This window comes from Extensimonas vulgaris (assembly GCF_003337425.1).
Classification (GTDB): domain Bacteria; phylum Pseudomonadota; class Gammaproteobacteria; order Burkholderiales; family Burkholderiaceae_C; genus Extensimonas; species Extensimonas vulgaris.
In genome coordinates, this window is sequence record NZ_QPJU01000001.1 from 114,534 (window position 1) to 170,902 (window position 56,369).

The window sequence follows — 56,369 nt, forward strand, 5'->3', positions numbered from 1 at the left end:
TGCGCAGCACCGCCTAATGGACAATCTGGGTTGAAATCTCGGCCCTGCACAGACTCCTCTAGAATCACCCTCTCCGGAAGACTTCGGCAGGCGAGTGATTTCATTGAAAAACTTATGTTCCGCCGGTGCTTCAGAAAAAAATTGGAGTAAAAACAACGTGTTAGCGTGTTCGCATTGGCGCTGCAGCTTGCGCCGTTTAGCGGATTCCTAGCACATCACAGAACACGGTGGGTTGGCCGAGCGGTTGAAGGCACTAGTCTTGAAAACTAGCAAGGGGGTGACCCCTTCCAGGGTTCGAATCCCTGACCCACCGCCACTCATTGCGCAGCCCTGTAGCGCGAAGCAAGTGAAGAAGCAATGGCATGATCCCAGATTGTCCATTAGGCGGCCCTACGCGGGCGCTGGCGGACGGCTGCCGGTCATTTTCGCCGCCAGCCGCCTCGCCATCATCCCGCGTCCTAATGGACCATCTGGGATGATGTCAAAGCAGCTTCACTGCTCTGCGCCATCCAGACTCTCACGCACACCACGGCGAGGTCTTGGCGACGACATCCATCCACAGTGCCCAGCCGGCCATGGCACAGAGCAAGAGCCCGGCAAGCCGTGTCCCCCAATCGGCCCGCGTGGCATTGAGGCGCGAGCGCAATTGCCCCCAGATCCAAGGGCCGACCAGCAACCAGATGCCGCTGCCAATGCCGAACAGTGCCATGGCCCATGCGCCTTGCCATACCCCACCGCTCAAGGCCGCGACCAGCAGGGCGGAATACAACAAGCTGCAAGGCATTAGCGCCCACAAAACCCCGACCACGCCTAGCCCCATGGGTGCTGCCGTCCATGCTTGCATGCGACGCCACACCGCACGGCCAGCGCGCTCCACCCAGGCCGGCTGGCGCGCTTGCAGCACCATCGCCAAGCCCCATGCCAGCACGGCCACGTGCATCAAAGTCCATACAGGCCGCAAGGCAGCCGTTTGCTGCGTCATCCAGGCCAAGCCATCCATGGCCAATGCAGCCAAGGCCCCTGCCAGTGCGTAACCTGCGAGCCGCCCGGCGTGAAAGGCCGTGAGCCGCTGAACCCCGCCGACATTGGCCCACAGCCGCCCCGCTGCTGCTGCGCTTGGCTCCACAGCGTCCCTTCTCACAACGGCTACCGTCGAAGCCCCTTGCACCAACGCTGCACAGGGCGCCGCACACATGACAAGACAATGCGGCCCGCCGACCAAGCCCATGAACAGCGCTGTTAATGAAAAAGTGAGCAGCATGCGCTGATAGCACGGCCATCAAGGCCGACTTTTCAAATGATGCGCGAAAAACGCGCCCTGTTGCGATCGGCCTGCAGATAGCGATCAAACACCATCGCGATGCCGCGCACGAAAAACCATCCCATGGAAGTCACCCGAATGCCTTCGGATCCGAGTGCAACCAAACCATGCGCAGCCAACCCCTCCAACTGCTCCAGTTCTTGAGCGAAGTATTGGCGAAAATCAATCAGCCAAGCCTGCTCTATGGGTTCGAACAAAAGCTCGCCCTGGCACATCAGCGCCATGATGACAGCCCTGCGCACAAGGTCGTCGCGCGACAAAGCCAAGCCACGCACCACCGGCAGGCGACCGCGATCCAAAAAATCGTAATACTCTTCCAAGGTCTTGGCGTTCTGGCTGTAGGTGGCGCCAATCCGGCCAATGCCAGAAACGCCAAGGCCGATCAGGTCGCAATCGGGCTGCGTACTGTAGCCCTGAAAATTCCGATGCAAGCGCCCTTGCCGCTTGGCAACGGCCAGCGCGTCCGTGGGTAAAGCAAAATGGTCCATGCCCACGTACACATAACCGGCCGCCATCAAGGCTTCCAACGAGCGTGACAACATCGACAGCTTGGCCTCGGCCCCTGGCAACTCCTCTGCATGGATGCGCCGCTGGGGCTTGAACCGGTCCGGCAGATGCGCATAGGCGTACAGCGCAATGCGGTCGGGCCGCAGCTGCTCAACGAGCGCCAAGGTTTGATCAAAAGACTCCGGCGTCTGTCGTGGCAAGCCATAGATCAAGTCCACGTTGACGGATTCGAATCCCAAGGTTCGCGCGGTCTCCACGAGCGCGAACACCTGCTCGGCCGGCTGGATGCGATGCACCGCCTTTTGCACCTTGGGATCAAAGTCCTGTACGCCGAAGCTCAACCGGTTGAAGCCGAGTTCTGCGAGCAGCGCCAGCCGCCCCGCATCCACCGTGCGCGGATCGACTTCGATGGAATATTCGCCACCCGCGGCCAACGCAAAATTGCGCTGAAGCATGACCATCAGCCTGCGCAAGCCTTCATCAGAAAGAAAAGTTGGCGTCCCTCCACCCAAATGCAGCTGGCTGACCTGTTGACCAGCGCCAAGTTGCGCCACATGCAAGTCGATTTCTTTACCCAAATAGTCCAGGTACAGCTCGGCACGTTCGTGATGCTTGGTGATGATCTTGTTGCACGCGCAGTAGTAGCACAGCGACTCACAAAATGGGATGTGCACGTAGATCGACAAAGGCAAAGCCGTAGCACCGCACAGACGGCGCTGGGTCAGCGCCAGCACGTAATCCCTGTCGCGAAAAGCTTCGACGAAGCGATCAGCGGTAGGATACGAGGTGTAGCGGGGCCCTGGCACGTCGAACCGGCGCAGGAGCTCAGGCGAGACAACAGTCATATCGATGAATCCTTGCGAATTTTGCAACTGTGCCTTAGGCTTGCAAGCAACTTATTGACTTGAGTCAAGCCACCAGTCATGTCGGCAAGCACTCCTTCGTGCGCGCAACCACCGTACCCTTACCTCAAAAGCCATGAACCCTCAAACCTTCAAAGTTGCCTGTTCCAATTGCAATTTGCGCGAACTGTGCATGCCCGTAGGGCTGAGTGACGAACAACTGCAACGCATAGACGAGGCTGTTGCCGTGCGGCGCAAGGTCAAGCGCGGCGGCACCTTGTTTCGCAATGGCGAGGCATTCACCTCTCTGTACGCGATTCGCACCGGCTTTTTCAAGACTTGCATCACTACGGAAGACGGCCGCGATCAGGTCACCGGCTTCCAGATGGCCGGGGAAATCATCGGACTGGATGGCATTGTCAACGACCACCACAGCTGTGATGCAGTAGCGTTGGAAGACGCCGAGGTTTGCGTCATGCCGTTCGACCGCCTGGAAGAACTCTCTCGAGAAGTCACGGCATTGCAGCACCATGTGCACAAGATCATGAGCCGAGAAATCGTGCGTGAACATGGCGTCATGCTGTTGCTGGGGAGCATGCGTGCCGAAGAACGCCTCGCTGCATTTCTACTCAACCTGGTGCAGCGCTTGCACGCCCGCGGATTCTCCCAGTCAGAATTGGTGCTACGCATGACGCGGGAAGAAATAGGAAGCTACCTAGGTCTCAAACTCGAAACCGTAAGCCGCACCTTTTCGAAGTTCGTCGATGACAAAATCATTGAAGTCAAGCAACGCCATGTCCGTATCTTGAACACCGATGCATTGCGCAACATCGTCAACAACCAACACGCGTGTCACTGACCGTGCACGATCTCACTCAAGAACAAATGGATGATTTTTGACAGTCTGCCGGCCGCTCATCTGCCGGCACGGGGCAGCGATTCAATTCGAAAGGTGACATTGCCAACAGTGTCGTCAAGGCACTAGAGGCCATGTTGACAAACCAAAAGACAAAAAAAGCTATGGTGTAGATCGCCTCCCGCGAAAGCAAAATGGGGTGACCAAACCAATGCAACTCCTGGGGATCGACGAGTGCAAACACCAGCATCTCCAGCACCCCTGCCATGAGGAATGCCGGCCAGGCAATCCACATCAAACGTTGCGACCACATATATTGTCTCCTTCCATTTAGCACATTCTTTCAACGAGGCTGATCTTTGGTCGGCGTCAAAACATGGTTTCGCGCCTTCAGTGCAGGCGCCAAACTCCGACCAGAGTCGGCCAGAGACCGATTGATTTCAAGGCCATGCTGATAATAATCTTCATCTATCACAGGATCTGGATTATGAACAGCAAGCCATAGTGTGACAAAACCCGCGATAATGACGATTACCGGCCCAGCAATAAGCAACCACACATAACCAAATCGCCACCATGGCCTGGCATCAATTATTAACTTAGAACCCACCGGCATCAGATACCTCCAAAAATAAAATTAACCATTTAGCGGGGAACCAAAAATACTGATTTCTCAACGACTTTGGCTTTTTCATCGAGCGACTCGATGATGAACCGTATGGGGTGCGAACCCGGTTCCACTGCCGCATAGGGAATTTGAGCGCGTACCACGACCCACCGAGCTTCAGCAGGCCCCAGATCGACCTCATTCTCTGATGCTATCTCAATACCATCGATCCCTTCTACAGAAATACGATAATGATGCGCGCGCTCTGTGGCATTCATGATTTGCAAGCGATAGACATTCTCCAACTTACCACCAGCAACGATGCGTGACAGTGTGGCCCGATCCCGCACAACGTCTACCTTCATCGGGCTGCGCATCATCAAACTCGTCAACATCGCCACACAAAGCAATACCAGCAAAATGGTATATATGATGATGCGCGGCCTGAATACTCTGCGCAACATTTGCGCACGCGTCCAATGGTTACGCAAACCATTTTGCGTAACATATCGTATCAAGCCTTTTGGATAATGCATCTTCTCCATCACAGAGTCACATGCATCCACACATAAGCCGCAGCCTATACACTCATATTGCAATCCATTCCGGATATCAATGCCGGTAGGGCACACTTGAACACAAAGCGTACAGTCGATGCAATCTCCCAGTCCTTTTGCCTTGTGATCAATGTTTTTATTGCGCGGCCCACGGGGCTCGCCACGCTCTGCGTCATAACTGACGATCAACGTATCTTTATCGAACATTGCGCTTTGGAAACGCGCATAAGGGCACATGTATTTACATACCTGTTCCCGCATGAAGCCAGCATTCCCATAAGTCGCAAAACTATAAAATAACACCCAAAATATTTGCCAGCCCCCCTGAAACGCCAACAGTTCACCGCCCAACTGCCTTATGGGAACGAAATAGCCGACGAAGGTAAAGCCCGTCCAAAGCGCAACCCCAATCCAAAGAAATTGCTTTAGAAATTTCTTGCGGATTTTTTCAAAATTCCAAGGTGCTGCATCGAGCCGCAATCGAGCGGTACGATCTCCTTCCACCTTATGCTCTATCCACATGAAGATTTCTGTATATACCGTTTGCGGACAGGCAAAACCACACCAAAGCCGTCCAGCCACAGCCGTAAACAAAAACAGAGAAAGCGCAGAAATAATCAGCAGGCCCGTCAAGTAAATAAAGTCCTGCGGATACAAAACCAGCCCAAAAATATAAAAACGCCTTGCCCCCAAATCAAAAAGCACGAGCTGTCGCTCGCCCCACTGAAGCCAAGGCAAGCCATAGAACACGAGCTGCGTGATGATCACCATCGCCATCCGCCACCTGGAAAAAACACCAGAGATGGAGCGTGGATAAATCTTTTTATGTGCCTCATAAAAAGACACCAGCTCCTCAGATTCCGCAGAATCAGCAGGAGCTGGATTGATAGGGATGACCTTACGAGCCGACTGGTCAGAATGGTTCATGATTCAACGTACATTCTCATCCGCTGCAATATGGAATGATAAGCGCCGAACCCCTCTCTCCGCTGCAACATTGCAGGCGCAGGGATCAGTTCGGCAAATCTTATTTCATTTTCCAACACTCTTTGGGTTATGTGACAGTCCCCAAACATAGGCCGTCAAAACACGGATCTGGTCTTCCGTCAGCTTGTCTTTTTGTGCTGGCATCTGGTTCGTTTTGCCATTGTTGATCATCGCAATGATGGCATCTTCGCCATATCCATGCAACCAAATATCATCCGTCAAGTTCGGCGCGCCGATATCCTGATTGCCTTTACCGTCTGCGCCATGGCAGGCAGCGCAAACCGCAAATTTGGGCTTGCCCAAAGCCGCACGCACCGAGTCATGAGGACTGTTCGAAAGGCTGAGCACATAGTGAGCTACGTTGCGAACATCATCGGCAGTTCCTACAGCCGCAGCCATGGGAGGCATGATGCCAATGCGACCATTGGTAATGGTTTCCTGAATTTTTTCAGGGGTTCCACCATGCAACCAATCATTGTCCGTCAAATTCGGAAACCCCTTGCTGCCGCGCGCATCAGAACCGTGGCATTGCGCACAATTGTTCATAAACAAGCGATCTCCAATAGCCATCGCTTGTGGGTCTTTTGCCAAATCCTCGATCTTCATTGCACGAAAACGGGCATACAAAGGCTCCAATTCAGCCTTCGCTTTTGCCATCTCGGCCTCATATTGCTTTTGCTCTGTCCAGCCGAGTTTGCCGCCGAATTTTCCGAGACCTGGGTAGGCAACCAGATAAACAATACCGAACACCAAAGTAATCACGAACAACCACACCCACCACCGCGGCAATGGATTGTTCATTTCTGCCAGATTTTCATCCCAGACATGGCCAGTGGTGTTATCGCTGCTGGAAGCGACTTTTTTCCGCGCAGTCGTCCAAAGCAGCAAAAAACAGGCAACGATGCCGATGATGGTAATCCCCGCCACATAATGTGACCAAAAATCGCTTGTGAAATCGCTCATGGGATTCTCTCGATGTGATTTGTATTATTCCTGCTCGAAAGGCAGATGCGCAGCCTCTTCGAATGCAGCCCGATTACGCCCCAAATAGGCCCACACGCATATTCCAATAAATGTGACCATGGAAAAAACGGTGGTAACGACACGAAGAGTCGTAATATCCATATCCCCTCCTTACTTTATGGCCCGGCCCAAGCTTTGCAGATAGGCAACCAGCGCCTCAAGCTCCGTCTTGCCCTTGACTTCATCTGCAGCCGCATTGATTTGATCATCCGTATAAGGAACACCCACGGTACGAAGTGCGCGCATGTGCGGAGCCATGACCGAAGGATCCACCAGATTTTTAGCGAGCCATGGATAAGCGGGCATATTAGACTCGGGCACCACATCACGCGGATTATTCAAATGGATGCGATGCCATTCGTCACTGTACTTACCTCCCACGCGAGCCAGATCAGGCCCGGTGCGCTTGCTCCCCCACTGGAACGGATGGTCATATACAAACTCTCCCGCTACCGAATAGTGCCCATAGCGCAGGGTTTCAGCGCGAAAAGGACGAATCATTTGCGAGTGACAGTTGTAGCAGCCCTCACGCTGGTAAATATCGCGACCTGCCAATTGCAGGGCGGTATATGGCTCCACCCCTTTGACGGGCTCGGTGGTCGACTTTTGAAAAAACAGGGGGACGATTTCCACGAGACCACCAATCGCCACGACCAGCAAAATCAAAACAATCATTAAAAAATTGCTGGTTTCAACCTTTTCGTGCGTGAAACCAGAGGATGTATTTGCATTAGACATGATGTCATTTCCTCCGTTGTATCAGGCATGAGCAGGGTTGACGGCCGGGATCGCCACTTTGACCGAGCGGCCAGAACTTGCAGTTTTCCACACGTTCCACAGCATCAACAGCATACCGCCCAGATAGAGCAAACCACCCATGAGACGGATCACATAGAAAGGGAATGTGGCCTTGACGCTTTCAACGAAAGTGTAGGTGAGCGTTCCATCAGGATTGATGGCGCGCCACATCAGCCCCTGCATTACCCCGGCAATCCACATCGATGCGATATACAGCACGATGCCAATCGTAGACATCCAGAAATGGACTTCGATCGCCTTGACGGAATACATTTTTTCTTTGCCGAACAGGCGCGGTACAAGGTAGTACAGCGTACCGATGGAAATCAAGCCCACCCAGCCCAGAGCGCCAGAATGCACATGGCCAATCGTCCAATCGGTGTAGTGGCTCAGGGCATTGACCGTCTTGATCGACATCATGGGCCCTTCGAAGGTGGACATTCCGTAGAACGACAGCGAAACAATCAAGAAACGCAAAATAGGGTCGTCCCGCAGTTTGTGCCATGCACCGGACAAGGTCATGATGCCATTGATCATGCCGCCCCAGCTCGGTGCCAGCAGAATCAGCGAAAACACCATGCCGAGCGACTGTGTCCAGTCTGGCAAAGCAGTGTAGTGCAGATGGTGTGGGCCCGCCCACATATAGGTAAAGATCAGCGCCCAGAAGTGGACGATGGACAGCCGATAGCTATAAACAGGACGCCCTGCCTGTTTGGGAATGAAGTAATACATCATGCCCAAAAAGCCTGCTGTGAGGAAAAAGCCAACGGCATTGTGGCCATACCACCATTGCACCATGGCATCTTGCACACCCGCATAAGCCGAATAGCTCTTCATCCAGCCAGCCGGAACTTCGGCGCTGTTCACAACGTGCAGCAAAGCGACAGCAATGATGAAGGCTCCATAAAACCAATTTGCTACGTAGATATGCTTGACCTTGCGCACGCCTATCGTGCCGAAGAACACAACGGCATAAGCCACCCACACGAGGGTGATGAGGATATCGATAGGCCACTCGAGCTCGGCATATTCTTTGCTGGTCGTGTAGCCCAGCGGCAGGCTGATGGCCGCAGCGAGGATCACCAGTTGCCAGCCCCAGAATGTGAACGAAGCCAAAGGTCCGGCGAACAAACGCGTCTGGCACGTCCGCTGTACCACGTAGTAGCTGGACGCGAAGAGAGCGCAGCCGCCAAATGCAAAAATCACTGCATTGGTGTGAAGCGGACGCAATCGTCCGTAGGTGAGCCACGGTATACCCAGGTTGAGTTCCGGCCATGTCAACTGGGCCGCGATGATCACGCCCACCAGCATGCCGACCACCCCCCACACGCCCGCCATGATTGCGAACTGGCGCACTACGGTGTCGTTGTAATGCGCAACATCTTTCTTAACTGAAGAATCCATCTGGCACCTCGTTTTTTATTGCAAAAGAAGTTTCGATCAGACAAGGCCAACCCTCGTTGATGCAAGTCAACCATCTTTGAGAATGCGCTCACCCTCCTGTTCGACGCTGTCGAACTGCCCGCTGTGGATGGCCCACCATAGCCCCGCCAAGATGAGCAGGACCAGCACGACTGAAAGCGGAATCAGTAAATAAAGGATGTCCATCAGAGCGCCTCCGGCAAGGGACTGGAAGGCGGAGCGAGACTCACTTTGTGGTCTTTTGGCAACGCCATATCAACATCGCCGCGCCACCGCGCCAGTCTTGCCGCATTGAGCACGACGAGCAAGGAACTCGACGCCATGCCCAAGCCCGCAAGCCACGGCGGCATCCAACCCACAATCGCCAGCGGCACAGCCAGGGCGTTGTAGGCAGCAGCCCACCACAGATTCTGTCGCACCACCTGCATGGTCTGGCGCGCCAATGTCACCGCCTGCGGAATCAAAGACAGCTTGCCACTCAGCACAACGAAGTCAGCGCGCGACTGCGCCAGGGGTGCGGCCGAGCCGAACGCGAAGGACACATTCGCCCCCGCGAGCACCGGCCCGTCGTTGATGCCATCGCCCACCATGCCCACGCAGCGCCCCTGTTTCTGCAAAGTTTGCAAAGCCAGAAGCTTATCCTGTGGTGTGCATTCGCCCCGCGCCAGATCAATGCCAGTCTGTGCAGCCACTTTTTGCACCGCGGCTTGTTTGTCGCCCGACAATATCTGTACTGCCACACCGAGCTGACGCAACGCTGCGACTGCAGCAGGCACTTCAGGACGTAGAGCTTCTGCCAAATCGAAATGGGCAAGCTCACGCGCACATCGATCCACGGCATCTTCCGCCAGAAAAACCTGCAAGTCAGGCGCATCGGCGGACGATTGTTGCAGCGCCGCATCGACGTACCGAGCCGAACCAAGCCGCACTGAGCGGGCCGGGACGAGGCCAAGCGCATCTTCGACCGTTGCGCGCAGCCCCAGACCTGCTTCTTCGTGCAGATCGCGCACGCGCCAACGCTCGACCAACTCTGGGCGCGCGACGGATACAAGCGCTCGCGACACCGGATGCAAAGAATGGCGCGCCAAAGCGGCCGCCAAGGCAAGCGCCTGCGCTGCGTCCATGCCCGCGTCTGGCGCAACATGCACGTCGCGCAACTGCATGCCTTCGCGCGTGAGGGTTCCGGTTTTGTCGAAAACCAGGGTGTCGATCTCTGCCAGCGCTTCGAGCGCCTGCAGGTTGCGCACCAAAATCCCTTGGCGCGCGAGCGTGCCCGCGGCCGTGAGCATGGCAACAGGTGTGGCAAGCGAGAGCGCGCAAGGGCAAGTCACCACCAAGACGGCCACGGCCACCATCAGCGCGCGCTCGGGGTCTTTGCTCCACCACCACAATGCCGCCGCAGCCGCAGCCAGCAGCACACCTGTCAAAAAAGGCCGCGCGATGCGGTCCGCCAAGCGTGCGAGGCGGGGTTTTTGCAACGAAGCGCTCTCCATCAGCGCGACGATTTCGGCAAAGCGCGTCTGCTCGCCCGTGCGTTCGACGCACACTTCGACGGGGGCGAGCAGGTTGTAGCTGCCCGCGATCACCGGGCTTCCCTGTGCCCGCACAACAGGATTGGACTCGCCCGTGAGCAAGGACTCGTCGGCCTGCGTGCTGCCGCGCACAATGGTTCCATCGACAGGAAAGGCCTCGCCGGGCAGCACGCGGATGGTGTCACCCACAGCAAGGCGGCGCGTCGCAATGCGCGCAAACCTGCCATCGGGCCCAAGGCGCTCTACGCTGTCGGGCAGACGGTTCATCACCCTCTCGAGCGCGCCTGCCGTGCGATCGCGCAAGCGCAATTCGAGCCAGCGTCCAGTGAGCAAAAAGAACACAAACATGGTCAAGGAGTCAAAATAGACTTCATGACCAAATAGCCCGCCAGGGTCGAAAGTACCAGCGGTACTAACTATGAATGTAATAGCTATTCCGAGCGCCACGGGCAAGTCCATACTCACGCGCCGCGCGCGGATGTCGCGCCAGGCGCTGGCAAAAAACGGACCGCAAGCGAATAGCATCACGGGCAAGGAAAGCACCCACGAGGCCCAGCGCAGCAATTGCTCCATTTCAGCCGAAAGGTCGCCGGGCTGCGCCACATAAGCGGGCCATGCATACATCATGACCTGCATCATGCAAAAACCCGCAACGGCCCAACGCCACAAAGCCCGCCGGCTCTCCTGCAAACGCCGCTCACGCGTGAAGGCGTCGAGCGCGGGCAAGGCGGTATAGCCGGCTTTTTGCACAGCCGCGATCCATTGCGAAGGCAACACGCGGCGCGCATCCCAGACGATGCGCGCGCGCTGCGTCGCGGCGCTCACTTCGGCCTGCTCGACGCCGGGTACGGCACGCAAAGCATCTTCTATCGTCAGGGCGCAAGCCGCACAATGCATCCCTCCAAGGACGACATGGGACTCCCACTGCGGGGCATCTTCAGGCTGCGCCGATGAGGCAAAGTCCGTGTGTTCAGCCTTTTCCACACAGAGAGGACGCCCAAAAGCCGACCACTCCTGAGGATCATCCAACACCCACGCTTGCGTGTCCTGCGCTTGCACTGTGTCGGACTGCGCGCCGGCAGCGAGAGGAAAGCTTGAAAACATGGGTGTAGCCTAATTGCGCTCTCAACGCGCGCATTGATTTGGATCAAGCACCAAACCAAGGCGCTGCATAAGCTTTCATTATCGATGCAACTTTAAGGGCCAGACTTATGTACAAACGTATTTTGGTTGCCACGGATGGTTCCCCTCTGTCGGAGAAAGCAGTGGAGACGGCGCTTTCGCTGGCGGCACTCTCGAAAGCCACGTTGATCGCACTCAAAGTGGTGCCACGCTACCCGGTCAGCTATTTCGAAGGCGGCCTGCCCGTCGACGCCGGCGACGTCAAGCGCATCGAAAAGCAATGGAGCGACGCGGCCAAGGCCTTGCTAGACCAAATCAAGGCCCAGGGTGATGCGATGGGCGTAGCGGTCAAGCCTGTGGTGGTCAAGTCAGACCTGGTGGCAGAGGCCATCATTTCGGCGGCCAAAAAGCACAAGTGTGATCTGATCGTCATGGCCTCGCATGGACGCAAGGGAATCAAGCGCCTGCTGCTGGGCAGCGAAACACAACACGTGCTCACGCACTCGCACATTCCGGTGCTCGTGCTGCGCTGACCGCATGATCAGGAACGAAATAGGCCGTAAAGGCTCATGTATCAAGCGCTATAAGCTACAAATATAAAAGCACTTTGCAGCCAAAGCACGCGCTCACGCACCGAACATGTTCTGGTGCTCGGCGCGCAGTAGGTTTTTCTGCACCTTGCCCATGGTGTTGCGCGGCAGCTCCGGCACGATGACGCAGCGTTTGGGGATTTTGTAGTTGGCAAGCTGGCTTTTGAGCTGCGCAAGGATCGCCTCGGGATCGAGTTGGGTGCCAGGCTTCGCAACGACCACGGCCACGCCTACCTCACCAAAGTCCGGGTGCGGCACGCCCACCACGGCGCTCTCGGCAACGCCGGGCAGGTCGTTGATCGCCGCCTCGACTTCGGCCGGATAGACGTTGTAGCCGCCGCTGATGATCAGGTCTTTGCTGCGTCCCACGATGCTCACGTAGCCGCGTCCGTCGATCTTGCCCACGTCGCCGGTCTTGAACCAGCCGTCGGCGGTGAATTCCTCGGCGGTTTTCTCGGGCATGCGCCAGTAACCCTTGAACACGTTCGGCCCGCGCACCTGGATGTTGCCGATTTCGCCCTCGGCCAAGGGCGCGTTGGCGTCATCGACCACGCGCAGTTCCACGCCCGGCAAGGGAAAGCCCACGGTGCCACCGCGACGCTCGCTCTGCCCGCCGTAGCGCGCGTCGGCGCCATAGGGGTTGGACGTGAGCATGATGGTTTCGCTCATGCCATAACGCTCCAAAATCGTGTGGCCGGTGCGCTCCTGCCAGGCTCGGAAGGTCTCGACCAGCAAAGGCGCCGAGCCCGAGATGAACAGGCGCATGGAGCGCGCGGCCTCGTGGTTCAGCGTCGGCTCGGCCAGCATGCGCACATAGAGCGTGGGCACGCCCATGAACACCGTGGCGCGCGGCATTGCGGCGATCACGGCCTTGGGGTCGAACTTAGGCAGCCAGATCATTTTGCTGCCACCCAGCAGCGCCGCATGGATCGCGACGAACAAGCCGTGCACGTGAAAAATCGGCAGCGCGTGGATGAGCACGTCGTCGCTGCGCCAGCCCCAATAGTCCTTGAGCACCCGCGCATTCGAGAGCAGATTGCCGTGCGTGAGCATTGCGCCCTTGCTGCGTCCGGTGGTGCCGCTGGTGTAGAGGATTGCGGCCAGATCGTCGGCCGTTTTGTGGACCGGCACGTGCGCGTCATCCTGTTGCGCGGCGCGCTCGAGCAAGCTGCCGGTGCGATCGTCGCCGAGCGTGAACACATGCTGCGTACCCGCGGCGTAGGCGAGTTGCGACACCCATGCGAAATTCTCCGGCGTGCACACGACCACGGCAGGCTCGGCATTGCCGATGAAGTAGCTGATTTCGGCGCGCTGGTAGGCGGTGTTGAGCGGCAGGAACACATAACCCGCGCGCAGCGTGGCCAGGTACAGCTGCATGGCCTCGACCGATTTTTCGACCTGCACGGCGATGCGGCTGCCCTCCGGCAAGCCCAAGGATGCGAGCAGGTTGGCAATGCGCGCACTCGCCTGCTCCAAGTCGCGCCAGCTGTAGCGCAGCACGCTGCCGTCGGGCGCAGTGGCTTCGACGGCGGTTTGCGCCATATCTTGCGGAAACGCCGCGCGCAAGGCGCTGAATAGATTGTGGGAGGCAAGCTCGGAGTTCATGGCTCTACGCAAAAACAGGGCATGAAGATGAAGTCAAAAACCCATCGAACGCGCCAGATGCTGCGTTCGTAGGAGCATCTAGGGAAGGCGCATCAATGGAGAAAGCCAAATTTTGCCAAAATCGGGGACGGCAAGCACCACTCTATTCAACCCAGATTGTCCATTAGGACGCGGGATGACGGCGAGGCGGCTGGCGAGGCAGTTTGGTCGCGGCTGAGGAGTTCGTGGTGGTGCCACGAACGACGAAGCAGCGGTCAAAATGACCGGCAGACGTCCGCCAGCGCCCGCGTAGGTGCGCAGCACCGCCTAATGGACAATCTGGGTTCAAGCCGGATTGTCCACGCGGCAGAGCAGCGCAGCCGCGCCGGCGTGGGCTTCAGTGCAACCACTCGCGCCACAGGCGCTCGACTTCGCGCGAAGCGGCCACGCGGCCTTGCGCAAGCAGCGCGCGGTGGCGGTCTATGCGCTGCAGGTCGTACCAGTAATTGACCATCAAGCCATACGACTGCTTCCAACCTTTCGCCGAAGGGTCGCCACCCCAGTTGATACGTTCCACGCGCGCACCGTTGCCAAGGTGAAAGCGCGCCACCGGATCGGCAGGCTTGCCCGCGGGCAAAGCACTCGTCAAATAATAGGCCGCACAAGCCAGCAGCCATTGCCGCCATGGCGAGACGGCATCGAGCTCGCGCACCCGCTCCCAAGCAGCGAGCACGGCAGCGGCCTGCAAAGCCGTATCGCCGAGCGCGGTTTGCAGTTCTGCGCGCCGCTTTGCGTCGAGCCGATCGAGCAAGCTCTGCACGTTTTTGTTCAACCAACCACGCAGCCCCGGGATTGGCGAAAGCGTGGCAAACGCGCGCAGTCGCGGCAACTCCGTGCGCAGCGTTTCGACCACGCGTTTGATGAGCGAGTCGCCAAAGCTCACGCCGCGCAAACCGACTTGCGTGTTGCTGATCGAATAAAAAATGGCCGTCGTCGCCCGCGCCGGATCGCCCACAGGGGCGGACTCATCGATCAGCGGCACGATGCTGCCCGCCATGTGGTCGAGCAGCGCCACTTCGATGAAGATCAAGGGCTCATCGGGCAGGCGCGGATGAAAAAACGCATAGCAGCGGCGGTCCTGGCCCAGCCTGCGCTTCAAGTCGGCCCAACTGCGAATCGCGTGCACGGCTTCATACTGGATGAGCTTTTCGAGCAAAGAGGCCGGATCATCCCAAGTAATGCGGCGCAATTCGAGAAATGCCACATCGAACCAAGTCGAAAAAAGCTGCTCCAGCTCGGCGTCGAGCGGCAACAGACGCGGGTCTTTTTTGACCTCGTTGAGCAGCTCGGCGCGCAGATCGAGCAAAAAGCGCAAACCTTGCGGAAATGCTGCAAAACGCTGTAGCAGCCGTGCACGTGGCGATTCGAGTGCACGGCGCAATTCGAGCTCCGCCATGGCCGCCTGCGCCGCATCGACGGCTGCTTCGTACTGCCGCTGCGCTGATGGCAGGCGTGCCACGTCGGGCGTGAACTGCTCGCTCATCAGCAGCCACATGTCGCGCCGCTGCTCTGGCGTGGCTTGCGCGTACCAGGAGGCCACGGCCTGCGCACGGTGTCCTCCCTCGACATCGCTCGTCTGCGGTGCGGCGACGGCCTGCAAATCCGCGAGCAAGTGGCGCAAGGCGCGCGGTGACAAGGCTTCGTCGCCACGTCGCAAGGTGGCACGCAGGCGCTCGCTCGTGGAGCGCGGCGGCTCCACCCGCGACGCTGCCTCGCCCGGCACAGCGCCAGCAACCGTAGTGTCATCTGCGGCGGCCATGACGTCCTCTTCACGTGCGGCGCGGGCGCAGCGTCGGCGCTGGCTGGCGCTGCGCCCACAGCCACAGTGCCGCACCCGCCACGATCATCGGCAGGCAAAGCCACTGTCCCATGCTCAGGCCCAGCGAAAGCAGGCCCAAAAATGCATCGGGCTCGCGAAAATACTCGGCCACGAAGCGCAACACCCCGTAGCCCACGAGAAACGCCGCCGCCACTTCCCCCTGACGGCGCGGCCGGCGCGCATACAGCCACAGCAGCACGAACAGCAGCAGCCCTTCGAGCAGGAACTGGTAAATCTGCGAGGGGTGGCGCGGCTGCATGGAACCGCTTTGCGGAAACACCATGGCCCAAGGCAAGTCAGGGCTCGCAAAGCGCCCCCAGAGTTCGCCATTGATGAAATTGCCGATCCGCCCTGCGGCGAGGCCCGTAGGCACGCACGGCGCGACAAAGTCGGCCACCTGCAGCCAGGGGCGGCGGCGGGAATGGGCAAACCAGGTCATCGCGGCAATCGCACCCAGCAAGCCTCCGTGAAAACTCATGCCGCCTTGCCATACCGCGAAAATTTCGAGCGGATGCGCAAAATAATAGGCAGGCTTGTAAAACAGGCAATAGCCCAAGCGCCCGCCGAGCACCACGCCCAGGACGCCGAGAAACAAAATGTCCTCTACATCCTTCGTTGTCCACGCCCCGGGGCCGGTGATCGAAGCAAACGGCTCGTGGCGCAGCCGCAAGCGCCCGAGCAGCAGAAAGAGGCCAAAAGCGATCAGGTAGGTCACACCGTACCAGTGGATGGCCAGCGGGCCCACTTGCAGGGCGATCGGATCGATGTGCGGGTAGATCAGCATGCGTTCGCTGCGTCAAAAAAGCCATATGCCAAGGTTCTGCATACCAGCTTAGCGCTCAATCCAATAGCGAAAGATCACGCACCGCACCCTTGTCTGCGGACATCACCAGCTTGGCATAGGCCTTGAGGGCCGCGGACACCTGGCGCTTGCGCGGCTGCGCGGGCTTCCAGCCTTTGGCGTCCTGCTCGGCGCGGCGCCGCGCAAGCTCCTCGTCGGACACCAGCACGTCGATGCGGCGGTTCGGGATGTCGATGCGAATGCGGTCGCCGTTTTGCACCAAACCGATGGCACCGCCGGCAGCCGCCTCGGGAGAGACGTGCCCTATCGACAGACCCGAAGTGCCGCCGGAAAAGCGCCCGTCGGTGAGCAGCGCGCAGGATTTGCCCAAGCCCTTGGACTTGATGTAAGAGGTCGGGTAGAGCATCTCCTGCATACCGGGGCCGCCCTTGGGGCCTTCGTAGCGCACGATGACCACGTCGCCGGCCTGCACCTGGCCTTCGAGAATGTGCGCCACGGCTTCGTCCTGCGACTCGGTGATGTGCGCCGGTCCTTCGAACACCAGCAGCGCATCATCGACCCCCGCCGTTTTGACCACGCAGCCATCCTGCGCAATGTTGCCCACGAGCACGGCCAGGCCGCCCTCTTGCGAAAACGCGTAGTCTATGGAGCGGATGCAGCCCTGGGCGCGGTCGGTGTCCAGGCTGGGCCAGCGCGTGCTCTGGCTGAACGCCACCTGCGTGGGGATGCCGGCAGGGCCGGCTTTGTAAAAGTTTTGCACCTCGGGCGACGGGTTGCGCATGATGTCCCATTGCTCCAGGGCTTCCCCCAAGCTCTTGGCGTGGATGGTGGGCACGTCGGTGTGCAGCTTGCCTGCGCGGTCGAGCTCTCCCAGGATGGCCATGATGCCGCCGGCTCGGTGCACGTCCTCGACGTGGTACTTGGGGGTGTTGGGCGCCACTTTGCACAGCTGCGGCACCACGCGCGAGAGGCGGTCTATGTCCTGCATGGTGAAGGGAATCTGCGCTTCCTGGGCGATGGCAAGCAAGTGCAGGATGGTGTTGGTCGAGCCGCCCATGGCAATGTCGAGGGCCATGGCGTTTTCGAACGCCTTGAAGCCCACCGCGCGCGGCAGCACCGAGGCGTCGTCCTGTTCGTAATAGCGCCGCGTAAGCTCCACGATCAGGCGACCCGCGCGCTTGAACAGCTGCTCGCGGTCGGCGTGCGTGGCCACGAGCGTGCCATTGCCGGGCAGGGCCAGGCCCAGCGCCTCGGTCAGGCAGTTCATGGAATTGGCCGTGAACATGCCCGAGCATGAGCCGCAGGTGGGGCAGGCGGAGCGTTCGACCTCGGCCACCTCGGCATCCGACACCTTGCTGTCGGCGGCCATGACCATGGCATCGATCAGATCGATCTTGTGCACGCCCAGCCGCGTCTTGCCTGCCTCCATGGGGCCGCCCGAGACGAACACCACGGGAATGTTCAGGCGCATCGCGGCCATGAGCATGCCGGGGGTGATCTTGTCGCAGTTCGAGATGCACACCAACGCGTCGGCGCAGTGCGCGTTCACCATGTATTCGACCGAATCGGCGATCAAGTCACGGCTGGGCAGCGAATACAGCATGCCGTCGTGGCCCATGGCGATGCCGTCATCGACGGCGATGGTGTTGAACTCCTTGGCCACGCCGCCCGCAGCCTCGATCTCGCGCGCCACCAGCTGCCCCAGGTCTTTGAGGTGCACGTGACCCGGCACGAACTGGGTGAACGAATTGGCAATCGCGATGATGGGCTTGTCGAAGTCGCCGTCTTGCATGCCGGTGGCGCGCCACAGAGCGCGTGCCCCCGCCATGTTGCGGCCGGACGTGGAGGTTTTGGAGCGATATGCGGGCATGGGGTCTTTGAAATGCTGAGGATGGATGAAGTTTTTTGATTATCACCCAGCATCCCTTCACAGGTACTGCGCACACTGGCAGCACCCCTGTCCTCAGCGCGGCTTGCGCGGACGCAGTCCCAGAGACTCTTTTTGCCGCTCTATGCGCTCTTGCTTGCGCTTTTCGATTTTTTCTGCGGCCTTGCGTTTGGTGTAGCCCGAAAAGTCCGCCCAGGTCCACCACAAGGCAGCCAAGCCGAACGGCACCAGCGTCCACCACCAAGGCCAATGTGCCACCGGGCCGACCGCCAAGTATTTCAACAACACCAAAATGATGCCCAGCAACAACAGATACATAAAACACCCTCCGGAGCCTGCAATGACGGAACTGTTGGGGTTTATTCTGGTCAACCCCGCTGGCTACAATTCCGTTCAGACTGTAACCCAGCAACCTCCCTCAAGGAACCAACATGAAGCGTACTTTGTTCGCCCTCGCGATTACTGTTTCTGCCGCCATGCCGGCTTTTGCCGCCGATGAATTGGCACTGGCGCAATCAAAAAATTGCATGTCCTGCCACGCCGTGGACAAAAAGGTGGTGGGGCCTGCCTACAAGGACGTCGCGGCCAAGTACGCTGGCCAAAAGGATGCCGTCGCCAAGCTCACCACCAAGGTCATGAAGGGTGGATCGGGTGTCTGGGGCCCTGTCCCCATGCCGGCGAATACACAGGTCAACGAAGCCGAAGCCAAACGCCTCGTCACGTGGATTTTGTCGCTCAAGTGAAGCGGCGCCGGCGCAGTGCTTGAGGCTGGGAAAGCTTCCAGCATTGCCTAGGAGCCTGTCGGACTTTGGGATCGTCGGCTGCGAAGGCGCCGCAGCGGCCCATTTTTTACCGGCTTCTTGCCTCATAGTCCCGCTATGGGGCTGCGAATCCGGCAAAAACTGGCCTCGCTGGGGCACCTTCTCGCTTTCGACGCCCAAAGTCCGACAGGCTCCTGGGTCTGATCCGCTACCCACCGCCCGCGCGCATCCTGAAAAGGTCGCGCGGGCTTTTTCTTGCCCGTACCCGGCCCGGGCTCTACGCCGTCCGCAGTGGCGCCTCTCGCGGATGTGCTCTCAAAAATCGTCGCTCGAGCCCATCGCCAGACTCTCGAAGCGCGTTTGCGATTTCTGGAAGAACAGCTTCACGGTACCCGTCGGCCCATTGCGCTGCTTGCCGATGATGATTTCGGCTACGTTCGGCTCCTTGCTGTCTTTGTTGTAATAGTCGTCGCGGTAGATGAACATGATGATGTCGGCATCCTGCTCAATGGCACCCGATTCGCGCAGGTCGCTCATCATGGGGCGCTTGTCGGTGCGCGACTCCACGCTGCGGTTGAGCTGCGAAAGTGCGATCACCGGACATTGCAGCTCTTTGGCCAGCATTTTGAGGCCACGCGAGATTTCGCCGAGTTCGGTCGCACGGTTCTCGCCCTCGGAACTTGCCGAGCCGCTCATGAGCTGCAAATAATCGACCACGATCAAGCCGAGCTTGCCGCACTGGCGCGCGAGCCGCCGTGCATTGGCGCGCAACTCGCTGGGCGTAAGGCCAGGCGTTTCGTCGATATGCAGCGACACGTTACGCAAGCGTTCGATGGCCTCCGTGAGACGCGGCCATTCTTCGTCGGTGAGCTTGCCCGTGCGCAAATGCCCCTGGTCTATGCGCCCGATCGACCCCACGATACGCACGGCGAGCTGCGCAGCGCCCATTTCCATCGAAAAGATGGCCACGGGAAGGCCTTCGTTGAGCGCGACGTGCTCGGCGATATTCACGGCAAAAGCCGTCTTGCCCATGGAGGGGCGCGCGGCCAGCACCACCATATCGCCAGCCTGCAGGCCCGACGTCATGCGGTCCAGGTCTATGAAACCCGTAGGCACGCCAGTGATGTCGTTGGGGTTGTCGGCCATCTCCTGCACACGGTCGAGCAAATTCACTACCAGCGTGTCCATCGATTGGAAGCCGCGCTTCATGCGCGCGCCCTCCTCACCAATGTGGAAAATTTTCTGCTCGGCCTCGTCAAGCACCTTTTCCACAGGGCGCCCTTGTGGATTGAAGGCGCTGGTGGCGATCTCATCGCTCGCAGTGATGAGCTTGCGCAAAATCGCACGCTCGCGCACGATTTCGGCATAGCGGCGAATATTGCTTGCGCTCGGTACGTACTGAGCGAGGCTGTTGAGGTAACTCAGGCCACCAATTTCCTCGGCCTTTCCCAGGCTCTGCAGGTATTCATAGACGGTGATGACATCGGCGGGCTTGCTTCCATTGATCAAATGGGCAATGCCGGCATAGATCAAGCGGTGCTCGTAGCGATAAAAATCGCTGTCCACGAGTACGTCGCCCACGCGATCCCAGGCGTGGTTGTCGAGCAACAGGCCACCGAGCACACTCGACTCAGCTTCGATCGAGTGCGGCGGCACGCGCAATTGCGCAGCTTGCGGGTCCGGCGCTGGCAAGGCGTCGGCTTCATCGAGGGGCGGAAAGACGGCAGACATAAGGATTCTCAGTGCAAAAAGGCAGCCAACGGAATGGCAATGCTAGTGCAGTGTTTGATGCTTGATGCGACAAATAAAACCGATGGATTTTTGGTCTGGGCAAGGCGCAAACCGCAGCGATACCGGGTGGTATCGCGAGGATTTGCAACGCGGCCCAGGCCGAAAAGACGCGGTTTTATGTCGCAGATAGCGTCGAACACTGCACTAGGGCACGCAGGCAGGTCAAGAAACACAAAAGCCGCCCTGGGGCGGCCTTTGCTTCGCGGTGGATCTGATACGGCTCAGGCCGTTTCGCCATAGACCGAGACGTTGATATCGACGACCACGTCGGTGTGCAGCGCCACACTGACCGTCGAATCGCCGATGGTCTTGATGGGGCCATTGGGCATACGGATCTGCGCCTTTACGAGCTTGAAGCCGAGCTTGTTGAGCTCTTCGGCAATGTCGTGGTTGGTCACGGAGCCGAACAAGCGACCATCGACACCCGCTTTTTGCGTGATCTTGACGGTAATGCCTGCGAGTTTTTCAGCCTCGGCCTGGGCCTGGGCGAGTTTGGCTGCGGCAGCTTTTTCGAGTTCGGCGCGCTTGGCTTCGAACTCGGCCTTGGCAGCGGCCGTAGCGCGGCGCGCGCGCCCCGTGGGGATCAAAAAGTTACGGGCATAACCGTCCTTGACCTTGACGATTTCACCGAGGTTGCCAAGGTTCACGACCTTGTCGAGCAGGATGACTTGCATGGACGGGCTCCCTTAGATCTTGTGCTGGTCGGTGTAGGGCATCAGGGCCAAAAAACGCGCACGCTTGATCGCGGTGCTGAGCTGGCGCTGGTAAATGGCGCGCGTGCCGGTCAGGCGCGCGGGGATGATTTTGCCGTTTTCGGCGATGAAGTCGCGCAGCGTATCGATGTCTTTGTAGTCGATCTCTTCGACGCCTGCGACCGTGAAGCGGCAAAAGCGCTTGCGCTTGAAGAGCAGAGACTGGGTGTTGCGCTTGGGGCGCTTGTCGTTGCTGGTTTTCTTGAACGTGGCCATGGGGGGACCTCTCAAATGGGATCTGGATCGGGTTGCATATCCTGGATGTGGAGCACGACCTGCTTGCGCTGCCGCGGCGTGGCCAGAAAACCGCTGAATAACCAGCGGCTGCCCAACTCCAGCTTCGCGAGCCGCTCGGCCTGCACGCCAAAAGCGACGGCCTTGAGCATCAGCCTGACTTCGCGCGGCTGGCCGGCTTCGCTTTGCTGCGACTCATGCTCGAGCCGCACGGCGATCGCCGGCATGCCGGCGGGTGTGTAGCGCATGGGTTCGGCTTCGGCGACGCACGCACGCAGCACGAGGCGATTGTCGGCACGGGCTTGACAGTGCTCTTGCACTCCAGGAACGGATCTGAATAACGAACTGTTGCTTGATGCTGAAGACAAAAATCTTCGCTATCAGCGCTCGGCACCGCTATGTTCGGCTTGGCCGGCCTTGCGGGCTTCTTCGCGCTCTACAGTCTTCATCATGGAAGACGGGCCAGTTTCGGCCTTTTTCTTTTGCACCGTCAGGTGCCGCAGCACGGCGTCGTTGAACTTGAAAGCGTGTTCAAGTTCGGCCAACACGGCCTGGTCGGCCTCGATGTTGAGGCAAAGATAGTGCGCCTTGGCGAGTTTGTTGATGAGGTAAGCGAGCTGGCGACGGCCCCAGTCTTCGACGCGGTGCACTTTACCGCCGCCGGCGGTGATCATGCCCTTGTAGCGTTCGAGCATCGCTGGGACTTGCTCACTCTGATCCGGATGGATCAGCAAGATGATTTCATAATGACGCATGCAGACTCCTTGTGGATAAAAGCCACCCGCTGCGTGAAGCTTGCGCTTTGCGTCGGCAGGCGGTGTGGCAAGGGAAACCAGCCATTATAGCTTGGCGCTTGGATTTTGAATTCAATGCTTCAGGACGAGCTTGACTTGCCTTTGTGCAGAACAGGTTTTCAGGCCCCCGCTTGCGCGAGCGGCTCGGGTCGCGGCACTTTGATTTGGACCTTGAAGCGGGCTTTGAGCCATTCGTAGTACGCCAAGCCCTCGGCGCTGGCCCACCATTGGGCGAATTGCGCCCGGCGCTGGCGCGCGGTTGATTCGTCGGGGGCCTCGGGGGGTTTGACGGCGTTGATTTTGACGATTGCGTACCCCTGCGCGCCCAAGTCCACACCAACCCACGCGGGCAAGGCGTCGGTGTTGGCACGGAAAACGGCCTCCAAAATGGCGGGCGGCTGGTTTTGCGGCTGCTCGCGCGACAGCAACAGGGGCTCGCCAAGCCCGGTGGCGCTGTCTGGCTTGGCCCGCCAGGCGGCAAGACGAGCCTCGCCCTCTTTGTGCGCGAGTTCGGCCGATTTTTCCGCGACGTAGAGCTTCAGCACCTGATCGCGCACCTGCTCGAAGGGCAAGGTGCGAGCGGGCGTATAAGCGGTGATGCGGCCGGTGGCGAGTTGGTTCGGGCCGATTTCGATGGCTTCGGTGTTGTGCTTTTTTTCGATGGCATCGGAGGAAAACAAGGCGGCGAGAAATTTGGGGTTCGCAAGCGGCCCCTGTGCCGTGCGCGCAGGAGTGCGCTCCACGCCTGTGGCGCTTTGGATTTTGAGGTGCAGCTTTTCTGCCACTGGGCGCAGGCTGTCGGCCTGTTCATAGACGGTGTTGCTGAAAACCTCGGCCACTTCGGCAAATTTGCGCTGGGCCTGCTGCTGGCGTAGCTCTGCCTCCAGTTGGGGACGCAATTCCTCGAAGCTCGGGGTTACTGCAGGCTTGATGTCGGTGAGCTCGATGATGTGGTAGCCGAAGTCGGATTCGACGATGCCGCTGAGTTCGCCTTTTTTGAGCGCGAAAGCGGCGTCCTCGAAGGGCTTGACCATCGCCCCGCGCGCAAAAAAGCCTAGATCGCCACCTTTGGCTGCCGAGCCCTTGTCATCCGAGTATTTTTTTGCCAATTCGGCAAAGGCCGCGGGATTCTTGTGCAGTTGGGCAAGCAGTTCCTCGGCACGCGCCTTGGCTTTGGCGCGCTCGGCGGCAGGTGCATCCTTGGGGGCCTGGATCAAGATGTGGCGCGCACGCCGCTCTTCCTTGCCGCTCAGACGCGCAAGGTTTTCCTTGTAGTAGCTACGCAGATCGTCTTCGCTCACGCTGATGCCGGAGGCCACACTGTCGAGGTCGAGCACCACATATTCGACGCTCGCCTGCTCTGGCTGTTGGAATTGGCTGCTGTGGGCCTGGTAGTACGCCTGTAAGTCGGCGTCGCTGGGCGTGACACGGCTGGCGAAATCGGTGGCCGCGAGGCGCGCAATTTGCACTTCACGGCGCTGAAAAAGCGCGTCGAGCGCTGGTTTGGCCTGCGCGGGCGTGGCAAAGGCAGAGTCCATGACGCCGGCCATCACTTGGTTGACCGAAAGGTCGCGCCGCACCATGGCTTCGAAGCTCTCAGGGGTCATGCCCTGCGCGCCGACCAATGCACGGTAGGCGGCGGCGTCCAAGCTGCCGTCGGGCCGCTTGAGCGCGGCAATCGCAGGGATTTCCTGCAAGCTGCGCGCGAGGCGGCTGTCGCTCGTGACAAGACGCATTTGCTGCACTGCGGCCTGCAGCACCCGGTCGCGCACGAGGCGCTCGAGCGTGGCGTAGCGCGCCTGCGGCGAGTCAAGCAGCTTGGGGTCTATCGATGGTGCCTGCGCGCGCAGGCGGTCGGTTTCGATCTTGTGCGCGTTGTCCCACTCGGCCTGCGTGATGTCGTGCCCATCGACACGCGCGACCACGGGGCTTTTTTCCGAAAAGTAGTTGCGGTTGATTCCCACCAGCACAAATGAGGGGATGATCAGCAAGAACAGCAAGATCATGACGATTTTGGAGTGCTTGCGGATGGCTTCGAGCATGGCGGATTTCCTGGGGTGCAGCGCTGAGGGACGGTTTGAAACGGCTTTCGCTGTGCGCGTCGCGCCCTATGGGTTGGAACAGAAAGAAACGAAAAGAAAGGCGAACCTGCGTTCGCCTTTGTCAGATATGAACCAAGAGAGCCCGGTGAAGTGGTGGGTGCTGAGGGGCTCGAACCCCCGACCTACGCCTTGTAAGGGCGCCGCTCTACCAACTGAGCTAAGCACCCACTCGAACCTTGAACCCTGCGTCGCACGCGTGAACGAGTGACGTCTTGGATTAATTGATAGCGTCTTTCAACGCCTTGCCAGGACGAAACTTCGGAACCTTGGCGGCCTTGATTTTAATCTCAGCGCCGGTGCGCGGATTGCGGCCCACGCGCGCGGCGCGTTTACCCACGGAAAACGTACCGAACCCGACCAGAGATACCGATCCCCCTTCTTTGAGGGTTTGCTTGACTGCCTCGATCGCCGACTCCAGCGCTCGGGTGGCAGCGGCCTTGGAAATATCGGCGTCGTTGGCGATGTGATCGATCAATTCGGTTTTGTTCACAAAAAACCTCTTGCAGAAGATGAGGGGTGGAAACGTCCGACGGCATCCTGTGCGCATTTGGCGATGCATCCACCGGGTTGTAGCGTGGAGGCAGCTTGGCGACACTCGTTTTGGATTAAAGCCAGCGGCCAGCCCAGTGTCAATAGCCGGGCTGCCGAACGAGCCGGCAGCATCATGGGGCGCGATTTTAGAGCCTATTTGCGCAAAGCCATGGAAAACCGCGTGCGTTCGATCACGGCGCTATGCGCTGGCAAGCTGCTCGGCGATCGCGCGGCCCAGGTCCTGCGTGCGGTCTTTGCCGCCAAGGTCGGGCGTACGCGGGCCGCCGCTGTGCGGGGCTAGCACGGCTTCGATCGCGGCCAGGATGGCGTCATGCGCGGCGCGGTAGCCGAGAAAGTCGAGCATGAGCGCGCCGCTCCAGATTTGCCCGATGGGGTTCGCGATGCCCTTGCCTGCGATGTCGGGCGCCGAGCCGTGCACGGGCTCGAACAGCGAGGGCACGGCGCGTGTGGGGTTGAGGCTGGCGCTGGGCGCGATGCCTATGGTGCCGGTGCAGGCCGGCCCAAGGTCGGAAAGGATGTCACCAAACAGGTTGCTCGCCACGACCACGTCGAAAAAATCGGGCCGCTGCACGAAGTGCGCCGTCAGGATGTCGATATGGAACTTGTCCACGCGCACGTCGGGGTACGTCTTGGCCATTTCGGCCACGCGCTCGTCCCAGTAGGGCATGGTGATGGCGATGCCGTTGGACTTGGTGGCGCTGGTCAGGTGCTTTTTCGGGCGCGACTGCGCGAGCTCGAAGGCAAAGCGCAGCACGCGATCGACGCCGAAGCGGCTCATCACGGTCTCTTGCATGACGATCTCGCGCTCGGTGCCCTCGAACATGCGCCCGCCTATGCTCGAGTATTCACCCTCGGTGTTTTCGCGCACGATGAGCATGTCGATCTCGCCAGGCAGGCGCGCGCTGCCGTCGCGGCGCACCACGGGGGCGGTGATGCCGGGCATGAGGCGCGCGGGGCGCAGATTGATGTATTGGTCGAATTCGCGCCGAAACAACAGCAGTGAGCCCCACAGCGAGATGTGGTCGGGGATTTTTTCGGGCCAGCCGACGGCGCCGAAGTAGATCGCCTCGTGGCCGCCGATTTGCGCCTTCCAGTCGTCGGGCAGCATCTGGCCGTGCTTTTCGTAATAGTCCCAGCTCGAGAAGTCGAAATGGTCGAAGCGCAAATCGATGCCGAACTTGCGCGCCGCCACGTCGAGCACGCGCAGTCCTTCGGGCACGACCTCTTTGCCGATGCCGTCGCCGGCGATCACGGCAATGCGATGGGTGGGCATGAATACTCCTTGAACAATAGCTGCTAGCGCAGACCAGATAAGCGCAAACGCGCGAAAAGGCTTGAAACTTTAGCGCACGCGCGCGCGGATTTCGGGCAGGGCTTTTTGCAGGTAATACACCATGGACCAAACCGTGAGCACGACCGCCAGCCACAGCAGCCAGTGACCCCACACGCGCGTGTCCAGGCCGCCGGGCAGCGTGCCGTCGTAGAGCAGGAACGGCAGCGCAACCATCTGCACGGCCGTCTTGGCCTTGCCCAGCATGTGCACGGCCACGCTCTTGCCTGCGCCAATCTGCGCCATCCACTCGCGCAGCGCCGAGATGGCGATTTCGCGCCCAATGATGATGAGCGCGGCAAACACATCGGCACGCTGCAGGTGCACGAGCACGAGCAGCGAGGCGCAAACCAGGAATTTGTCCGCCACGGGGTCGAGAAACGCGCCGAACGCTGAGGTTTGCCCGAGCTTGCGCGCGAGGTAGCCGTCGAGCCAATCGGTGATCGCAAAGGCGACGAACAGCGCCGTGGCGATGAGATTGCGCGTACCCGGCGCGAGCGGCAGATAAAACACCCCCATGATCAGGGGAATCGCGACGATGCGCGTCCAAGTGAGCACGGTGGGCAAAGTCCAGAACATGGCGCCGATTGTGTCATGGCACGGCCGAGTGGAAACGCACGCCACCGCACTTGCGGCGCGCAGCCATCGGGCCGCGCAGGAGAGCGATTGCAAGCGCTCAGCCGAGCCGCTCGGCCACGCCAGCGGCCTCGAAGCTCGCCATCTCGCGCAAGATGGCGCAGGCCGAGACGAGCAGCGGCCATGCCAGCGCCGCGCCCGAGCCCTCGCCCAGGCGCAAGCCCCAGTCGAGCAGCGGCTCGGCCTGCATCTGCGCGAGCATCAGCGAGTGGCCGGGTTCGCCCGAGCGGTGCGCGAACACGCAGCGCTGCAGCACGGTCGGCTGCAAACGGCTGGCCACGAACACGGCGGCGCTGCTGATGAAGCCATCGACGACGATCACGCGGCGCTCCGCCGCGGCCTGCAGCACGGCGCCCGTGAGCGTGGCGACCTCAAAGCCGCCGAGCGCCGCCAAAGCCTGCAGCGGGCTCGTGGCCTGCGCGTTGGCCTGCAGCGCCTGCTGCAGCACGGCGCGCTTGCGTGCGATGCCCTCCGTATCCAGCCCTGTGCCTGCGCCGGTGCACGCGGCCAGATCGACTCCTCCCAGGCGCGCGAGCAGCAGCGAAGCCACCGATGTGTTGCCTATGCCCATCTCGCCCAGCAGCAGCACATTGCCAGGCAGGCCGCGCACGATCTCCTGCCCGTTGGCGAGCGCCTGCGCGCATTGCTCGGGCGTCATCGCCGGGCCGCAAGAAGCGTCTTGCGTGCCCGCGGCCACGCGGCGCTGCAGCAGGCGCGGCGGGCTCGCAGTCCCGTTTTGAGCCGCTGCTGTCGAAGCTGCCGTGGGCGGCTCGACCGCGCGCGCCACGCCGCAATCGACCACCGTGAGCGCCAGGCCATGCTGGCGCGCAAGCACGCTCACAGCCGCGCCGCCGGCGAGAAAGTTGTGCACCATCTGCCCCGTGACGTCCGCCGGAAAGGCCGACACCCCGCGCGCAGCCAGACCATGGTCGCCCGCGCACACCAGCATTTGCGGCTGCTGCAGCGCCGGCGCCGTGCTGCCCAGAATGTGCCCCAAGCGCAAGGCCAACGCCTCGAGCCGGCCGAGCGAGCCCAGCGGCTTGGTTTTCTGGTCGAGCGTGTGCTGCAGCCGTGCTGTGAGGGCGGGGTCGGTGATGTCTGGGATTTGGGGGGTGGTGAAGTGGGCGATGGATTGCATGGGGGAGTGTGGATGGAGAGGAAATTCGGGTCAGAAATTGGGGTCAGATTCCAATAATTTGCGGGGTGATGAAGCAAAGGCGGAAATGGGGTTCAGATTTCGATTATCGAGCGCAGGTGCTGGAGCACGTTGCGATCAGATTCCGATCACTCCCTCGCTTGGCAGAGCCCCCAGAAAACGGAATTTGACGCCAATTTCACCTCGCTCCCATGGCCAAGGCAGTGGCGTCCACCCAGCGCGCGAAGGCAATGTCGAGTTCGGTGAGGCCACCTGCATCGTGTGTGGAAAATAAGATTTCCACTTGGTGATAGACATTGAACCACTCCGGATGGTGGTTTTGGCGTTCGGCTTCCAAGGCGGTGCGCGTCATGAATCCGAAGGCCGCTTTGAAGTCCGCAAAGCGCAGCGTGCGCCGGATGGCGTGACGTTCGGCATCGAACGTCCAGGCGGGTACCTGGGCCAAGGCGGATTGCAGAGCAGATCCTTCAAGTTTGGTCATGGCTTCCCCTTTCAGAAAAGAAAATTGGGGTCAAAGAAAGAAAATTGGGGTCAGATTCCAATTTCTGGCGCCACGGGCAGACGGGGAAATAATTGGAATCTGACCCCAATTTCCCTCACGGCCCGATAGGCGCTTGCAGCACCCCCGGCGCAAAGGCGCGCTCGATCTCATCCGCGAGGCGCTCGAATGCGGCGTCCAGCGTCGGCGCCTGTGCGCCGAACAGGGCTTGCAGTACGCCCGCGTCTTCAAACAGGCCGTGCAGGTACACGCCGAGCACGTTGCCCGCGGTGTTTTGCCAGGCGATGTGGGGGATCAGTTCGTGCGCTACGTCGCCTTTGGCGGCCATGGCGGGGTGTTGCGCGGTGTGGCCGCTGTGGATTTCGTAGCCGGCGACGGGCACGCCGGCCAGCGGCGCCCAGGCGCCCGTGGCGGGGCCGAAGCGCGCTTGCGTGCGGCGCACGGTTTTGTGCGGGGCAAAACTGGTGACCAAGGGCAGCAGGCCGAGGCCCGGGGCGTTGCCATCGACATTGCCGTCAGCCTCGCCTTGGCTTTCGACGCCGTGCTGGTCGATCAGCGCCTCGCCCAGCATTTGCAGGCCGCCGCAAATGCCCAGCACCGCCCCGCCCTGCCCTGCGTGCGCGGCGATGGCGGCGTCCAGGCGCTGCGCACGCAGCCAGGCCAGGTCGGCCGCGGTGGCTTTGCTGCCGGGCAGCACGATCCAGTCGGCCCCTGCCAGCTGCGCCGGTGTGCGCGCCCAGGTCAGTTGCACGCCGGGCAGGTTTTTGAGCGGCTGGAATTCGTCAAGGTTGCTGATGCGCGGATAGGGGACGATCGCGATGCGGCGCGGTGCGCGATCCAAGGAACTATCTTTTGAATAGCTGCTTGTGCTTACCACACCTTCGCTAGAGGCCATTTTGGCTTGTAAAACCGGCAACGGCTGCGCGGCGGCCACGGGCCGGTCGTCGAACACGCCATCTTCCTCCGGCAGGCCGTGGCCAAAGCGCATGGGCAGCACGGCCACGGTGGGCACGCCGGTCAGACGTTCGAGCTGTTCGGGCGCGGGGGCCAGCAGGGCTGCGTCGCCGCGGAACTTGTTGAGCACGAAGCCGCGAATGCGCGCGCGCTCGGGCTCTGGCAGCAGCGCCCAGGTGCCGTACAGGTGGGCGAACGCGCCGCCGCGGTCGATGTCGGTCACGAGCAGGCAGCGCGCGTCGGCATGGCGTGCCACGCGCAGGTTGACGATGTCGCTGTCCATCAGGTTGATTTCGGCGGGCGAGCCCGCGCCCTCGATCACCACCACGTCGTTGTCGGCGCGCAGCGCGTCGAGCGCGGCGGCAATCTGCGGCCAGACCTGCGCACTGCGCGCGCGCCAGGGCAACGCGGTGAGTGCGGCGCTGACCTGCCCGAGCAGCACCACCTGGCTGTGCGTGTCGGCCTCGGGCTTGAGCAGCAACGGGTTCATGCGCACCTCGGGCGCGGCGCGCGCGGCCAGCGCCTGGAAGTATTGCGCCGCGCCGATCTCGCCCATGCCGCCGGCCAGGTCGGGCACCACGCGCGCGTTGTTGCTCATGTTCTGCGCCTTGAACGGCGCCACCTTCAGGCCCTGCCGGGCATAGTGGCGGCACAGCGCCGTGGCGAGCCAGCTCTTGCCCGCGCCGCTCGAAGTGCCCAGCACCATGATGCAGCGCGCGCTCATGCGCACTCCCCCAGCCCGCACGGGCGGCGGGCGGCGCCATCGCCCCCATGGCAGTCCAGCGGCCAACGCAGACGATGATTTGCAAAGCGGTGCCGGGCCCGCATACCGGCATGGACAGCGGCTTCAGCCATGGCGCGCAAAGTCTTCCATGAACTGCGCCAGGCGCTGCACGGCTTCGAGCGTGAGGCCGTTGTAGAGCGAGGCGCGTATGCCGCCCAGCGCGCGGTGCCCGGCCAGGCCCGAAAAGCCCGCGGCCTGCGCTTGGGCCAGAAAGCGCTGCGTCGCCGCGGCATCGGGCAGCTCGAACACCACGTTCATGCGCGAGCGGTCGGCCACTGCCGCGCGGCCGCGGTACACGCCGGGATGCGCATCAATCAGGTCGTAGAGCGTCTGGGCCTTGCGCTGGTTGATTTCAGCCATGCGCGCGAGGCCGCCGACTTCGTGCAGCAGCCAGCGCGTCACGAGCAGCACCACGTAGATCGCGAACACCGGCGGCGTGTTGAAGTTCGAGTGCGCGGCGGCGTGCGTGCGGTAGTCGAGAAAGTCGGGCAGGCCCTCGGGCGCGCGTGCCAGCAGCGCGTCGCGCACCAGCACCACGGTCACGCCCGCGGGGCCGATGTTTTTTTGTGCATGCGCGTAAATCAGCGCAAAACGCTCGGCCGCGCAGGGCGCCGAGAGGAAGTCCGAGGACATGTCACACACGCGCGGCACCTCGTCGAGGCCCAGCACGCGGTGGAACTGCAGCCCCTCCACGGTCTCGTTCGAGACATAGTGCAGGTACGGTGCCGTGGGCGAAAACGGCAGCTCCGCGTCGCGCGGCAGGCGCCACCACTGCGCCGCCTCGCCGCTCCACAGCACGCGCACCGGCCCGTGCCCCTGCGCCGCACGCACGGCCTTGCCGCTCCAGTAGCCCGTGTGCAGGTATTCGGCGGGCTGCGTTGCGCCGTGCAGCAGCAGCATGGGCACCATGGAAAACTGCTGCGTCGCGCCGCCTTGCAGCAGCAGCACGTGGTAGTCGTCGGGTAGCGCAAGCAATGTGCGCACGTTGCGCTCGAGCTCGGCGATGACCGCGGCAAACCAGTCCGAGCGGTGGCTGATCCCCAGGATCGACAGGCCCACTTCGGGCACTTCGCGCACGGCTTGCTGCACTTGTTGCAGCACACTCTCGGGCAGCGCGCCGGGGCCGCCGGAAAAATTGAGGCTGTTGCGGTTCATGGCTGGGATGGTGGAACGGAAGAATCAGGTGGGGCCGAAAGCGCTGCGCCAGGCTGCGCGCCCGTGCGGCGCAGCAGCAAGTCGCGCACCGCCGTGCGCAGCCTGGCCATGTGGCGCTGCTTGAACGGAAACAGCGCCTCGGAATCCATCGCGTGCACCACCATGATGTGGTCGATCTCGAAGATCAGCAGGCGCCCGTCGGCCGCCTGCGCCGCGTCCATGCAGTAGTAGTCGAGCGCCAAGCGCTCCTGGATCGCCGCGAACGCCGCCTGGTGGCGCGCGCAAAAGGCGTCGAAGTCGTCCATGAAGCGGGCCTCCTCGGCACGCTTGGCCGCGTCTTCGTACATGCCTGCGTTCACGTAGTGCACCATCCAGTGCGCCGACGCGGCCATGTGGCTCACGTAAGGGCGGCCATCGACCATGGCGATGCGGAACTTGCGGTACAGGCCATCGGCGCTGCGGTAGTCGATGAAAGGCGCAACGAAAAACGCTGGCTCCGGCACGCGCGCGAGGTACTCGGCAAGCTCCCGCGGCTGCGTGACGCGCGCAAGGTCGCGCCCGGCCTGCGAGCCCACGGGGCGCACGATCAGCGGGAACGCGCAATCTGCAAAAAGTGTAGCTGCCTGCGCGCGCTGCGCGGCCACTTCGGCGAGTTTTGACCTTTGCACCTGCACGATGGCCGGCATGCTGACGCCGGGCGCGCCCTGCAGCAGCGCGCTGAGCCGGTCGCGCCGCGTGGCCGGGATCAGCGCGGGCGCGTTGAGCACCGGCCGGCCCCAGTGCGCGAGCGCCTGTTCTAGCGCTGCGAGCAGCGGCGCATTCGCGTCCGAGTCGCCCAGCGCCACGAGCACCGCGTCGTGCGCAGGGATAGGCGCAACGAACGGCTGCTCGGCACTGCCCAAGTAGTAAAAAATCAGCTCGATGTCGCTCTCTTCGAGCAGGCAGTCCAGCGGCGTGTTCGCGGCCAGGTCGCCCGGCACCATGAGCATCAGCAGGCGCCGCGTGGGCGGCGCGCACGTGGCGGCAATGCGATAGACACGCTGCAGCTGCAGCGCCTGCGCCTGCATCGCCAGGCCCAGGTCATGCTGTTCCAGACACTGCATGACGAGCGACAGGTTCAGCCACAGCGTGGCGTCGTCGGGCGATCGATCCACCTGCGCGAGCAACGCCTGCGCCAGCGGCCGCAGATCCTCGCCCGCGATGCTCATGCGCAAAAACGGCGCGAGCCCGCGAAAGCGGCGCCAGGGTGCGGGCAGCTCGGGCGCGAACGCCGCGGGAGGCGCGGCAGGGGGCGCGAAATCAGAGGTGGATGAATGTGGCATGGAACCCGGATTGTCCATGAGGCGGTGCTGAGCACCTACGCGGGCTCTGGCGGATGGCTGGGTCAGCGTAGGTAAGTAGGTTGGGGTGTAACCCAGCCTGCCTGCTGGGGCGCATTCTCGCTTTCGACGCCCAAAGTCCGACAGGCTCCTGGCTGGCAATCCCTCCTTCGAGCGTCCGGCGCGCAAGCAGCGGTAGCGGCGTGCTCCACCGGGTGGGCGGACTCTTGCCGCACGCCCATTTCTTCCCACGCCCGCAGCAACGCATCCTGCGACGCCGGTGCACGCACGCCCAGGCGTACCAGGCCGGGCAGGCCGAACGAGCTGCAGTCGCGCAAGCGCACACCGTGGCGGCGCAGCTGCGCGCACAGCGCGGGCACGTCGGCGACCGGGGGGCGGGCGCAGAAAAACGGCGCTTCGCTCTCCAGCACCTGCCAGCCCTGCGCCCGCAGGAGCGCAGTCTGGCGCGCCTTCCAGCGGCGCAGCGTGTGCAGGCTCTCTTGCAGCCAGGCGTGCACCGCGGGCTGCGTCCAGGCGGCCAGCAGCGCCACGCCGTGCGCACCGAGGGGCCACGACGGGGCCAGCGCCTCGAGCTGCACGACCATTTGCGCCACCATCGCCTCCTGCCCACCCGCCGGGGCGATCGCGTAGGCCGCGCGCACGCCCGTCAGGCCCAGCGCCTTGTTGGGCGAATACAGCCGCCACACGGCGTCCAGCGCCGCTGCGTCCAGACTGGGCTGGCCCGACAGGCGCAGCGGCGCGTAGGCGCAGTCGAGCACGCGCACCGTGGCAGGCGCGCCGACGGGTTCGTTGTACGGTTCTTCGCAAGGTTCATCGCGCAGACGTTCACGTACCCCTTCGCGCGGCCTTTCCATGGCCTTGTGCACAAGCCCGTCCACAGACCTATCCCCAAACCCATCCACAACCCTGTCCACAGCCACATCCCGTTGCATGCCGCCCTGCATCGCCGCCATGCGCCAGGCCACGAGCGCTGCATCCGCCTGCCCGAGCGGACTGCCGGGCTCGCAGGCCCAATGCAAGCCGGGCACGGAGGCATCACCCGCATCACCCGCATCACCCACTTCGTGCACGGCGTGCACCACGCGCAGCCCCCAGGCCCGCGCGGCGTGCGCGTAGTCGCCATAGCCATGTGGGGGCAGCGCCACGGTGCGCGTGCCGGGGGGCAGCGTGTGCGCGGCCCAGGCCGTGATGCGGTAGATGAACTCGCTCGCGCTGGCCGCGATCACGATGCGCGCGGGCGCCACGCCGTGCAAGGCCGCGAGCTGTGCGCGCAGCGCGGTGTAGGCCGGGTCGGGGTAGTGCGCCGCGTCGGCCTGCTGCACGGCAGCCAGCGCCAGCGGGCACGGGCCGCAAGCGTTCGCGTTGGTGGAAAAGTCGTGCGCGGCCACGCCCTGCGCGTCGGGCCCGCCGTGCACGCGCGCCCCGTTGCTTGCATTGCCCGAATTGCTTGCGACGTTCAAAGCCAAAATGCGCCTCCAGAAACTATCAAAACAGAAGCTGCCAGCGCAAGCAGACTAAGCACAAGCGGCACTTTTCGTGCCAATTTCAGCGCCGCCTGCACGTCGCCCGCCTGCACCACTCTCCCCGCGCCGTGCAGCTGATAGACACCGGGCTTGCCCAGCCGCACGCCCAGCGCGAGCGCCATTGCGGACATGGGCCAGCCGCTGTTGGGCGAAGGCGTGCGCGCCGCCTCGCGACGCAGCGTGCGCAAGGGCACGCGCTGCGCAGCACGCGGCGGCCAGCACGCAAGCGCCGCGAGCAGCAAGGCCGTCGCGCGCGCGGGTAGCCACGAGAGCACATCGTCCGCCCGCGCCGCCCATTTACCGGCCCACTGCCAATAGCGCCCGCCGTGCATGCAGGGGTACCCCCACATCGCATCGGCAGTGTTGGCAAAGCGGTACAGCGCTGCGCCGGGCAGCCCCGCCACGGCAAACCAAAAGAGCGGCGCCACCACCGAATCGTTCAAATTCTCGGCCAGGCTCTCGATGGCGCTCTCGCGCACCTGCGCCGCATCGAGCGCCGCCACGTCCCGGCTCACGAGCCAGGCCAGCCGTGCGCGCCCCGCAGCGAGCGACTGCGCCAGCGCCGCCTCCACAGCCCCTACCTCGGCCTCGAGCATGCGCCAGGCCAGCAGCGGCTTGAGCAGCACACCCAGCAGCAGCGCTGCAGGCAGCGCCGGCAATTGCAGCGCCGCCCATTGCAAGCCCCAAGAAGCTCCTACGACGATAGCTGCAAGCGCACACCAGACAAGCGCTGAGAGCCAAAAAGACCCAAAACCCCGCGCCGTGGGAACGCGCGGCGCGATGCGCGCACCCGCCCAACCCAGGCCGCGCCCCATCCACACGACCGGATGCCAGCGCGCGGGCGGCTCGCCCAGCAGCCGGTCGATCAGCAACGCGAACGCAGCAGCGGCCGCGAGCAGCATGGGGGAAACGTCTGGGAAATCAGAAATTGCCGAAATGAGCCCGAGCATGGGGCGGGATTGTCGCGGAGATGGAGGAGCCATCGCTTTGCCAATGGAGCGTCATAGCGTCGGCAGCGATTTTGACGGGCTTGCGGCACAGCGTCCGCGAAAGACAAACGCCGCAAACGGAAACCGTTGCGGCGTTCTGATTTGACTTGTGAATCGTTGCCTTGCAAGCTAAAAAGCTTTTTCAAAACAACGACTTACAGATATCGGTGGCGGAGTGGACGGGACTCGAACCCGCGACCCCCGGCGTGACAGGCCGGTATTCTAACCGACTGAACTACCACTCCGCGTCGGTACAGCGTTTGCTTCGCTTCTTGCGAAGCGAGCCAAGTGCTGCAAACTTGGCGACCCTACGGGGATTCGAACCCCGGTACTCACCGTGAAAGGGTGATGTCCTAGGCCTCTAGACGATAGGGTCAAAACCAGGAACCAAAAAACTTTTTCTACAGCCCAACTGAGCTATCTCTGACTTGGTGGAGGTAAGCGGGATCGAACCGCTGACCTCTTGCATGCCATGCAAGCGCTCTCCCAGCTGAGCTATACCCCCTTGGCAACTGAAAGCATCGTGTGCTTGTCGTCGTCATCAGAGCCTCGCATTATAGGCCCTTTTTTAGCGATTTTTCAATCGCGCTAGAACTTTTTCACGTCCCAGCAATTCGAGCACGGCATCGACCGAAGGAGTATGGGCCACGCCCATGGTCAACACGCGCACGGGCATCGCCAGCTGGGGCATTTTGAGGCCATGGCGGGCAAGCACCTGTTTGAAGGCCGCACCGATCGCCTCCTTGTTCCACGCGCATGCAGCCAAAGCCTGGACCAAATCTTCGAGCGCAGGCTCGATCGCCTCGATCACGTGCTGGGCCCGGTCGCTCTCGGCAGGTATGACGTCGGCATAAAACCTGAAAGCCCAATCGGCGAGCGCCACGGTGGTGTCGCAGCGGTCCTTGAAAAGTGCACAGATGCGCGGCAAGCGGCCATCGGCAAGATCGGCAGGCGCAATGCCACGTTTGGCAAGCTGCTCTGCGACGAGCTCTGCCAAGGCTTCATCGGCCATCGCCTTGAGGTGCTGGGCATTGACCCAGCGCAGTTTGGCCTCGTCGAACTGCGCGGCGCTGCGGCTCAGGTGCTCCAGGTCGAACCACTGCAAGAATTGCTCGCGCGTAAAAATTTCATCGTCGCCATGGCTCCAGCCCAGCCGCGCAAGGTAGTTGATGATGGCATCTGGCAGGTAGCCTTCGTCGCGGTACTGGGTGACGGGCTTCGCGCCGTTGCGCTTGCTCATCTTCTCGCCACGCTCGTTGAGCACGGTGGGCAGGTGTGCGTAGATCGGGGGCTCGTGCCCCAGGGCGCGAAAGATGTTGATCTGGCGCGGCGTGTTGTTCACGTGGTCATCGCCGCGAATGACGTGCGTAATGCGCATGTCGATGTCATCGACCACCACGCAAAAGTTGTAGGTGGGTGTGCCGTCGGGGCGTGCGACCACGAGGTCGTCGAGCTCCTCATTGCGAATCTCGATGCGCCCCTTGACCTTGTCGTCCCACGCGACCACGCCGCTGTGCGGATTCTTGAAGCGCAGCACGGGCTGCACGCCCGGCGGGATGGGCGGCAGAACCTTGCCTGGCTCGGGGCGCCAAGTGCCGTCGTAGCGCGGCTTTTGCTTGGCCGCGAGCTGCTTTTCGCGCAGCGCGTCGAGCTCGGCCACGCTCATGTAGCAAGGATAGACATGGCCCGCGGCCTGCAGCTGGGCCAGCACTTCCTTGTAGCGCGGCATGCGCTGCATCTGGTAGTACGGCCCCTCGTCGGGGTCCATGCCGAGCCAGTGCATGCTCTCGAGGATCACGTCCACGGCAGCCTGGGTGGAGCGCTCGAGGTCGGTGTCCTCGATGCGCAGAATGAACACTCCACCTTGCGAGCGCGCGAAGGCCCAGGGGTAAAGCGCCGAGCGGATGTTGCCCAGATGGATGAAGCCCGTCGGTGAAGGGGCAAAGCGGGTGCGCACTTGCGCGGGAGGAAGAGAATTTCGTTCAGTCATTGCAAAGGGTCGCGGGGCACGATGGGTCGATACGGGTCAGGCTTCCTGCGCGTTGGGCAGCGCCAGGCGCGAGGCGTCGGCAGCACCGTCGTCGACCGCACAGCGCCCCTCGTTCATGCAGGCGATGGTTTCGGGTGTGACATCGCCCGTGACGTACACCCCATCGAAACAAGAGGCCTCGAACGCAGCGATCGCCGGATTCAATGCGCCAATGGCTTTTTTCATGCCGTCGACGTCTTGGTAGATGAGGGCGTCGCAGCCGATGATCTGGCGCACCTCTTCGATGGTGCGGCCATGCGCGACCAGCTCGCTGGCCGTAGGCATGTCTATGCCGTACACGTTCGGATAGCGCACGGGCGGCGCCGCGCTCGCCATATAGACCTTGCGCGCACCGGCTTCGCGCGCCATTTGCACGATTTCTCTGGACGTGGTGCCGCGCACGATAGAGTCATCGACGAGCAGCACGTTGCGCCCCTTGAATTCACTCGCGATCGCATTGAGCTTTTGGCGCACGGATTTTTTGCGCACGCTCTGCCCTGGCATGATGAAGGTGCGCCCCACGTAACGGTTTTTGACGAAACCCTCGCGGTAAGGGATGCCAAGCAATTGCGCGAGCTGGGTCGCGCTGGGGCGGCTCGACTCGGGAATCGGGATGATGACGTCGATTTCGCTCGGCGGTACCGTGGAAACCACGCGTTTGGCCAATGCTTCACCGAGATTCAGACGCGCCTGGTAGACCGAAATGCCATCGAGCACCGAGTCGGGCCGCGCGAGATAGACGAACTCGAAAATGCAGGGGTTGAGCCGCGGTGCATCGGCGCATTGGCGCGCATGGATTTGGCCGTCGCACGTGATGAACACGGCCTCGCCCGGAGCGATGTCGCGCTCGAAGACATGCCCCGTGCCTTCGATCGCCACCGATTCGCTCGCCAGCATCGCACTGCCGTCGGCGCCGCGCCCCAGCGCGAGCGGTCGGATGCCGTGCGGATCACGAAACGCGAGCACGCCATGCCCCGCGATCATCGCCACCACCGCATAAGCGCCGCGCACACGCCGATGCACTGCTTGCACGGCTGTGAAGACGTCTTCGGGCGTGAGCGGCACACCGCGCGTTGCGCGTTCGAGCTCGTGCGCGAGCACGTTGAGCAGCACCTCGGAGTCGCTCTCGGTGTTGATGTGCCGATGGTCGGTCAGGAACAGCTCGGCACGCAAAGCACTGGCGTTCGTGAGATTGCCGTTGTGCACGAGCACGATGCCAAAAGGCGCATTCACGTAAAACGGCTGCGCCTCTTCTTCACTGAACGCATTGCCCGCCGTCGGATAACGCACCTGGCCCACGCCAACATTGCCCGGCAGCGCGCGCATGTTGCGCGTGCGAAACACGTCGCGCACCATACCTTTGGCTTTGTGCATGAAAAACTTGCGCCCTTGCTGGGTTGCGATGCCCGCGGCATCTTGGCCACGGTGCTGCAACAGCAGCAAGGCGTCATAAATCAGCTGATTGACGGGCTCTGTGCTGACGACGCCCACGATTCCACACATAGTTCAGTTCCATCCTTTCATGGGCACGGCCGCAAATCGCGCTGCCATCTCCGCAGCCCAGAATCTGTCTGCGGTCTTTTCATGGGCTACCCTATAAAAAACACGATTTACGCAAATCGGGCTCCGGCAAAGCGCTCGCCTCACGGGAAAACACTTTGTTGCACCCTTGTTTGCGTAAGTCCAAAAAACTTTCAAGACGGCAGTTGCCGCCCCCAATCTGACGGCAAAACGGGTTTGACCTGGCTCAACATGCTGCTGAGCAAGGGCGCGCTGTACGAGGCCCGCCACCAATGCGCTTCGTGCACGGGCGTCCATGCTGCGAGCAGCGCCAAGACCAGGAGCAACACCACCCCACGCAAGGCACCAAATGCGGCACCGAGCAGGCGATCGGCTGGGCGCAAACCCGTCGCATGCACGAGCTTTTGCATGCCCCAGGCCACGAAGCCACTGGCAAACACCGCCACGACCAACACCAGCACGAAACCGACGGCATGGCGCACGCTGTTTGGGATTTCGGCAAAAGGCAGGAAAAGCGCGACGTCGGCAGAAAACCGCTGGGCCAGCCAGAACGCGAACACCCAGCCGAGCACCGACAGCATTTCGAACACCAGTCCGCGCAGGGTACCCAACAGCATGGAAACGAGCAGTACCGCCAGGCAAAGCCAGTCGAGCGCGGCCATCATGCAAGCCTTTGCACATTACAGACCCAGCACGGACGCCGACAGGCCGAGCCCATGGATTCGCGCCGCTGCCTTGTCGGCCTCGGCCTTGCTCGCAAACGGCCCGACGCGCACGCGCGTGCGTTTGCCATCCTTGGTGTCGAGCACCTGTGTGTAGGTCTTGAGTCCCGCGCGTTCGAGCTTGGTGCGTACCTCGCGTGCCTTGTCCGCGTCGGCAAAGGCTCCGACCTGGACGACGAAGCGCGCCGCATTGGTCTGCGTGGCCCCCGCGCCAGCGACCGAGGAAGCCCCCGCACCGCCCTCCAGCAGAGCGCGCACGCGCGCTGCTTCATCCGGCGAGGTTTTGCGCTCCGCAGGAACCACGGAGGGCGCTTTGGTTTCATGCTTGGCTGCAGGCGGTGCGAAAGCACTGGCGTCGGGTTTGTGGCTCGGGGCGGATTTGGGCTCGGCTTGCGCGCTCCCCTGCGGCCTGGAAGCAGCGGGCGCTACCGCGGCAGATTTCGGCACGGGTTTCGCAACAGGCGCTGGCACGAGCTCTTCGCCGCTGTCCAAACCTGCCTGCGCCACGGCAGAGCGCTCGGCCGAAGCAGGTTTGCCGGCCTCATTTCCCTCCTTGGCCGAGGATGCTGCTGGCACCACGGGCCCAGAAACCGAGCCGTCCAGCGGCGCAGCGGCCGGCGAAGAGGCCGGAACCACGAATGGCGCGACCTTGTTGCGGTCGGGAATTTCGATGGGGATGTTGGCTGGAACGGGGCGCGGCTGCGTGTCGAACAACAGCGGAAATCCGATCACCCCGAGCAACAGCAGCACGGCCGCGCCGATGAGACGATGGCGCGCCCGCCGACGCATGACCTCGACGCTTTCGGGCACGCCAGCGCGCGAACGCTGGGCAGGCTTGTGCTGCTGCGCGTTCTGGCCGGGCCAGCGAATCTTGAAAAATGCCATGGATGGGAAACCGAAGGCGTGGGTCAAACAGGCTCAGAGGCTGAGAGTTTTTCGGCCGCGGCCGAAAGGCACACCCAAACACCACCGATCGAGGCGTAAAGCGCAGCCATAGCGCGGGCTATGGCGAGCATTTGCAACGACGAGCGGGGGTGTTTGGGTGTGCAAGGCGGCCATGGACGAAATATTCTCAGCCTCTCAGTCCACATTCGCACTGTCGGCGTGGCGCGCATGCAGCCGCGGCACGCCGTGCACCAAGACGCCGCCCACCGTGTAAAAGGAACCAAAGACGACGATTCTATCAACCGGCTCTGCCGCCGCAGCCGCTGCCTGCAAGGCTTGCAGCGGATCGGCATGCACGCTGCTGGGCACGGGCCGCTGCCCTGCGGCGCACTGCCAGGTCTGCCACTGCTGCTGCAAGGCTGCCGCCGATGCGGCGCGCGGCGTGGGCAGATCGGTGAAGTACCAGCGATCGATCAACGGTGCCACCTTGGCGAGCATGGCCGGCAGGTCTTTGTCGGCCATCGCACCGAAGACCGCGTGCGTGCGCGGAAAGAAACCCATCGCGTCGAGATTCGCCGCCAGCGCCGCGACCGAATGCGGGTTGTGCGCCACGTCGAGCACCAGCGCGGGCTGCCCCGGCACGACCTGGAAGCGCCCGGGTAATTCGACCAGCGCCAGGCCGTTGCGTATGGCCTGGGCCGAGACGGGCAGGCGCTCGCGCAGCGCCGTCAGCGCGGCCAACACGCCCGCGGCATTGAGCAACTGGTTCGCGCCGCGCAGGGCCGGGAACGCAAGCCCCGTATAGCGGCGCCCGCGTCCGGCCCAGCTCCATTGCTGCTTGTCGCCGGAGAAGTTGAAGTCGCGCCCCAAAAGCCACAGGTCGGCGCCGATTTCGCGCGCATGGTCGAGCACGCTTTGCGGCGGCACGGGGTCGCTGAGCACCGCAGGGCGGCCCATGCGTAAGATGCCGGCCTTTTCGCGCCCTATGCTTTCGCGGTCGGGCCCGAGGTATTCGGTATGGTCGAGGTCTATGCTCGTGATGACGGCGCAGTCGGCGTCGATGATGTTGGTCGCATCGAGCCGCCCGCCCAGCCCAACCTCGAGGATCGCCACATCGAGCAGCGACTGGCTCAGCAGGCGCAGGATGGCGAGCGTGGTGAACTCGAAATACGTGAGCGGTATTTCATCGCCGTTTTGCACTCTAGCGCTCTCTACGGCTTCGAAGTGCGCTATCAAATCTGATGCTTTCACCGTTTCGCCGTGCACGCGGCAGCGCTCCTCGAAATGCACGAGGTGCGGCGAGGTATAGACGCCCGTGCGGTAGCCGGCCTGCACAGCGATGGCTTCGAGCAGCGCGCAGGTCGAGCCCTTGCCATTGGTGCCCGCGACGGTGATCACCGGGCAGTGAAAGCGCAAGTCCAAGCGCTGCGCCACGGTGCGCACGCGCTCCAGGCCCAGCGCTATGGTTTTTGGATGCAATTGCTCACAGTGGCGCAGCCAGCCTTCGAGCGTTTGAGGTGGGATTCGCATAGCCGGGGATTGTCGCCCAGCCCCGCATGACGCATGATGCACAAAATGCAAAACCCGCACGACATTCACATCACCGTTTATGGCATTCCCGCCTGTACCAGCGTCAAAAAAGCACGCGCCTGGCTCGACGAACACGGTTTGCCCTACCGCTTTCATGACTTCAAAAAACAGGGCGTCCCGCCCGAGCGGCTGGATGCCTGGCTGCACGCCGTGGGCTGGGAGAAGCTGCTCAACCGCCAAGGAACGACCTGGCGCAAACTCGACCCTGCCGTCCAAGCCAGCGTGCACGACATGGCGAGCGCGCGTGCGTTGATGCTCGCACAGCCGAGCATCATCAAACGCCCCGTGATCGAATGGCAACAAAATGACCAGATGCATATCAGCGTAGGCTTCGTGCCCGAGCTGTGGCAACAGTGGCACGAGCCGAGCTGAAGCTTTCGCCAGCGCAAGCCCGCTGGATCTCAGTGGCCGAAGTCGAAAATGCGCTTCGGCCGGCCCCTGACCGCTGAAATTCCCAAATCCATCGCCCCGGCGCGTTGCGCCGATCGATCGAGTGTGCGCGGCAAGGCCCACAACGGCTCGCGCACCGCATCAGCACCCATGGACGCCATGGTAAGCGTTGGCCGTAAAAAAATTTATTTAATCAATAGGAATACTTCTCAATTGCGTTAAGATTTCGAACATTACTTGCAATGCCTGACCCTGCTTCGCTGCGTGCTGGCGCAGCGTTTGCCGAGGACAAAACCGGCGCTTTTGACGACGAAAGGAAATTCCTCTTGACACCGCCCCTGCCACAACCTGCTCTGGCCCAATCCTCACAAACACCACCGTTGCGCACAGAAGGCGTCGCCGTGCCGCCAGGAGCCTGTCGAAAATGGGCCGCTGCGGCGCATTCGCAGCCGACGATTCCAAATCCCGACAGGCTCCTAGGCGCACTGATGCTGGCTGCATCGGCATCCATGGGCGCGTGGGCGCAAGAGACGAGCGACGCCGGCAGCCCCACCCTCTCCACCGTCACCGTGCGCGAGAATGTGCAAGTCCAGGCCAAGGACACGCTCAAGGTGGAAAAAACGCGCATCGGCAAGGGAGAGCAGGAGCTGCGCGACATCCCGCAGACCGTGACGGTGTTCACCGAAAAGCTCATGGCCGACCGCAACCAGGATGACCTGCGCGCCGTGCTGCGCAGCACGGCGGGCGTGACCTTTCAGGCTGGCGAGACGGGCGAGGAGGACGTGCGCATGCGCGGCTTTTCGCTGCTGCAGGCGGGTGACCTCTACATCGACGGCATGCGCGACGCGCCGCTGTACGAGCGCGACACTTTCAACGATGACCGCGTGGAGGTGCTCAAGGGCTCGGCCTCGATGCTATTCGGCAAGGGCTCGACCGGCGGCGTGGTGAACCAGGTCAGCAAAATGCCCCTGCTGCTGGATCAAAAAGAGGTCAGCTACACCTTTGGCACGGGGCGCGAGCATCGCCTCACGGGCGACTTCAACATCCAGACCGGCAAGGACGCGGCGCTGCGCCTCAATGCCATGGTGCACAATGAATACGACTTTGGCGCTTTCAAGAAAAAGCGCGGTATCGCGCCCACATACAGCTGGGGCATAGGCAGCACGGATGAGTTTTCGGTCGGCGCGTACTACCTCGACGTGCACGGCAGGCCGCTTTACAACCATCCGTGGTTCCTGAGCAGCAAGGGCACCATCATCCCGACGCTGCCGGCGCGCAATTACTACGGGCTGGCGAGCGACTACCTCGACACTTCGGCGCAATATGTGACCTTTTCGCACACGCACCGCTTCGAGGACGAGGGCTTCAACGCCGACGGCACGCTGCAAACGCGCCTGCGCCATGGCCGCTACGAGCGCGACCTCTGGGCCAGCGCGATCCGCTTCGCGCCGGGCACGACGCTGGCCAACCTCAACCCCGACACCGTCATCATCCGCACGCCCAAAGGCCGCGTGGGCATCAGCGAACTGACGCAGCTGCAAAGCGACTACAGCCGCAATTTTTCGTGGTTCGGCAAGAACAATGCCATCCTCGCAGGGCTGGACTATTACTACGACGATGCACGGCGCAACCAGAATTTTGCAGGCCCGGCGAGCGGCCTGAACACGACGGTAGGCACGCCCAACGACGGCGCCTGGCGGCCCGACACGCGCGGCAACCCCGTCTTCAACACCTACGCCGTGCACGACCTGGGTTTGTATATGCAGGATACGCTGGAGCTCACGGGAGCGTTCAAGCTTGTGGCCGGGCTGCGCTACGACCACTTCTCGGCCTCGTACTACAGCCCCTCGGGCAAGATCAACAACGAGCGCAATGACAACCTCTTCAGCCCGCGCCTGGGCCTGCTCTACCAGCCGAGCCCCGTGGCTTCGTACTACGTGTCGTATGGCACCTCGTACAACACCTCGGGCGACGCCTACCAATACGACATCAACCCCAACGCCAACACGGCCAAAACCGCGAATACCGGTCCCGAAAAGAGCCGCAACTTCGAAATCGGCGGCAAGTTCGACCTGTTCGAGCGGCGCGCGGCGCTGGGCGTCGCGCTGTTCTACAGCGAAAAATACAACGAGCGCAACACCGACCCCGACGTCGCCAGCGAACAGCAGCTGCTCTCGGGCAAGCGCCACGCCGCGGGCATGGAATTCAACCTCGCCGGGCGCATCACGCCCAAGTGGGAGATGTTCTTCAACCACACCTGGATCCCCGACGCCAAGATCGACCAAAGCAACCAGGTGCTCGCGGCGAACGGCGGCGGTGCGCAGGTGCAGGGCGACCGGCCCGCGCTCACGCCCAGGCACAGCGGCAGCCTCTGGACGACCTACGCCCTCACGCCCGAGCTGCGCCTGGGCGGCGGCCTGAACTACCGCGGCCGGCAAAATCCCGAAGGTGCACGCAATGTCACCGCGCCCGGCTTTGCCACCCTTGACGCGATGCTCGAATACACCATCGACGAGAAGAATTCACTCAAACTCAACGTGAGCAACCTGGCCAACAAGCTCTACGCCGACACGCTGTACCGCGGTTTTTACGCCCCCGGCCCGGCGCGCGCGGCGCAGCTGACGTTCAAGAGCCGTTTCTGACCCGTTTTTGATCCGCACCATGTTCCTGCACATCCCGCACATCCTGGACGCCGAAGAGCTCGCCTCGGCGCGCCGTCTGCTCGGCCCCGACGCGCCCTGGGTAGACGGGCGCAGCAGCGCCGGCGCGCAGGCGCTGGCCCAGAAAAACAACGCGCAGCTCGCGCAGGCCAGCCCCGAGGCGCAGCAACTGCGCACGCTGGTGCTCTCGGCACTACAGCGCGCGCCGCTGTTTTTCTCGGCCGCGCTGCCGCAAAAGATCTTCAACCCGCTGTTCAACCGCTACAGCGGCGATAGCAACTTCTACGGCCCGCACATCGACGGCGCGGTGCTGCACTCGCAGGCCACGGGGCAGTGGGTGCGCAGCGACATCTCGTGCACACTGTTTCTGAGTGCGCCCGACGAATACGACGGCGGCGAGCTGCTGATCCAGCAGGCGCAGGGCGAGCGCCGCATCAAGCTGCCCGCGGGCGACCTGATCCTCTACCCCGGCAGCACCGTGCACCAAGTCACGCCCGTGACGCGCGGCGCGCGCCTCGCGAGCTTTTTCTGGGTGCAGAGCATGGTGCGCTCGACCACGCAGCGCGAACTGCTCTACGACATGGACATGCACCTGCTCGCGCTGCGCCAAAGCCTGGGCGAGAGCGACCCCGCCGTGATCGGCCTCACGGGCACCTACCACAACCTGCTGCGCCTGTGGGCCGACACCTGATGGCAGGTCTTTAATCTCATTTTGATAGCTGCTTGCGCTTGATGGATAAGCGCTAGGAGCTTATTTGGCTTGAAATTCAACCATGTCCACCACGCCGCAAAGGCACACCCTGCCCACTGACCTCTTCACCCTGGCCGACCACGAGCGCCATGCGCTGGCGCGCCTGGACGGGCCGGTCTGGGCCTACTTCAGCGGTGGCGCGGCCGACGAGATCACGCTGCGCGCCAACCGCAGCGCCTGGGACGCGCTCACTCTGGCGCCGCGCGTGCTGCGCCCGCTCGCGGGCGGGCACACGCGCTGCGAGCTGCTCGGACGCACGCTCGCGCACCCCATCATGCTCGCGCCCGTGGCGTTCCAGCGCCTCGCGCACCCCGACGGCGAGCTGGCCACGGCCTACGCCGCCGCGGCGCTGGGCGCGGGCCTGGTGCTCAGCACGCAGGCGAGCCAGCCGCTCGAAGCCGTGGCCCAGGCCATGCTCGGCGACGCGGGCCGCGGGCCGCTGTGGTTCCAGCTCTACCTGCAGCCCGACCGCGGCCAGACGCGCGAACTCGTGCAGCGCGCCGAAGCCGCGGGTTACGAGGCGCTGGTGCTGACCGTCGATGCCCCGTGCAGCGGCGTGCGCGAGCGCGAGTGGCGCGCCGGCTTTCGCCTGCCGCCCGGCATACGCGCGGTGAATCTGCCTGCGGCGGCTGCGCCCTCGGCCTCTGGCGGCACCGGCCCCAGCAACGGCGCCCCAGCGGGCTCCAGCGCCCTGTTCGACGGCCTGCTGCGCCATGCCCCAACCTGGGACGACGTGCAATGGCTACAGTCCAGCACGCGCCTGCCCGTGCTGCTCAAGGGCGTGCTGCACCCCGAAGACGCGCGCACCGCGCTGGCGCATGGCGTGGCCGCCGTGATCGTCTCGAACCACGGCGGGCGCACGCTCGACACCACGCCGAGCACGGCCAGCGTGCTGCCGCGCATCGCCGACGCCACGGGCGGCGCGCTGCCGCTGCTCGTGGACGGTGGCATCCGCCGCGGCACCGACGTGCTCAAGGCCATCGCCCTGGGCGCGCGCGCCGTGCTCGTGGGCCGCCCCATCGTCTGGGGGCTGGCCCACTCGGGCGCGGCCGGCGTCGCGCATGTGCTACGCCTGCTGCGCGACGAACTCGAAGTCGCAATGGCGCTCACGGGCTGCGCCACGCTCGCGCAAGCCGGGCGCGAGATACTCGCGGATGTCGGAAATTTTTAGCCCATCGCATCAAATGAGACATATTCTCATTCATAATCCATGCCGAGCGCCACGACGAGGCCTGCCTCATGGAACCATTCACCATCCTCATGCTCAGCTTGATCCTGGTAGCCGGCTCGGCATGGTGGATCATGCGCAAATGATTTTGATGTTTTTCGGGTGCTAGCCCAGATTCCACCTGCGTTGGCAGCTCACTTTTTCATGTTTGAATCGAATTCTTTTCCAGCGCCTGCAGGCGCCCGCCGCAAGGCCGTGGTCGCGCTGCTGGTGTTGCTGCTGCACGGCGCGGCGCTGTGGGCCTTGCAGGCGGGCCTGCAGCGCCAGGCGCCGCCCGCGCCAGCGCCTTTGATCGTGCCGGCCGAGCTGCTGAGCCAAGTCACCACCCCACCTGCGCCCGCGCCGCAAAGCACTCCGGCGCCCAAGCCCGCCCCCACGCCCCCCGTGCCGGACAAGCCGCGCCCCACGCCGCGGCCCCAGCCTGCGCCGAAAGCGCAGCCCGCACCGGCCACGCAAGCACCTTCGGAACTCACTGCCGCGCAGCCCGCGGCCGAGCCTGCGCCCAATGCACCGAGCGCGGCGCCCACTGCCGCTCCCGCCGCCCCGACTGCCACTACGCCAGCGCCGGCACCGCCGCGCATCGAACTGCCGTCGAGCAACGCCGCCTACCTCAACAACCCCAAGCCGCCCTACCCCGCCATCAGCAAGCGCATGGGCGAGCAGGGCAAGGTGGTGCTGCGCGTGCTCATCAGCGCCGAAGGGCTGCCGCAAAAGGTCGAAATCAGCCAATCCAGCGGCTACGACCGGCTCGACCGCCAGGCCCAAGAGGCCGTGCAGCACTGGCGCTTCGTGCCCGGCAAGCGCAACGGCGTGCCCGAGGCCATGTGGACGCTGGTGCCCATTCAATTCGTTCTCGAGTAAAGGAGTTTTCATGGAATCCCAATTCGGCATCTCCAACCTCTGGGCGCAGGGCGACTGGGTGACGCGCGGCGTCGCCGTGCTGCTGCTGCTCATGTCGCTGGCCTCGTGGATCGTCATCCTGCTCAAGGCCTGGGATGTGCTGCGGCTGCGCCGGCACGCGCGCGCGGCGCAGGATTTTTGGCGCAGCGAAGACTTCGGCGCGGGCCTCGCGCGCCTCGGTGACGATCCGGATAACCCCTTTCGCCAACTCGCCCAGGCCGCGCAGGAGGCCAGCGCGCACCACGCGCAAGCGAGCCTGCAAGACCAGCTCGACCGCAGCGAGTGGATCACGCGCAGCCTGCGCAACCACCTCGACGACTGCAGCGCGCGCCTGCAATCGGGCCTGGCCATCCTGGCCTCGGTGGGCTCGACGGCGCCCTTCGTGGGCCTGTTCGGCACCGTGTGGGGCATTTACCACGCGCTGCTGTCCATAGGCACCACGGGCCAGTCGACCATAGACAAGGTCGCGGGCCCCGTGGGCGAGGCGTTGATCATGACAGCGCTGGGCCTGGCCGTGGCGATTCCCGCCGTGCTCGGCTACAACGCCCTCGTGCGCGGCAACAAGGCCGTGCTGCACCAGCTGCGCCGCTTTGCGCACGACCTGCACAGCTACTTCGTCGCCGGTAGCCGCACCGCCACTGCCACCGGGGCCGAGGCCGCCGGCAAGGTGCTGCCCCTCAAGAAAGGTGCATAACCATGGCGCTCGGAATCCAGGACGCTGCCTTCGGCGACGACGACGAGGTCATGAACGAGATCAACATGACGCCGCTGGTTGACGTCATGCTGGTGCTGCTCATCATTTTCATCATCACCGTGCCCGTGATGAAGCACTCGGTCAACGTCGAGCTGCCGCGCGCAGCCAACCAGCCCGAAGTCGTGCAGCCGACTACCGTGCGCCTGAGCGTCGCCGCCGACGGCCGCTATTTTCTGAACGGCACGCCGGTGTCGGACGACGCGCTGCCCGCACTCTTGCAGGCCGAGGCCGCCCGGCAACCGCAACCCGACCTGCACATCAGCGGCGACCGCGCCGTGCGCTACGAGCGCGTGGCCCAGGCGATGGCGCTGGCGCAGCGCGCGGGGCTGCGCAAGATCGGCTTCGTGATCGAGCCACAAAACCCTTGACACAAATAGACAAAGGAACGTAGGGCCATTGACATGGCACAGCAAAGCCCTATCTACAATGCCTGCGTTCATCTGACCGACAAGGAGCCGACGCCATGAACCAACCACTCTCCACCGTGAACCCTGCACAGGTTTTTGACCTGTCCGCGCAGGAGCAGCGCCGCAAAGTGCTGCGCAACACCTACTGGCTGCTCGCGCTGAGCCTGCTGCCCACGGTGCTCGGCGCCTGGCTGGGCGTGGCCACGGGCATCACGCAAATGCTGCACGGCGGGCTGGGGCTGATCGTCTTCATGGCCGGCGCGTTCGGCTTCATGTTTGCGATCGAAAAAACCAAGCACTCGGCCGCCGGCATCGCCGTGCTGCTCGCCTTCACCTTCTTCATGGGCCTGATGCTTTCGGGCCTGATCGGCATGGTGCTGGGCTTCAGGAATGGCGTTTCGCTCATCACCACCGCATTCGCGGGCACGGCCGGCGTGTTCGTCGTCATGGCGACGCTCGCGAGCGTGATCAAGCGCGACCTCTCGGGCCTTGCGCAATGGCTGTTCGTGGGCGTGCTCGTGCTGCTCGTGGGCAGCGTGGTCAACCTGTTCGTGGGCTCCACGGCGGGCATGCTGGCGATCTCGGTCGCGGCGATAGGTCTCTTCAGCGTCTATATGCTGTACGACCTCAAGCAGATCATCGACGGCGGCGAGACCAACTACATCAGCGCCACGCTGGCCCTGTACCTGGACTTGTTCAACGTGTTCCAGAGCCTGCTCGCGCTGCTGGGCATCTTCGGTGGCGAGCGCGACTGAGCGGCTGCTTTTTCCGTCCCAGCAAAAGGCTCCGCAAGGGGCCTTTTTGTATTACAGGTTCAAGTCCCGCAGCCCTTTGTCGATAATCCAGGCAATGCCTCGCCCCGCCATCCATCTTTTCAAGCCACGCCTCCTGCTCGTCGCCGCGTTCGGGCTGCTGCTCGCCGGTTGCGACATTCCGGGCCTGGGACCCGATCCGCGCATCGCCCAGCGCGAGGCCGAGGCGCAGGCCATAGGCGCGGCCTGCCGGCATGCGCAGCGCAGCCTCGAAGACTGCTACACCCTCAACCCCAAGGCGCCCAAGGCCGCCATCTTCGCGGGCTGGAAGGACATGGACCAGTACATGCGCGACAACAAGATCGAGGGCATCCCGCCGCAGCTCAGCAAGAGCATTCCGCCAGCGAACGGCGAAGCGGGCGGCAACACCGAAGCACCTCCCGCGGCGGACGCGGCCAGCAAGTCTTAACCCACTTAGGCCAGGCACCTCAGCCCGGCGCTTCAGACCGGCGGCTCGGGTGCTTGGGTCGAATCGGGCAACTCGAACACCGCCACGCTCTCCACATGCGCCGTGTGCGGAAACATGTTGACCACGCCCGCCGCCGCGCAGCGATAGCCCGCCAGGTGCACCAGCAGGCCCGCGTCGCGCGCGAGCGTCGCGGGGTTGCAGCTCACATAGACGATGCGCCGCGGCGGCGTCCAGCCCGCGGCAGAGGCAGGCAGCGGCGCGGCGCCCGGCGCGCCCTGGCGGGCCTGCGCAATATCGGCCAGCGCCTTGGCGAGGGCAAAAGCCCCTTCGCGCGGCGGATCGACCAGCCACTTGTCGGCCACGCCGTCGGCCATGAGCTGCTCGGGCGTCATCTCGAACAGGTTGCGCGCTACGAAATTCGTATCTGCTAATGCTTGTCCCGTCTGCCTTAGTGCCTTATTTTTCTCATAGTTTTCACGCGCCCGTGCAACCAGTGTTGCGCTGCCCTCCACGCCCAGCACCGCACGCGCCTGCGTGGCCAGTGGTAGCGTGAAGTTGCCCAGACCGCAAAACCAGTCGATCACGCGCTCGTGCGGCCGCACGTCGAGCAGGCGCAGCGCGCGCACGACCAGCACGCGGTTGATGTGCGGGTTCACCTGCGTGAAGTCGGTCGGTCGAAAGGGCATGGTGATGCCGAACTCGGGCAGGTGGTACGCCAGCTCCTCGCCGCCTGGGTCGAGCAAGTGCACCGTGTCCGGCCCCTTGGGCTGCAGCCACCATTGCACGCGGTGCGCGCCGGCAAAGGCGCGCAGCCGCGCGAGGTCGGCAGGCGAGAGCGGCTGCAGGTGGCGCAGCACCAGCGCCGTCACGGTGTCGCCACAGGCGAGCTCGATCTGCGGGCAGCTGTCGCGCGCATCGAGCGCGGCCACCAGCGCGCGCAGCGGCAACAGCAGGGCACTCACGTGCGCGGGCAGCACGGGGCAGACCTGCATGTCCGCCACGTAGCGGCTCTTGCGCTCGTGAAAGCCGATCAGCACTGCGCCCTTTTTCGCCACGTAGCGCACGGACAGGCGTGCGCGGTAGCGGTAGCCCCAGGCCGGCCCTTCGATGGGGCGCAGCACCATGTCGGGCCGCACCTTGCCCAGATGCCAGAGGTTGTCTTCGAGCACACGCTGCTTGATCGCGACCTGCGCGCCCGGGTGCAAATGCTGCATCTTGCAGCCGCCGCAGGCACCCGCGTGCAGGCCGAAATGTGGGCAGCCGGGTTGCACGCGCTGCGACGAGGGCCGGTGGATGGCCGTGAGGCTGGCCTGCTCCCACTGGTTCTTTTTGCGGTAGGTCTGCGCGCTCACGAGTTCGAAGGGCAGCGCACCCTCGACGAACACCACCTTGCCATCGGGCCGGTGCGCAACGCCCTGCGCCTCCAGATCGAGCGACTCGATGGCTAGCAGCCTGTCGGACTGTGGAATCGTCGGCTGCGAATGCGCCGCAGCGGCCCATTTTTTACCGGCTTCTTGCCCCATAGTCCCGCTATGGGGCGGCGAATCCGGCAAAAACTGGCCTCGCTGGGGCGCATTCTCGCTTTCGACGCCCAAAGTCCGACAGGCTGCTAGCCAGCCTTCTGGCAAGGGATCGGGGACACCGGGAATGGCATTAGAAAGGATGGAAGGGGAAAATTTTGCAGGCACTTCACTCATGCGGCGATTGTCTCAGACGGGTTTCCCGCTGCGCCGTGAGAATCAGCTTGAAATCTGCCGACTTCGCCCCAATCTCACTGCATGTTGTTCCATCCATAAAAAATCGACATGTCCGACAACACGCCCAACACCCCCTCCTCCGATACCACCGCTGCTGCACCAGGGCAGGAAAACATGGCAACCCACGCTGCCGACGAGATCGCGCGCCTGCAGGCCGAACTGGCCGAGCTCAAGGCCAAGAGCGCAGAGCTCGCCGATCAATTCCTGCGTGCCAAAGCCGAGGCCGAAAACGCCCGCCGCCGCGCCGAGGAAGAAATCGCCAAAGCACGCAAATTCGGTATCGAGAGCTTTGCCGAGAGCCTGCTACCGGTGGCCGACAGCCTTGAAGCGGCGCTCGCCGTCAAAGAAGCAACCCCGCAGCAATTGCGCGAAGGCGTGGACGCCACCCTGCGCCAGCTCATGACGGCGCTGGAGCGCAACAAAGTGCTCGCCATCCATCCCGCCGTAGGCGAAAAGTTCGACCCGCACCGCCACCAGGCCATCAGCATGGTGCCCGCCGAGCAAGAGCCCAACACCATCGTCGCAGTGCTACAAAAAGGCTATCTGATAGCCGACCGCGTACTGCGTCCCGCGCTCGTCACCGTGGCTGCACCCAAGCAGTGAACCGGCACTCGGGCCTGAGCGGAAATAAATCTGTCCGCTCGCCTTGAAGCGCAAGCGCCGATCCACAAGTTACGTAGCAAGCATTCCTCAGCATCCAAAGGAGAATTACATCATGGGAAAAATCATCGGTATTGACCTCGGCACGACCAATAGCTGCGTGGCCGTGATGGAGGGCAACACCCCGCGCGTGATCGAAAACAGCGAAGGTGCACGCACCACGCCCTCGGTCGTGGCCTACCTCGAAAACGGCGAAATCCTGGTCGGCGCAGCCGCCAAGCGCCAAGCCGTGACCAACGCCAAAAACACGATTTACGCCGTCAAGCGTCTGATCGGCCGCAAATTCGAAGACAAAGAGGTGCAAAAGGACATCCACCTGATGCCCTACAAGATTGTCAAGGCCGACAACGGCGACGCTTGGGTCGAAGTGCGCGGGCAAAAACTGGCGCCGCAGCAAATCAGCGCCGAAGTGCTGCGCAAGATGAAGAAAACCGCCGAAGATTACCTCGGTGAAACCGTGACCGAGGCCGTCATCACCGTGCCGGCCTACTTCAACGACGCACAGCGCCAGGCCACCAAAGACGCGGGCCGCATCGCCGGGCTCGAAGTCAAGCGCATCATCAACGAGCCCACGGCGGCAGCACTCGCTTTCGGCCTCGACAAGGCCGGTAAGGGCGACCGCAAGATCGCCGTCTATGACCTGGGCGGCGGTACCTTCGACATCTCGATCATCGAGATCGCCGACGTCGAAGGCGAAAAGCAGTTCGAAGTGCTCTCGACCAACGGCGACACCTTCCTCGGTGGCGAAGACTTCGACCAGCGCATCATCGACTACATCATCACCGAGTTCAAGAAAGAACAAGGTGTTGACTTGAGCAAGGACGTGCTGGCGCTGCAACGCCTCAAAGAAGCCGCCGAAAAAGCCAAGATCGAGCTCTCGAACTCGACCCAGACCGACATCAACCTGCCCTACATCACGGCCGATGCGTCGGGGCCCAAACACCTCAACATCAAGCTCACGCGCGCCAAGCTCGAGAGCTTGGTCGAGGATTTGATCGCACGCACGATCGAGCCCTGCCGCATCGCAATCAAGGACGCCGGCGTGTCGGTGTCCGACATCAACGACGTGATCCTCGTCGGCGGCATGACGCGCATGCCCAAGGTGCAGGAGAAGGTCAAGGAATTCTTCGGCAAGGAGCCGCGCAAGGACGTCAACCCTGATGAAGCCGTGGCCATTGGCGCGGCCATCCAAGGCCAGGTGCTCTCGGGTGAGCGCAAGGACGTGCTGCTGCTCGACGTGACGCCGTTGTCCTTGGGTATCGAAACCTTGGGTGGCGTCATGACCAAGATGATCCCCAAGAACACGACCATTCCGACCAAGTTCACGCAAACTTTCTCGACCGCCGAAGACAACCAACCTGCGGTGACCATCAAGGTGTACCAGGGCGAGCGCGAAATCGCCTCGGCCAACAAACTGCTGGGTGAATTCAACCTCGAGGGCATCGCACCCGCGCCGCGCGGCCTGCCGCAGATCGAGGTGACCTTCGACATCGACGCCAACGGCATCCTGCACGTGAGCGCCAAGGACAAGAGCACCGGGAAAGAAAACAAGATCACCATCAAGGCCAACTCGGGGCTGTCGGAAGAAGAGATCCAGCGCATGGTCAAGGACGCCGAGCTCAACGCTGCCGAGGACAAGCGCAAGGTCGAGTTGGTGCAGGCGCGCAACGAGGCCGATGCCGCGATCCACAGCGTCAACAAGAGTCTGGCCGAGCATGGCGACAAGCTCGACGCCGCCGAGAAAGACAAGATCACGGCAGCGATCAAAGAGCTCGAAGACGCGATCAAGGGCGATGACAAAGACGCCATCACGACCAAGACCGCAGCGCTGATGAGCGCGAGCCAGAAGCTTGGTGAGAAGCTATACGCCGATGCTCAGGCTGCAGGCGCCCAAGCGGGGGCCGGCAGCTCGGCCGGTGCATCATCTTCGGCCAATGCCGACGATGACGTGGTCGATGCCGAGGTCAAAGAAGTCAAAAAAGACTGAAGGCACGCAGTAGGCTTTGCTGGCCCTCTTTCCACGTTCCAAGTGACGATTCACCGCCGCGCCGAGCCCTCGCAAGAGGCGGGCGCGGCGTTTCCATGTTCCACCCTGGCTCCGAAACATGTCCAAGCGAGACTATTACGAAGTCTTGGGCGTTCCCAAGAACGCCTCCGACGATGAGATCAAAAAGGCTTACCGCAAACTGGCGATGAAGTACCACCCTGACCGCAACCAGGGAGATGCCGACAAACACGCCGAAGAAAAATTCAAAGAGGTCAAGGAAGCTTACGAGATGCTTTCCGACCCGCAAAAACGCGCGGCCTACGACCAATGGGGGCACGCGGGCGTCGACCCCAACATGCGCGGACACGGTGGGGGTGATGGTTTTGGCGGCTTTGCCGAAGCCTTTGGTGACATTTTTGGTGACATTTTTGGGCAAGGCCGCCGCACGGGTGGGCGCCAGGTCTATCGTGGCAGTGATCTGAGCTACGCGCTCGAAATCACGCTCGAAGAAGCCGCCCGCGGCAAGGATGCACAAATCCGCATCCCGTCCTGGGAAAGCTGCGACACCTGCCACGGCAGCGGCGCCAAGCCAGGCACCAGCGCCAAGACCTGCAACACCTGCGGCGGCAGCGGGACGGTGCAGATGCGCCAGGGTTTTTTCAGCGTGCAACAGACCTGCCCACACTGCCGTGGTTCGGGCAAGATCATCCCCGAGCCCTGCCCAAGCTGCCATGGCCAAGGCCGCGTGAAGAAGCAAAAGACGCTCGAAGTCAAAATCCCTGCGGGTATAGACGACGGCATGCGCATCCGCAGCACGGGCAATGGCGAGCCCGGCGTCAACGGCGGCCCGCCGGGTGACCTCTACATCGAAATCCGCGTCAAAAAGCACGAAATCTTCGAACGCGACGGCGATGACTTGCACTGCCAAGTGCCCGTGAGCTTCATCACCGCGGCGCTGGGCGGTGAAATCGAGGTGCCCACGCTCGACGGCAAGGCCGTGATCGACATTCCCGAAGGCACGCAGGCAGGCAAGCAGTTCCGTCTACGCGGCAAGGGCATCAAGGGCATACGTTCGAGCCACCCGGGTGACTTGTATTGCCACATCACCGTCGAAACGCCCGTGCGCCTCACCGAGCACCAGCGCAAACTGCTGCGTGAGCTCGATGAGTCGCTCAAAAAAGGGGGGCACCGGCACTCGCCGAGCGCCCAAAGCTGGACGGAGCGGCTGAAAAACTGGT

53 protein-coding genes and 5 tRNA genes (1 of these 58 only partly in view) are annotated in these 56,369 nt (G+C 62.6%); 16 read left to right on the forward strand and 42 right to left on the reverse strand.

Annotation, left to right across the window (positions count from 1 at the left end):
• The first annotated feature begins 226 nt into the window (after positions 1–226).
• Positions 227–316 (forward strand) — tRNA-Ser (locus DFR45_RS00470).
• A gap of 201 nt (positions 317–517) precedes the next feature.
• Here the strand turns inward: DFR45_RS00470 and DFR45_RS00475 are convergent.
• Both DFR45_RS00475 and hemN read right to left on the reverse strand, forming a co-directional pair.
• Complete coding sequence (locus DFR45_RS00475) at positions 518–1,261, reverse strand: sulfite exporter TauE/SafE family protein (protein WP_114481756.1); 744 nt, start codon at positions 1,259–1,261, stop codon at positions 518–520.
• Positions 1,262–1,293: 32 nt separating this feature from the next.
• Positions 1,294–2,673, reverse strand: a complete 1,380-nt coding sequence (hemN, locus tag DFR45_RS00480) for an oxygen-independent coproporphyrinogen III oxidase (RefSeq protein ID WP_114481757.1) — start codon at positions 2,671–2,673, stop codon at positions 1,294–1,296.
• Between the two features lie 133 nt (positions 2,674–2,806).
• Here hemN and fnr point away from each other — a divergent pair, with 133 nt between their 5' ends.
• On the forward strand, positions 2,807–3,529 hold the full coding sequence (gene fnr / locus DFR45_RS00485) for a fumarate/nitrate reduction transcriptional regulator Fnr (protein ID WP_114481758.1): 723 nt from the start codon (positions 2,807–2,809) through the stop codon (positions 3,527–3,529).
• Positions 3,530–3,545: 16 nt separating this feature from the next.
• On the opposite strand, the gene DFR45_RS00490 is transcribed toward fnr, so the two are convergent.
• The 9 genes from DFR45_RS00490 to DFR45_RS00530 form a co-directional block, all read right to left on the reverse strand.
• The gene (locus tag DFR45_RS00490) at positions 3,546–3,839 is read right to left on the reverse strand and encodes a hypothetical protein (protein WP_114481759.1); all 294 of its coding nucleotides are present in this window, start codon (positions 3,837–3,839) and stop codon (positions 3,546–3,548) included.
• A 30-nt stretch (positions 3,840–3,869) separates the two neighbouring features.
• Complete coding sequence (locus tag DFR45_RS00495) at positions 3,870–4,142, reverse strand: FixH family protein (protein WP_114481760.1); 273 nt, start codon at positions 4,140–4,142, stop codon at positions 3,870–3,872.
• A gap of 29 nt (positions 4,143–4,171) precedes the next feature.
• Entirely contained in the window at positions 4,172–5,617 is a 1,446-nt protein-coding gene (ccoG, locus tag DFR45_RS00500; protein ID WP_114481761.1) for a cytochrome c oxidase accessory protein CcoG, read from the reverse strand.
• A gap of 105 nt (positions 5,618–5,722) precedes the next feature.
• Positions 5,723–6,640, reverse strand: coding sequence for a cytochrome-c oxidase, cbb3-type subunit III (gene ccoP / locus DFR45_RS00505; protein ID WP_114481762.1), 918 nt, complete (start codon positions 6,638–6,640; stop codon positions 5,723–5,725).
• Positions 6,641–6,664: 24 nt separating this feature from the next.
• The gene (locus tag DFR45_RS00510) at positions 6,665–6,802 is read right to left on the reverse strand and encodes a cbb3-type cytochrome oxidase subunit 3 (RefSeq protein ID WP_114481763.1); all 138 of its coding nucleotides are present in this window, start codon (positions 6,800–6,802) and stop codon (positions 6,665–6,667) included.
• Positions 6,803–6,811: 9 nt separating this feature from the next.
• On the reverse strand, positions 6,812–7,438 hold the full coding sequence (gene ccoO / locus DFR45_RS00515) for a cytochrome-c oxidase, cbb3-type subunit II (RefSeq protein WP_114481764.1): 627 nt from the start codon (positions 7,436–7,438) through the stop codon (positions 6,812–6,814).
• A 21-nt stretch (positions 7,439–7,459) separates the two neighbouring features.
• Positions 7,460–8,902 carry a cytochrome-c oxidase, cbb3-type subunit I gene (gene ccoN, locus DFR45_RS00520; RefSeq protein WP_114481765.1) on the reverse strand — a complete coding sequence of 481 codons (1,443 nt, stop codon included), beginning with the start codon at positions 8,900–8,902 and terminating at the stop codon, positions 7,460–7,462.
• Positions 8,903–8,968: 66 nt separating this feature from the next.
• Positions 8,969–9,106, reverse strand: a complete 138-nt coding sequence (gene ccoS / locus DFR45_RS00525) for a cbb3-type cytochrome oxidase assembly protein CcoS (RefSeq protein WP_114481766.1) — start codon at positions 9,104–9,106, stop codon at positions 8,969–8,971.
• A complete protein-coding gene (locus tag DFR45_RS00530) occupies positions 9,106–11,556 on the reverse strand; it encodes a heavy metal translocating P-type ATPase (RefSeq protein ID WP_114481767.1) in 2,451 nt (816 codons plus the stop codon). The genes ccoS and DFR45_RS00530 overlap by 1 nt, the downstream gene beginning before the upstream one ends.
• 107 nt (positions 11,557–11,663) lie before the next feature.
• Between DFR45_RS00530 and DFR45_RS00535 the strand changes: the two genes are divergently transcribed.
• A complete protein-coding gene (locus DFR45_RS00535) occupies positions 11,664–12,107 on the forward strand; it encodes a universal stress protein (RefSeq protein ID WP_114481768.1) in 444 nt (147 codons plus the stop codon).
• 93 nt (positions 12,108–12,200) lie between these two features.
• Here the strand turns inward: DFR45_RS00535 and DFR45_RS00540 are convergent, their stop codons facing one another.
• From DFR45_RS00540 to DFR45_RS00560, 5 genes are all read right to left on the reverse strand, one after another.
• On the reverse strand, positions 12,201–13,769 hold the full coding sequence (locus DFR45_RS00540; protein WP_114481769.1) for a malonate--CoA ligase: 1,569 nt from the start codon (positions 13,767–13,769) through the stop codon (positions 12,201–12,203).
• A 376-nt stretch (positions 13,770–14,145) separates the two neighbouring features.
• Positions 14,146–15,567 carry a malonyl-CoA decarboxylase gene (locus DFR45_RS00545; RefSeq protein ID WP_114482162.1) on the reverse strand — a complete coding sequence of 474 codons (1,422 nt, stop codon included), beginning with the start codon at positions 15,565–15,567 and terminating at the stop codon, positions 14,146–14,148.
• A gap of 10 nt (positions 15,568–15,577) precedes the next feature.
• Positions 15,578–16,411, reverse strand: a complete 834-nt coding sequence (lgt, locus tag DFR45_RS00550; protein WP_114481770.1) for a prolipoprotein diacylglyceryl transferase — start codon at positions 16,409–16,411, stop codon at positions 15,578–15,580.
• Between the two features lie 55 nt (positions 16,412–16,466).
• Positions 16,467–18,299, reverse strand: a complete 1,833-nt coding sequence (gene ilvD / locus DFR45_RS00555; protein ID WP_114481771.1) for a dihydroxy-acid dehydratase — start codon at positions 18,297–18,299, stop codon at positions 16,467–16,469.
• 93 nt (positions 18,300–18,392) lie between these two features.
• Positions 18,393–18,635 carry a TIGR04438 family Trp-rich protein gene (locus DFR45_RS00560; RefSeq protein ID WP_114481772.1) on the reverse strand — a complete coding sequence of 81 codons (243 nt, stop codon included), beginning with the start codon at positions 18,633–18,635 and terminating at the stop codon, positions 18,393–18,395.
• Positions 18,636–18,748: 113 nt separating this feature from the next.
• Here DFR45_RS00560 and DFR45_RS00565 point away from each other — a divergent pair, with 113 nt between their 5' ends.
• A complete protein-coding gene (locus tag DFR45_RS00565) occupies positions 18,749–19,060 on the forward strand; it encodes a c-type cytochrome (RefSeq protein ID WP_114481773.1) in 312 nt (103 codons plus the stop codon).
• Positions 19,061–19,393: 333 nt separating this feature from the next.
• On the opposite strand, the gene dnaB is transcribed toward DFR45_RS00565, so the two are convergent.
• From dnaB to folC, 25 genes are all read right to left on the reverse strand, one after another.
• Positions 19,394–20,809, reverse strand: coding sequence for a replicative DNA helicase (gene dnaB, locus DFR45_RS00570; RefSeq protein ID WP_114481774.1), 1,416 nt, complete (start codon positions 20,807–20,809; stop codon positions 19,394–19,396).
• A gap of 281 nt (positions 20,810–21,090) precedes the next feature.
• Complete coding sequence (rplI, locus tag DFR45_RS00575) at positions 21,091–21,543, reverse strand: 50S ribosomal protein L9 (RefSeq protein WP_114481775.1); 453 nt, start codon at positions 21,541–21,543, stop codon at positions 21,091–21,093.
• A 12-nt stretch (positions 21,544–21,555) separates the two neighbouring features.
• A complete protein-coding gene (gene rpsR, locus DFR45_RS00580) occupies positions 21,556–21,837 on the reverse strand; it encodes a 30S ribosomal protein S18 (protein ID WP_114481776.1) in 282 nt (93 codons plus the stop codon).
• Between the two features lie 11 nt (positions 21,838–21,848).
• The gene (gene priB / locus DFR45_RS00585) at positions 21,849–22,175 is read right to left on the reverse strand and encodes a primosomal replication protein N (protein ID WP_277752669.1); all 327 of its coding nucleotides are present in this window, start codon (positions 22,173–22,175) and stop codon (positions 21,849–21,851) included.
• 60 nt (positions 22,176–22,235) lie between these two features.
• On the reverse strand, positions 22,236–22,610 hold the full coding sequence (rpsF, locus tag DFR45_RS00590) for a 30S ribosomal protein S6 (protein WP_114481777.1): 375 nt from the start codon (positions 22,608–22,610) through the stop codon (positions 22,236–22,238).
• A gap of 158 nt (positions 22,611–22,768) precedes the next feature.
• Positions 22,769–24,691, reverse strand: a complete 1,923-nt coding sequence (locus tag DFR45_RS00595) for a SurA N-terminal domain-containing protein (protein ID WP_114481778.1) — start codon at positions 24,689–24,691, stop codon at positions 22,769–22,771.
• Between the two features lie 151 nt (positions 24,692–24,842).
• Positions 24,843–24,918 (reverse strand) — tRNA-Val (locus DFR45_RS00600).
• Positions 24,919–24,968: 50 nt separating this feature from the next.
• Positions 24,969–25,241: an HU family DNA-binding protein gene (locus DFR45_RS00605; RefSeq protein ID WP_114481779.1), complete on the reverse strand. Its 273-nt coding sequence runs from the start codon at positions 25,239–25,241 to the stop codon at positions 24,969–24,971.
• A 240-nt stretch (positions 25,242–25,481) separates the two neighbouring features.
• Positions 25,482–26,576 (reverse strand): tartrate dehydrogenase, encoded by a 1,095-nt coding sequence (locus DFR45_RS00610; RefSeq protein WP_114481780.1) that lies wholly within the window; start codon positions 26,574–26,576, stop codon positions 25,482–25,484.
• 69 nt (positions 26,577–26,645) lie between these two features.
• Positions 26,646–27,212 (reverse strand): CDP-diacylglycerol--glycerol-3-phosphate 3-phosphatidyltransferase, encoded by a 567-nt coding sequence (gene pgsA / locus DFR45_RS00615; protein ID WP_114481781.1) that lies wholly within the window; start codon positions 27,210–27,212, stop codon positions 26,646–26,648.
• Positions 27,213–27,309: 97 nt separating this feature from the next.
• Complete coding sequence (cobT, locus tag DFR45_RS00620) at positions 27,310–28,407, reverse strand: nicotinate-nucleotide--dimethylbenzimidazole phosphoribosyltransferase (protein WP_114481782.1); 1,098 nt, start codon at positions 28,405–28,407, stop codon at positions 27,310–27,312.
• A gap of 196 nt (positions 28,408–28,603) precedes the next feature.
• The gene (locus tag DFR45_RS00625; protein WP_114481783.1) at positions 28,604–28,906 is read right to left on the reverse strand and encodes a 4a-hydroxytetrahydrobiopterin dehydratase; all 303 of its coding nucleotides are present in this window, start codon (positions 28,904–28,906) and stop codon (positions 28,604–28,606) included.
• A gap of 115 nt (positions 28,907–29,021) precedes the next feature.
• Complete coding sequence (locus tag DFR45_RS00630) at positions 29,022–30,602, reverse strand: cobyric acid synthase (protein WP_114481784.1); 1,581 nt, start codon at positions 30,600–30,602, stop codon at positions 29,022–29,024.
• A 123-nt stretch (positions 30,603–30,725) separates the two neighbouring features.
• A complete protein-coding gene (locus DFR45_RS00635; protein ID WP_114481785.1) occupies positions 30,726–31,817 on the reverse strand; it encodes a phosphoserine transaminase in 1,092 nt (363 codons plus the stop codon).
• On the reverse strand, positions 31,814–33,139 hold the full coding sequence (locus tag DFR45_RS00640) for an ATP-grasp domain-containing protein (RefSeq protein ID WP_194161655.1): 1,326 nt from the start codon (positions 33,137–33,139) through the stop codon (positions 31,814–31,816). Before DFR45_RS00640 ends, DFR45_RS00635 begins: the two co-directional genes overlap by 4 nt.
• 62 nt (positions 33,140–33,201) lie before the next feature.
• Positions 33,202–34,623, reverse strand: a complete 1,422-nt coding sequence (locus tag DFR45_RS14615; protein WP_241659331.1) for an aminotransferase class I/II-fold pyridoxal phosphate-dependent enzyme — start codon at positions 34,621–34,623, stop codon at positions 33,202–33,204.
• Positions 34,614–35,582, reverse strand: a complete 969-nt coding sequence (gene cbiB / locus DFR45_RS00655; RefSeq protein ID WP_241659332.1) for an adenosylcobinamide-phosphate synthase CbiB — start codon at positions 35,580–35,582, stop codon at positions 34,614–34,616. The genes DFR45_RS14615 and cbiB overlap by 10 nt, the downstream gene beginning before the upstream one ends.
• Positions 35,583–35,837: 255 nt before the next feature.
• Positions 35,838–35,914 (reverse strand) — tRNA-Asp (locus DFR45_RS00660).
• A gap of 55 nt (positions 35,915–35,969) precedes the next feature.
• Positions 35,970–36,045, reverse strand: a tRNA-Glu gene (locus DFR45_RS00665).
• Positions 36,046–36,098: 53 nt separating this feature from the next.
• A tRNA-Ala gene (locus tag DFR45_RS00670) sits at positions 36,099–36,174 on the reverse strand.
• 63 nt (positions 36,175–36,237) lie between these two features.
• Positions 36,238–37,659, reverse strand: coding sequence for a glutamate--tRNA ligase (gltX, locus tag DFR45_RS00675; protein ID WP_114481787.1), 1,422 nt, complete (start codon positions 37,657–37,659; stop codon positions 36,238–36,240).
• A 36-nt stretch (positions 37,660–37,695) separates the two neighbouring features.
• Positions 37,696–39,201 (reverse strand): amidophosphoribosyltransferase, encoded by a 1,506-nt coding sequence (purF, locus tag DFR45_RS00680; RefSeq protein WP_114481788.1) that lies wholly within the window; start codon positions 39,199–39,201, stop codon positions 37,696–37,698.
• A 191-nt stretch (positions 39,202–39,392) separates the two neighbouring features.
• The gene (locus tag DFR45_RS00685) at positions 39,393–39,881 is read right to left on the reverse strand and encodes a CvpA family protein (RefSeq protein WP_114482165.1); all 489 of its coding nucleotides are present in this window, start codon (positions 39,879–39,881) and stop codon (positions 39,393–39,395) included.
• An 18-nt stretch (positions 39,882–39,899) separates the two neighbouring features.
• Positions 39,900–40,826 carry an SPOR domain-containing protein gene (locus DFR45_RS00690; protein ID WP_114481789.1) on the reverse strand — a complete coding sequence of 309 codons (927 nt, stop codon included), beginning with the start codon at positions 40,824–40,826 and terminating at the stop codon, positions 39,900–39,902.
• A 195-nt stretch (positions 40,827–41,021) separates the two neighbouring features.
• Entirely contained in the window at positions 41,022–42,356 is a 1,335-nt protein-coding gene (gene folC / locus DFR45_RS00695) for a bifunctional tetrahydrofolate synthase/dihydrofolate synthase (protein WP_114481790.1), read from the reverse strand.
• 45 nt (positions 42,357–42,401) lie between these two features.
• Between folC and DFR45_RS00700 the strand changes: the two genes are divergently transcribed.
• The 9 genes from DFR45_RS00700 (at position 42,402) to DFR45_RS00740 (ending at position 50,727) form a co-directional block, all read left to right on the forward strand.
• Positions 42,402–42,788 (forward strand): ArsC family reductase, encoded by a 387-nt coding sequence (locus tag DFR45_RS00700; protein WP_114482166.1) that lies wholly within the window; start codon positions 42,402–42,404, stop codon positions 42,786–42,788.
• A gap of 398 nt (positions 42,789–43,186) precedes the next feature.
• Entirely contained in the window at positions 43,187–45,448 is a 2,262-nt protein-coding gene (locus DFR45_RS00705) for a TonB-dependent receptor (RefSeq protein WP_338324283.1), read from the forward strand.
• A 19-nt stretch (positions 45,449–45,467) separates the two neighbouring features.
• Entirely contained in the window at positions 45,468–46,157 is a 690-nt protein-coding gene (locus DFR45_RS00710; protein WP_114481791.1) for a Fe2+-dependent dioxygenase, read from the forward strand.
• A gap of 82 nt (positions 46,158–46,239) precedes the next feature.
• Complete coding sequence (locus DFR45_RS00715; protein WP_114481792.1) at positions 46,240–47,388, forward strand: alpha-hydroxy acid oxidase; 1,149 nt, start codon at positions 46,240–46,242, stop codon at positions 47,386–47,388.
• Positions 47,389–47,589: 201 nt separating this feature from the next.
• On the forward strand, positions 47,590–48,306 hold the full coding sequence (locus DFR45_RS00720) for an energy transducer TonB (RefSeq protein WP_114481793.1): 717 nt from the start codon (positions 47,590–47,592) through the stop codon (positions 48,304–48,306).
• A gap of 10 nt (positions 48,307–48,316) precedes the next feature.
• A complete protein-coding gene (locus DFR45_RS00725; RefSeq protein ID WP_114481794.1) occupies positions 48,317–49,039 on the forward strand; it encodes a MotA/TolQ/ExbB proton channel family protein in 723 nt (240 codons plus the stop codon).
• A gap of 2 nt (positions 49,040–49,041) precedes the next feature.
• Positions 49,042–49,467 carry an ExbD/TolR family protein gene (locus DFR45_RS00730; RefSeq protein WP_114481795.1) on the forward strand — a complete coding sequence of 142 codons (426 nt, stop codon included), beginning with the start codon at positions 49,042–49,044 and terminating at the stop codon, positions 49,465–49,467.
• A gap of 95 nt (positions 49,468–49,562) precedes the next feature.
• Positions 49,563–50,261 carry a Bax inhibitor-1 family protein gene (locus tag DFR45_RS00735; protein WP_114481796.1) on the forward strand — a complete coding sequence of 233 codons (699 nt, stop codon included), beginning with the start codon at positions 49,563–49,565 and terminating at the stop codon, positions 50,259–50,261.
• A gap of 94 nt (positions 50,262–50,355) precedes the next feature.
• Entirely contained in the window at positions 50,356–50,727 is a 372-nt protein-coding gene (locus DFR45_RS00740) for a hypothetical protein (RefSeq protein ID WP_241659333.1), read from the forward strand.
• 32 nt (positions 50,728–50,759) lie between these two features.
• On the opposite strand, the gene rlmD is transcribed toward DFR45_RS00740, so the two are convergent.
• Positions 50,760–52,250, reverse strand: a complete 1,491-nt coding sequence (gene rlmD, locus DFR45_RS00745; protein WP_114481797.1) for a 23S rRNA (uracil(1939)-C(5))-methyltransferase RlmD — start codon at positions 52,248–52,250, stop codon at positions 50,760–50,762.
• A gap of 282 nt (positions 52,251–52,532) precedes the next feature.
• Between rlmD and grpE the strand changes: the two genes are divergently transcribed.
• The 3 genes from grpE to dnaJ all read left to right on the forward strand — a co-directional run.
• Complete coding sequence (gene grpE, locus DFR45_RS00750; protein ID WP_114481798.1) at positions 52,533–53,087, forward strand: nucleotide exchange factor GrpE; 555 nt, start codon at positions 52,533–52,535, stop codon at positions 53,085–53,087.
• Positions 53,088–53,199: 112 nt separating this feature from the next.
• Complete coding sequence (gene dnaK, locus DFR45_RS00755) at positions 53,200–55,131, forward strand: molecular chaperone DnaK (RefSeq protein WP_114481799.1); 1,932 nt, start codon at positions 53,200–53,202, stop codon at positions 55,129–55,131.
• A gap of 118 nt (positions 55,132–55,249) precedes the next feature.
• On the forward strand, positions 55,250–56,369 hold the 5' portion of the coding sequence (gene dnaJ / locus DFR45_RS00760) for a molecular chaperone DnaJ (protein WP_114481800.1). Its footprint extends 8 nt past the window's final position; only the first 1,120 of its 1,128 coding nucleotides appear in the window; the start codon lies at positions 55,250–55,252; its stop codon lies off the right edge, out of view.

Coding starts and splice junctions, on each gene's coding strand:
- DFR45_RS00475 (WP_114481756.1), bottom strand. CDS start 1,261: ATGCTGCTCACTTTTTCATTAACAGCGCTGTTCATGGGCTTGGTCGGC.
- hemN (WP_114481757.1), bottom strand. CDS start 2,673: ATGACTGTTGTCTCGCCTGAGCTCCTGCGCCGGTTCGACGTGCCAGGG.
- fnr (WP_114481758.1), top strand. CDS start 2,807: ATGAACCCTCAAACCTTCAAAGTTGCCTGTTCCAATTGCAATTTGCGC.
- DFR45_RS00490 (WP_114481759.1), bottom strand. CDS start 3,839: ATGTGGTCGCAACGTTTGATGTGGATTGCCTGGCCGGCATTCCTCATG.
- DFR45_RS00495 (WP_114481760.1), bottom strand. CDS start 4,142: ATGCCGGTGGGTTCTAAGTTAATAATTGATGCCAGGCCATGGTGGCGA.
- ccoG (WP_114481761.1), bottom strand. CDS start 5,617: ATGAACCATTCTGACCAGTCGGCTCGTAAGGTCATCCCTATCAATCCA.
- ccoP (WP_114481762.1), bottom strand. CDS start 6,640: ATGAGCGATTTCACAAGCGATTTTTGGTCACATTATGTGGCGGGGATT.
- DFR45_RS00510 (WP_114481763.1), bottom strand. CDS start 6,802: ATGGATATTACGACTCTTCGTGTCGTTACCACCGTTTTTTCCATGGTC.
- ccoO (WP_114481764.1), bottom strand. CDS start 7,438: ATGTCTAATGCAAATACATCCTCTGGTTTCACGCACGAAAAGGTTGAA.
- ccoN (WP_114481765.1), bottom strand. CDS start 8,902: ATGGATTCTTCAGTTAAGAAAGATGTTGCGCATTACAACGACACCGTA.
- ccoS (WP_114481766.1), bottom strand. CDS start 9,106: ATGGACATCCTTTATTTACTGATTCCGCTTTCAGTCGTGCTGGTCCTG.
- DFR45_RS00530 (WP_114481767.1), bottom strand. CDS start 11,556: ATGTTTTCAAGCTTTCCTCTCGCTGCCGGCGCGCAGTCCGACACAGTG.
- DFR45_RS00535 (WP_114481768.1), top strand. CDS start 11,664: ATGTACAAACGTATTTTGGTTGCCACGGATGGTTCCCCTCTGTCGGAG.
- DFR45_RS00540 (WP_114481769.1), bottom strand. CDS start 13,769: ATGAACTCCGAGCTTGCCTCCCACAATCTATTCAGCGCCTTGCGCGCG.
- DFR45_RS00545 (WP_114482162.1), bottom strand. CDS start 15,567: ATGGCCGCCGCAGATGACACTACGGTTGCTGGCGCTGTGCCGGGCGAG.
- lgt (WP_114481770.1), bottom strand. CDS start 16,411: ATGCTGATCTACCCGCACATCGATCCGATCGCCCTGCAAGTGGGCCCG.
- ilvD (WP_114481771.1), bottom strand. CDS start 18,299: ATGCCCGCATATCGCTCCAAAACCTCCACGTCCGGCCGCAACATGGCG.
- DFR45_RS00560 (WP_114481772.1), bottom strand. CDS start 18,635: ATGTATCTGTTGTTGCTGGGCATCATTTTGGTGTTGTTGAAATACTTG.
- DFR45_RS00565 (WP_114481773.1), top strand. CDS start 18,749: ATGAAGCGTACTTTGTTCGCCCTCGCGATTACTGTTTCTGCCGCCATG.
- dnaB (WP_114481774.1), bottom strand. CDS start 20,809: ATGTCTGCCGTCTTTCCGCCCCTCGATGAAGCCGACGCCTTGCCAGCG.
- rplI (WP_114481775.1), bottom strand. CDS start 21,543: ATGCAAGTCATCCTGCTCGACAAGGTCGTGAACCTTGGCAACCTCGGT.
- rpsR (WP_114481776.1), bottom strand. CDS start 21,837: ATGGCCACGTTCAAGAAAACCAGCAACGACAAGCGCCCCAAGCGCAAC.
- rpsF (WP_114481777.1), bottom strand. CDS start 22,610: ATGCGTCATTATGAAATCATCTTGCTGATCCATCCGGATCAGAGTGAG.
- DFR45_RS00595 (WP_114481778.1), bottom strand. CDS start 24,691: ATGCTCGAAGCCATCCGCAAGCACTCCAAAATCGTCATGATCTTGCTG.
- DFR45_RS00610 (WP_114481780.1), bottom strand. CDS start 26,576: ATGCCCACCCATCGCATTGCCGTGATCGCCGGCGACGGCATCGGCAAA.
- pgsA (WP_114481781.1), bottom strand. CDS start 27,212: ATGTTCTGGACTTTGCCCACCGTGCTCACTTGGACGCGCATCGTCGCG.
- cobT (WP_114481782.1), bottom strand. CDS start 28,407: ATGCAATCCATCGCCCACTTCACCACCCCCCAAATCCCAGACATCACC.
- DFR45_RS00625 (WP_114481783.1), bottom strand. CDS start 28,906: ATGACCAAACTTGAAGGATCTGCTCTGCAATCCGCCTTGGCCCAGGTA.
- DFR45_RS00630 (WP_114481784.1), bottom strand. CDS start 30,602: ATGAGCGCGCGCTGCATCATGGTGCTGGGCACTTCGAGCGGCGCGGGC.
- DFR45_RS00635 (WP_114481785.1), bottom strand. CDS start 31,817: ATGAACCGCAACAGCCTCAATTTTTCCGGCGGCCCCGGCGCGCTGCCC.
- DFR45_RS00640 (WP_194161655.1), bottom strand. CDS start 33,139: ATGCCACATTCATCCACCTCTGATTTCGCGCCCCCTGCCGCGCCTCCC.
- cbiB (WP_241659332.1), bottom strand. CDS start 35,582: ATGCTGCTCGCGGCCGCTGCTGCGTTCGCGTTGCTGATCGACCGGCTG.
- gltX (WP_114481787.1), bottom strand. CDS start 37,659: ATGACTGAACGAAATTCTCTTCCTCCCGCGCAAGTGCGCACCCGCTTT.
- purF (WP_114481788.1), bottom strand. CDS start 39,201: ATGTGTGGAATCGTGGGCGTCGTCAGCACAGAGCCCGTCAATCAGCTG.
- DFR45_RS00685 (WP_114482165.1), bottom strand. CDS start 39,881: ATGGCCGCGCTCGACTGGCTTTGCCTGGCGGTACTGCTCGTTTCCATG.
- DFR45_RS00690 (WP_114481789.1), bottom strand. CDS start 40,826: ATGGCATTTTTCAAGATTCGCTGGCCCGGCCAGAACGCGCAGCAGCAC.
- folC (WP_114481790.1), bottom strand. CDS start 42,356: ATGCGAATCCCACCTCAAACGCTCGAAGGCTGGCTGCGCCACTGTGAG.
- DFR45_RS00700 (WP_114482166.1), top strand. CDS start 42,402: ATGCAAAACCCGCACGACATTCACATCACCGTTTATGGCATTCCCGCC.
- DFR45_RS00710 (WP_114481791.1), top strand. CDS start 45,468: ATGTTCCTGCACATCCCGCACATCCTGGACGCCGAAGAGCTCGCCTCG.
- DFR45_RS00715 (WP_114481792.1), top strand. CDS start 46,240: ATGTCCACCACGCCGCAAAGGCACACCCTGCCCACTGACCTCTTCACC.
- DFR45_RS00720 (WP_114481793.1), top strand. CDS start 47,590: ATGTTTGAATCGAATTCTTTTCCAGCGCCTGCAGGCGCCCGCCGCAAG.
- DFR45_RS00725 (WP_114481794.1), top strand. CDS start 48,317: ATGGAATCCCAATTCGGCATCTCCAACCTCTGGGCGCAGGGCGACTGG.
- DFR45_RS00730 (WP_114481795.1), top strand. CDS start 49,042: ATGGCGCTCGGAATCCAGGACGCTGCCTTCGGCGACGACGACGAGGTC.
- DFR45_RS00735 (WP_114481796.1), top strand. CDS start 49,563: ATGAACCAACCACTCTCCACCGTGAACCCTGCACAGGTTTTTGACCTG.
- DFR45_RS00740 (WP_241659333.1), top strand. CDS start 50,356: ATGCCTCGCCCCGCCATCCATCTTTTCAAGCCACGCCTCCTGCTCGTC.
- rlmD (WP_114481797.1), bottom strand. CDS start 52,250: ATGGGGCAAGAAGCCGGTAAAAAATGGGCCGCTGCGGCGCATTCGCAG.
- grpE (WP_114481798.1), top strand. CDS start 52,533: ATGTCCGACAACACGCCCAACACCCCCTCCTCCGATACCACCGCTGCT.
- dnaK (WP_114481799.1), top strand. CDS start 53,200: ATGGGAAAAATCATCGGTATTGACCTCGGCACGACCAATAGCTGCGTG.